The following is a 44,029-nucleotide window of genomic DNA, read 5'->3' as shown; positions in this document are numbered from 1 at the left end:
TAACCGCCCAAGGCAACCAACCGCGTTCCCGCCGCCGGTGAAGCGCTATCTAGGCAATCAAACAAATACACGCAAGACAGAAATGAAAAGAAAATGAAAAAAACTAGCCTACAGCAAAATTGTGACTGTTTTTTGAACATATCCTACCCAAATCGGGGCACTGACTTTCCGAAAGTTACCGCGCCCCATGCGGCTTGTATAAGGACACCCGCACCGACACCGCCCGAAGAGCCAGATTCCGGCGGCCAGCACCGCTGCAATGCCCGGAATACGGGGCAACACCCCTGAAATGCTCAGCGCGATTCGCGCGATTCGGGGGGGGTGGATCAGCGCCACGCGAACACAAGACTGTCATTGGACGTCTGGATTTGCCCGCGCTTAGGCGTGCAAAAGGCTTTGTAAACACCACTCAAGAAAACTTGACCCTCATCCAATGAAGGAATGGCTGCGTAAACCCTGCATCATCACCAAGATGAATTCATGGAGGATTACGAATATGATCAAGTCAACACTCAGCACACTGGCCGTTGTCGCAACATTCGCTGCGCCCGCTTTTGCAGATGGGCACGGTCAGGACATTGTGGATATTGCCGCCGGGAATGAAGCGTTTTCCACATTGGTGGCCGCTGTCACGGCAGCTGGGCTGGTCGATACCCTGAAAGGGGACGGCCCGTTCACAGTATTTGCCCCGACAGACGAGGCATTTGCCGCCCTGCCCGAAGGCACGGTCGAGGCACTTTTGGCCGATATCCCAACCCTGACCGCGATTCTGACCTATCATGTGGTTCCCGGTGCAGTCATGTCCGGCGATCTGGAAGATGGCATGATGGCGGAAACCGTGAACGGCCAGTCTGTCACCATTGGTGTCGGCGACACAGTGACCGTGGACGGTGCGACTGTCATTCAGGCCGATATCGAGGCGACAAACGGCGTGATTCATGTGATCGACACTGTGATCTTGCCGGAATAATCCGGCGGGAAAGCTGCGCCAGCCATTGGCGCTATTGGGAACGGGCGGCCAGACTGGCCGCCCGTTTTTCTGCGGTGGGGGGCGTCAGGCGCGGAACTTGCGCACTGTTTCGATCATAAGGGCAACATTTTCGGGGTTGGCATCGGGCGTGATTCCATGACCCAGATTGAAAATATGCGGCCCCTTGCTGAAGGCGCGCACAACGCGTGTGGTTTCATCGACCAGCGCCTGCCCGCCCGTCACCATATGGCTGGACGCCAGATTGCCCTGCACGCAGCCATCGCATTGCACATGTTCCGCCGCCCATTCGGGCGTCACGGAATTATCGATGGCCACACAATCCGCGCCAGTTGCACGCCCGAATCCGATATACCCGTCCCCTGCCTCGCGCGGGAAGGCTATGACCGGCACGCCGGGGTGGCGGTCGTTGATGGCCTTGATGATCTGGCGGGCGGGTTCCAATGCGTAGCGGGTGAAGGCATCCCCCTTCAGCGACCCGGCCCAACTGTCGAAAATCTTGACGACTTCAGCACCGGCCTGAATTTGCATGGACAGATATTCGATTGTTGCCAGGGTAATACGGTCCATCAGGGCATCGAATGCCTGCGGTTCGGTTTCACGCATTTTATGCGCTGGCCCCTGATCTGGGGTGCCACGTCCGGCAATCATATAGGTGGCCACAGTCCAGGGCGCACCGGCAAAGCCGATCAATGTCGTCTCACGCGGCAATTCGCGCGCCAGAATACGCACTGTTTCATAGACAGGCGACAGGGTGTCGTGAATCGCCTCCACGGGTTTCAGGGCGTCCACACCGGCGCGGTTCACAATCTGCGACAGGCGCGGCCCTTCGCCGGTTACAAACCACAGGTCCGCGCCCAGCGCCTGCGGCACCAGCAAGATGTCGGCAAACAGGATGGCCGCGTCAAACCCATAGCGGCGAATCGGCTGCAAGGTCACCTCGGCCGCCAGTTCGGGGTTGTAACACAGCGACAGGAAATCCCCCGCCTGCGCCCGTGTTGCGCGATATTCGGGCAAATAGCGACCTGCCTGGCGCATCATCCAGATCGGGGGCGTTGGCAGCGTTTCCCCCGCAAGGGCGCGCAAAATGGTCTTGGTCGGGGCGGGTGCGGTCATGCGTAAACTCTCCTTGAATTCCTCCCTCGTCCCAAGCCCGGAACAAGTTGTCAAGTGTAGTGTACACTCTGCGCTTGTAAGGACCGGATCGCGGCGCTAATCAAGTGCCATGACACATGTATACCCGACCCCCGACCAACCCCTGAAAATTGGCACGCGCGGCTCCCCTTTGGCGCTGGCGCAGGCCTTTGAGACGCGCGCGCGGCTTATGGCCGCGTTCGCGCTGCCAGAACAGGCGTTCGAAATTGTGCCCATCAAGACTACCGGCGATGACCGCAGCATGATCGACGCGGACCGCCCCCTGAAGGAAATCGGCAACAAGGGGCTGTTCACCAAGGAAATCGAAGAAGCGATGCTGGCAGGCCGCATCGATATTGCCGTGCATTCCATGAAGGATATGCCGACCGAACAACCTGACGGGCTGGTGCTGAACTGCTATCTGCCGCGCGAAGATGTGCGCGATGCGTTCGTTTCGCGGCAAGGGGTCGCCGCGCTGGCCGATCTGCCCGCTGGCGCAGTCGTGGGCACATCCAGCCTGCGGCGCAGGGCGCAGTTGCTCAACCGCCGCCCGGACCTGAACGTGGTGGAATTCCGCGGCAATGTGCAAACCCGCCTGTCCAAGCTGGACAATGGTGTGGCCGATTGCACCTTTCTGGCGATGGCGGGCCTGAACCGCCTGAACATGGCGCATGTCGCCAGTGCCCCCATCAACCCCGAAGACATGCTGCCCGCAATTGCCCAAGGCGCGATCGGCATTGAATGGCGCAGCGCTGACGACCGCACCGCCGAAATGCTGGCACGCCTGCATGACACCCCCACGGCCCAACGGCTGGCCGCAGAACGCGCGTTTCTGGCCGGGCTTGACGGGTCTTGCGAAACGCCCATCGCGGGGCTGGCGGTCATTGACGGCGGGGAAATCTGGTTGCGCGGCGAAATCCTGCGCCCTGACGGGTCTGAACGTCTGTTTGACGAAGGGCGCGCGCCTGTGGCCGATGCGGCCCTGCTGGGGCAGGACATGGCCGCAAGACTGCGCGCGCGTGCACCTGCCGGGTTCTTTGACTGGCACTGACACCCCATCGCGCAATGCAAGCGCGCCTGCCCGCGCGGGGTGTCCGCATCACTGGCAAGTTCGCCATCCGCCCCTTATCTATGGTTTATCGGATAAGGGGCAGTCATGGCATCTGGCAAATTGACATACAGGCTGGTGGATCGCGTTGAACGCGCGGGTGCCACAGTGACAGGCGCAATTTCGGGCGTGTTTTCCGAACCTGCGCTGCGGCTGGGCGTTACGGGCCTGTCAGGCGCAGGCAAAACAGTGTTCATCACCTCTCTGGTGGCCAATTTGCTGGATCGCGGGCGCATGGGCCGGATACAGGCCGTGGCTGGCGACCATATCGAAGCCGCCTTCCTGCAACCCCAGCCCGATGACACCTTGCCCCGCTTCCCATATGAACAGCATCTGGCCGCGCTGACCGGCCCCGCCCCCCACTGGCCCGAAGGCACGCGCCACATCTCGCAATTGCGGCTGTCGTTCAGGGTGCGCCCGGGGGGGCTGTTGTCGGGCATTCGGGGCAGCCGCATCCAGCATATCGACATTATCGACTACCCCGGCGAATGGTTGCTGGACCTGGTGCTGCTCGACAAAAGCCATGCGCAATGGTCCGAAGAAACACTAACACGCATGAAAAACCGCCCCTTTGCTGCGGATTTCCTGACGCAACTGGCCGCAACCGACCCCGCCGCCGCCCATGACGAACCCGCTGCACAGGCCCTGACGGCAAGCTTTACCACCTATCTGCAGGCCGCCCGTGCCCAAGGGTTGCCCGACATCACCCCCGGCCGCCTGCTGCTGCCGGGTGATCTGGCAGGCTCGCCGGTGCTGACCTTCGTGCCCATGGCGGCCACAGGCCCGCGCGGGTCGTTGGCGCGTGAAATGGCGCGCAGGTTCGACGCCTACAAGGCACAGGTGGTGCGGCCCTTCTTTCGCGCCCATTTCGCCCGCATCGACCGTCAGGTTGTGCTGGCCGACGTGCTGGGCGCCATCCATGCGGGGCCGGATGCCGTGGACCGGCTGGGCCAGACGATGGCCGACCTGCTGGCCACCTTCCGGCCCGGCCGCACCGCATGGCTTGGCCGCATTCTGGGCGGCAAACGCGTGGAACGCATCCTGTTTGCCGCCACCAAGGCCGACCATCTGCACCACAGCCAGCACCCCCGCCTGACCGCCATAACAACCGCCCTGCTGCGCCAGTCCCGTGACCGCGCCGATTTCGCGGGCGCAACCACCAGGGCGCTGTCCATCGCAGCCCTGCGCACCACCATCGAAGAACAGCATCACCGCGATGGCCAGACACTGGACTGCGTGCGCGGCAAACTTCTTGACAGCGGCAAACAGGCCGCCTTCCATGCAGGGGACTTGCCCACAGACCCCGCCCAGCTTCTCGGGCGGTCACAGCACGATGCCCGGCGCTGGCTGGATGCCGATTACCGCATCATGCAATTCGCCCCCGCACCCCTGACCCGCGCCCCAGGCGACGGGCTGCCCCATATCCGCATGGACAGCGCCGCAGACTTCCTGATCGGGGACCTTCTGACATGACCGACCGCAAGCCTGTGCTCATCGAACTTGACGACGACGTCCCCCACGCCGCCCCCGACACGGCCCACCCCCTGCCCGATGATGACAGCGCGGCCCCGCCCGACGGCCCCGGCGGTCAGGCCATGCAAATGGCCCTGCGCGGCGCGGGCACAAAACTGACACTATGGGCCAAACTGGGCTGGGGCGGCTTGGTGGGGTTCATCACCCTTGCCGTATCGGTCACGGCATGGGACTTCACCACCGGCCTTGTCGCGCGCAGTGAAATCCTGGGCTACACGGCGCTTGGCCTTCTTGCCGTTCTTGTCCTCTCTGGCGTCGCCATGGCGCTGCGCGAATGGGCGGGCCTGCGCCGCCTGCGCCGGATCGACCTGCTCCGCCAACAGGCCGCGCGCGCCCGCACCGACAACAACCGCCCCGACGCCACCCGCACCCTTGCCGCACTGGACGCGCTTTATGCGCACCGACCAGACATGCGCTGGCCCTGCGCGCGCATGGCCGAAACCGCACCTGACCAACCAGATTCCGACGCGCTGCTTGATCAGGCCGAAATCATCCTTCTCGCGCCGCTTGACACCGCCGCCCGCCTTCAGGTCGAAACCTCCGCACGGCAGGTCGCCCTGCTCACCGCCATGATCCCGCTCGCATTGGTCGATGTAATGGCTGCCCTGCTCACCAATCTGCGCATGATCCGGCGCATTGCCGAAATTTACGGCGGTCGCGCTGGCACTTTGGGCAGTCTGCGGCTGTTGCGGGGTATCATCACCCATCTTCTGGCGACAGGCGCGCTGGCCGTGGGTGAAGACATGATCGGCGCTGTGGCCTCTGGCGGGATCGCATCAAAACTGTCGCGCCGCTTTGGCGAAGGGGTGGTCAACGGGGCGCTGACTGCGCGTCTGGGCATTGCCGCAATCGAACTCTGCCGCCCCCTGCCCTTCCACACCCAGCCCCGCCCGCGCACCAGCGCCATCATGCGCCGCGCGGTCAGTGGCCTGTTCGACAAGAAACCCTGATGTCACGCTGGCCCAAATATCCACGGGGTTGCCCAAGGGGGGCGTGCCCCCCTTGGGGCGGGGGGTTCAGCACTGGCCGCAGGCCGGTGCTGTCGGGGGGCAGCCGCCCCCCGTCCCCCTTCCCGGTCACATCTGCCGCGCCATGGAATGATAGTCGGGGTTGGGCGCCATTCCCGTGGCCGACGCCACCCTGTTGGACATCGAAAAGAACCCCACCACTGCGATAATGTCAAAAATATCGCGGTCGGAAAATCCGTGCGCGCGCAGGGCGTCGCGGTCTGCCTCCTCCACCCTCGCACTGGCCTCGGTCACCAGCGCTGCGAAATCCAGCATGGCGCGGGTGCGCGCATCCAGCGGCGCGGCGCGGTAATTCATGACCATCGCTTCACCCAGCGCAGGGTCGCCCGACAACTCGCGCACTGCCGCGCCATGGGCGACCTGACAATACCAGCACCGGTTGATGGACGACACCACCACGGCAATCATCTCTCGCTCCAGCTTGCTCAGGGCACTGTCGCCCAGCATCAGGTCATTATACATGCCCACAAATGCATCGAATTTCGCCACATCGAACGAATAGGCCCGCAAAACATTCGGCACCATGCCCAGTTTCTGCTGTGCAAGGTCCAGATATTTTTGCGTGCGTTCAGGCAGCGGGTCGGCTGCGGGCAGGTTCAGCTTTGTCACTTGCGTGGTCATCTCAGTCCTCCTTCTGACGATAGGAATACTGCGCCATCACCTGCATGCCCAGCGCATCATACAATGCGCGCGCCGGGGCGTTTGCTTCGGTTACGGCCAGTGCCAGCCACTGCGCGCCCTGTTCCTGCGCCCAGAAGGCCGCCCCTTGCAAGATCATGCGCGCCACCCCCTTGCGGCGCAGCGCGGGGGCCACTTCGACGGCATGCACCATCGCAATACCGTCATGGACCGCGCAAAACGCAGCCCCTGCAGCGCGGTCATGGCGGCGCGCAATCAAGCCCGCTTTTGGTCCGCGCGCCCGCGCCATGACCTGCACCCGCGCAGGCCCGATACCCCCGTCAGCCCAGATCCTGCGCATGATCGCCAGCGGCGGCCAGACGGCATACAGGCTTATGGCGGGGGGGTCTTGTGCGATGGCGGCAACCGGGGCGGCATAAATCACGCTGGCGTCAACGCGGCCATAGCCACACGCCGCCAGCCGGTCTTGCAGCGCTGTCTGCGTGTGGCGCAGCATGAACAGCGGCTTTTGGGACAGCGCGCGCATGGCCGCTTCTGCAACAGCAATGTCTGCGCTGTCATCCTTGGTGGTGGCCGCGCTGACGCGCTTGCCCCCGCCTGCACCGTCGCGGATGGTCCAGCCTGCCACCAGTTTGCGCGACAAGGCCGGCCATGTCCCCTCCAGCGCTGCAAACAGCGCGTCAGGGGCGGGCAGTGTCACGCAACCGCCTCGGGGAACAGGTCTGACAGGCGCACCATCGCCGCATCCACCTGCGCGCGCGCCTGCCCGCGCACCACCACATTTGCCCCAAACGCCCCGTCGCGCTGGAACGGGTAGCACCCGATGGACAGGTCGGGATAGGCGGCGGCCAGCGCGGCCAGGTCGGCGGCTATCTCGCCCTCGCCGCGATTGACGCACAGGGTTTGGCTGTACAGCGCCTGCCCTGATGTCAGCAGCGGCAGCACTGACGCCACCATGGCCTGAAACACTGCAGGCACGCCCGCCATCACATGCACGTTTTCCAGGGTAAACCCCGGGGCCGAGGAGACGGGGTTGTCAATCAGGCTGGCCCCGTCGGGAATGCGCGCCATGCGCAGCCGCGCAGCGTTCAGTTCCAGCCCCGTGCGCTGGTAATGCGCGGCCAGAATGGCGCGCGCATCATCGCGGATGTCGACATTCGCCCCGAAGGCGGCCGCCACGGCATCAGCGGTGATATCATCATGCGTGGGACCAATTCCGCCCGATGTGAACACATGGTCATAGTCCGCCCGCAACGCGTTCAACGCCGCCACGATCTTGTCGTGCTTGTCGGACACAATGCGCACTTCGGCCAGGTCAATGCCGCGCGTGCACAACTGCCCGGCCAGATAATGCATATTCGCATCACGGGTGCGCCCTGACAGGATTTCGTCACCGATGACCAGCATCGCGGCGGTGGGGTTCGACATTCGTATCTCCGATATATCTGCCTTGTTCAGGTATAGAAGCGCCGCGCGCGGGTTTCAAACCCTTGTCGCACGCCCATGCGCGCATTTGTCAGCCGCGCGTCAGTTCTGCCTCGTTGCGCAGCGCGCCCATCAGGTCCGACAGCAGCTTGACATAGCTTTCGGTCATCAGCGTGCCGTCTGCGTCGAAATGGTCCTGCGGGCTGGCCACCAGAACTTCCGGTCCCTGCAACAGGCGCGGGCGAAATGGCACCATCATCAGGCGCAGCGCGAATTGCGCCCGCTCGCCGCCCGCGCGCCCTGCGGCGGCAGACACAATCGCCACGGGCTTGTCTGCCCAGGGTGCACCCCCACGGCTTAACCAGTCCAGCGCGTTTTTCAGCACGCCGGACGGGGCCTTGTTGTATTCGGGGCAGGCAATCACCACGGCATCGGCGGCCTTGATCTGGTCTTTCAGGCGGATCACTTCAGACGGAAGGCCCTGCGCCTCCAGATCTTCATCAAACAGGGGCAGGCGCAAATCCCCTTCGGTAAATTCCGCACCATCAAACAGGCGCGCGGCCTGTGCCAACAATTTGCGGTTAAATGATTGCGCGCGCAGCGCCCCGCACAGGCCAACAAGTTTCAAATCCGACATGGAACCTCCTTCAAGGGTGTGGGTTCATAGCTAGCGACAAACCGGCAAATGGCAATCATCGCGGTTGAACATGGGTTCGCAATCTCCCAGACTGGGGCGGATTACAAGCAAAACGAGGCATTCATGACCATGCGACATGGCGGACAAATACTGGTGGACCAACTGAAGGCGCAGGGCGTGCGCCGCGTCTTTTCGGTGCCGGGCGAAAGTTTTCTGGCGGCGCTGGACGGGCTGCATGAGTCAGGCATCGAAAACATCGTTTGCCGCCACGAAGGGGGCGCGGCCATGATGGCCGAGGCCCACGCCAAACTGACCGGCCAGCCCGGCATTGTGTTCGTCACCCGCGGGCCGGGGGCCACGAACGCGTCCAGCGGGATTCATGTCGCCATGCAGGATTCCACACCGCTGATCATGTTTGTGGGCCAGATCGACAGCCGCCACCGCGACCGAGAGGCGTTTCAGGAAGTCAATTACCGCGAATTCTTCAAGCCCATCGCCAAATGGGCCGCCGAGGTGGACCATACCGACCGTCTGCCCGAATATATCAGCCGTGCCTTTCATCAGGCCAGCGCGGGCCGCCCCGGCCCCGTTGTGCTGGCACTGCCCGAAAACATTCTGTCCGCCCGCGCCGATGTGCCCGACCTGCCGGCCGTGGCCCCCACGCCACCATCTGTGTGCGCTGAGCAGATTGATGCGGTGCTGGACATGCTGTGCACCGCCAAACGCCCGCTGGTGATTGCGGGCGGGTCGGTCTGGTCCAGCGACACAGCGCAAGCCCTTGGGCATTTTGCAGCGAATTTCGGGCTGCCGGTTTGTGCGACTTTCCGGCGGATGGACCGCATCGACAATCGCCACCCCAATTATGCAGGCGATCTGGCCGTGGGGATGAACCCGAAACTGGCGCAGCGCCTGCGCGACGCCGATTGCCTGCTGGTGCTGGGGTCGCGGCTGGGCGATATTGTGACGGGCGGGTATGACCTGGTGAACCCGGCCAGCCCGGACAAGACCATCATCCATATTCACCCTGACCCGAACGAGTTGGGCCGCGTCTATCGCCCTGATCTGGCGCTGGCCGCGCCTGCGGTGGATTTCATCACCAAACTGGCAAAGCGCGACGCCCCCGCACACCCAGACTGGACAGACTGGACGCGCGCGGCACATGCCGATTATCTGGATTGGGTCACGCCCGTTGAAACGCCCGGCGCGGTGAAGCTGGAACAGATCATCCACAGCCTGTCAGACCATCTGCCCGAAGATGCGATTGTCACCAATGGCGCAGGCAATTACGCGGCCTTTTTGCACCGCTATTTGCGCGCCCGCGCCTTTCCGGGCCATCTGGCCCCCACATCGGGGTCCATGGGCTATGGGTTTCCCGCCGCGATTGCCGCGAAACTGGAACACCCCGAGCGCGTCGTGGTGTGTTTTGCAGGCGATGGCTGTTTCCAGATGACGTTGAACGAGCTGTCCACCGCGCGCCAGCATGGGGCGAATATCATCGTAATTGTGTGCAATAACGGCCAATATGGCACGATCCGCATGCATCAGGAAAAAACCTATCCCGGACGGGTCAGCGGCACGGGGCTGTTCAACCCCGATTATGCCGCGCTGGCGGCGGCCTATGGCGGGCATGGCGAACGGGTGGAACGCACCGCAGATTTCCTGCCCGCGTTTGACCGCGCGGTGGCGGCGGGGCGGCCTGCGATTGTGGAACTGGTGCTGGACCCCGACGCGTTGTCGCCATCGCTGACTGTGGCGAAGGCGCAGGCACTGGCGGGGTCCTGAATTCGACAGGGGGGCGAGGGCGCTGCCCTCGCGCTCCCGGGATATTTTTGCCAGAATGAAATCAGATGGACAAAAGCGCAGGCAGGTCAGGCATTGCGTGAAAGACTGTTGCCCCCTGGGCGGCTAGATGGGCACCATCGCCGTCGGGGGCATAGCCAAAACACCGCATCCCGGCGGCACGGGCGGCACGGGCACCTGTTGCGCTGTCTTCAATGACGACGCACTGCGCAGGCGCGATGTCAAAGGCGCGCGCTGCGTGTAAAAACAGGTCCGGCGCGGGTTTTGGGGCGGGCACATCTTCGGCGGCATAGAGCCGCCCCGAAAGCCGGTTCCACAGTGCCTGATGCTGGCCGATGGTGATGGCCATTTTCGCATGCCGCCCGTTCGAGCCGACACAATAGGGGATGGATGCGCCGTCCAGCCGGTCAAGCACAGTTTCAATGCCCGCAATCAGGGGTGTGCCCTGTTTGAGCCGCGCATAAAGGCGGTCATAGAACCCTTCGACCCAGTCGGGGGGCAGGTTCGCGCCATGGCTGCGGGCCTTGGCGGCCACGCCGGACATGGTGGCGCCGATGAACATGTCCATTGCGCGGTCCAGCGGCAGGTCCAGCCCGCGCGCGGCCAGATCATCGCGCAGCATGTGCAATGTTGGCCCTTCGCTGTCGACAATGACGCCGTCGCAATCGAAAATAACCAGTTCCGGTGTCATGCTGTCCCCTGACGTGTTAGAATGGTAACATGGGTGTCCCCGTAACGGCGATGATCGCGCAGATGCAAGCCGGGGGGCGCGGGTTGGGGCGCGTTTTCTTCCCAGACGATCAGCGCATCATCGGCCAGCCAGCCCCCCGCCTGCGCGCTGGCCAGCGCCCGCGCGCCAAGGCCCTGCCCATAGGGCGGGTCCAGAAACACCAGCGAGAAGGCCGCGCCCCGGTTTTCGCCCAAGACGGTGGCATCGCGGCGGAACAGTTTGGTGCAGCCCATGGCGCGCAGTTTTTCGATATTCTGGCGCAGCACCCCGCGCGCCACTGCGCCGTCATCCACAAATGTGACATGCGCGGCCCCGCGCGACAGCGCTTCCAGCCCCAGCGCGCCAGTGCCTGCAAACAGGTCCAGCACGCGCGCATCCTGAAGCACATTGCCATAGCCGCCATTGACCAGAAGGTTGAAGACGGCTTCGCGCACCCGGTCGGATGTGGGGCGCAAATGCGCCTGCACATCGCCGCTGCCCAGCTCGGCCAGTTTGGTGCCACGAAACCGCCCGCCAATCACCCTCATGGCTGCAACAGGGATTTCAGGTCGGTGGCAGGGTCTGTCACCTGCGCGGGGTCGGGGCTGCGGCCCGCTGCGATCAGGCGTTTGGCAAGCATGAAAGCGCGCGGGTCATTGAGTGCATCCACCGCCAGCAGCTTGTCGCCCGCGTAATACCAATGGCTGCGCGCGCCTGACACGTCGCGCACCACAACACGGTCATAGCCCAGATTCAGCCCCGCGATTTGCAGCTTCAGGTCATATTGATCCGACCAGAACCAAGGCATCGGGTCATAGTCCAACCCGGCACCCAGCATGTTCTGCGCCACCAGTTCGGCCTGATCTATGGCGTTTTGCACTGATTCCAGCCGCAAGCGCTGGCCGCGCCATGGAAAGGACGCGCAATCGCCTGCGGCCCATATGGTATGATCGGAGGTGCGGCCCAGCGCATCAACCGCGATGCCGTTTTCCAGATACAGGCCCGCCGCTTCGGCCAGCGCCGTATCGGGCAGCACACCAATTCCCGCGATCACGAAATCAGCGGGCAGCACATCCCCATTTGTCAGGCGCACGGCGGTCACGCGGTCCGCGCCTTCCAGCGCAGCGAGGGCGACATTTTCCAGGATCCGCACCCCATGCGACTGGTGCAAAGCGCGAATCGCATCCGAGGTTTCGGGGGCGGCCACGCGTTGCAAAATGCGCGGGGCCATTTCGACAACTGTAACTGTCAGGCCGCGTTTGGCCGCCACAGCCGCCGCTTCCAGCCCGATATAGCCGCCGCCGATAATGACAAGCTGGCGGCCCGCCGCGAAGTCCGGGGCCATGGCGTCCACATCCGCCAAGGTGCGCACAGTGTGCACCCCCGCCAGCGCCCCCCCGATTGCGGCAGGCAGATTGCGCGGCACCGTGCCGGTTGTCAGCGCAAGCTGGTCATAAGCCAGAACCTGCTCGCCCACGGTAACTGTGCGCGCGATGCGGTCAATCGCGGTCACTGGTGCGCCCAGATGCAAGTCTATGTCATGATCGGCATAAAAACTGGCAGGGCGCAGGAACAGCCGTTCCAGCGCCAGTTCCCCCAACAGATAGGCCTTGGACAGGGGCGGGCGTTGATAGGGCGGCACGGTTTCCTGCCCGATCAGGGAAATTTTACCCGCAAACCCCGATGCGCGCAATTTTGCCACCAGTGATGCGCCTGCCTGTCCGGCACCTATGACCACTATTCTTTCCATCTGCTGCCTCGCTGCCTCTGGCCTAATCTGTGTGTGACCCTATATCTTGGGCAGTGGCAAACACAACACAACGAGGAGCATATACAATGGCAATCACCACAGGCGACACATTGCCCGACGCCACATTCAGCCGGATCGGGGCCGAAGGGCCGGAACAGATTGACCTGTCGGGCCTGACCAAGGGCCGCAAAGTGGCAATTTTCGCAGTGCCGGGCGCGTTTACGCCCACTTGCCATTCCGCGCATGTGCCCAGCTTCATCCGCACCAAGGATGATTTTGCCGCCAAAGGCGTGGATGAGATTATCTGCATTGCCGTCAATGACCCGTTCGTGATGAAGGCATGGGGCGAAGCCACCGGCGCAACAGAAGCGGGCCTGACCTTGCTGGCCGACGGCACAGGGGCCTTCACCAAATCCATCGGCATGGATTTTGACGCGCCCCCTGTCGGGCTGATGGGGCGTTCCAAGCGCTATGCCATGCTGGTTGACGATGGCAAGGTCAGCGTGCTGCACACCGAAGAAAGCCCCGGCACCTGCGACGTATCGGGTGGCGAGGCGCTGCTGGCCGCGATCTGACCTATGGACGGGGGTGCGCTTTCGGTCACGCTGATTCCTGATCTGGGGCATGTCAGCCCGCAGGATTGGGATGCCTGCGCCTGCCCGGAAGCGGCCCTTGGCCGCCCTATTGACCCGTTTACAACCTATCGCTTCCTGCGCGCGCTGGAAACTTCGGGGTCAGTCGGGGCGGCGGCGGGATGGGAACCGCGCCACCTGATCGTCCAAAACGGGGGCCAGTTGGTTGCCGCCGCATCCATGTATGTGAAATCGCATTCCCAAGGCGAATATATCTTCGACCATGCGTTTGCGCAGGCCTATGGCCGCGCGGGCGGCGATTATTACCCCAAGCTGCAAATCGCTGTTCCGTTTACACCGGCCACAGGGCGGCGGCTGCTGTGTGCGCCCGATATGGGGGATGCTGGCGGGGCCGCGCTGTTGCAGGCGCTGGCACAGATTGCGCGCGACAATGCGCTGTCATCAGCACATGTCACCTTCTGCACCGAAGGTGAGGCCGCGCAGGGCGCAGAACTGGGCTTCCTGCCCCGCGTGACCGAACAATTCCATTGGGAAAACCGCGGCTACAGCTGTTTTGACGATTTTCTGGCCGATCTGTCATCGCGCAAGCGCAAGACCATCCGCAAGGAACGCGCGCAGGCGCAGGGCTTTGGCGGGGACATCCGGCACTATACCGGCGCGGACATCCAGCCCGCGCATTGGGACGCCTTCTGGACCTTCTATCAAGACACGGGCGCGCGCAAATGGGGCACGCCCTATCTGACGCGGGCGTTCTTCGATCATATCCATGACACGATGCGCGATGATATTCTGCTGGTGCTGGCCGAACGCGACGGGCAGCCAGTGGCAGGGGCGCTGAATTTCATCGGGCGTGATTGCCTGTTCGGGCGCTATTGGGGCTGCATCGAGGATCATCCCTGCCTGCATTTCGAACTGTGCTACTATCAGGCGATGGACTACGCCATTGCCAAAGGGCTGCGCAGGGTGGAAGCGGGCGCGCAAGGCATCCACAAACTGGCGCGCGGCTATATGCCCTCGCGCGTGCATTCGTTGCATTACTTCCCGCAACCGGGCTTTCAAAAGGCGGTGGCGCGCTATCTGAGCGATGAAACGCAGGCCATCAATGATGAAATGGAGATCCTGCGCGACCATGCGCCGTTTCGCAAACAGACCTGACCAACAGGAGGGGTAACGATATGGCTGTAAAACTGACCGACACCACAACACTGGACGCGCTGCTGGCCAATGGCTGGCAAAAAACGGACGGGCGCGATGCGATTGAAAAGAAATTCACCTTCGCCGATTTCACCGAAGCCTTCGGCTGGATGACACGCTGCGCGATCCACGCCGAAAAGCTGAACCATCACCCCGAATGGTCCAATGTCTACAAACATGTGACTGTGGTGCTGACAACCCATGATGCGGGCGGGCTGACCGATCTTGATGTGAAACTGGCACGCAAGATGGATGCATTGGCCAACCACTAGGCACCTGCGCCCGGCCGGCGTGGCAAGCGCGCCGCGCAAGCGGGGCGCGGGGGCGGGTGGGTGGGCCACGCTGGCCGGGCGCATTCCTTTTTCTTCTGGCACAGACTCGCAATTGCGCCTATGCGACTGCCATGAACCAGTCATCCTTTCCCGTATTCCTCGCCTGCCTGCCGGGGCTTGAACCTGTGGTTCTGCGCGAAGCGCAGGTATTGGGCCTGCCCGCCCCTGTCGCTGTTCCCGGCGGTGTGGAAACAACCGGCACATGGCCCGACATCTGGCGCGCGAACCTGTGGCTGCGCAGCGCCAGCCGGGTTCTGGTCCGCCTGGGGGCATTTCGCGCCCTGCATCTGGCACAACTGGACAAACGCGCCCGGAAATTCCCCTGGTCCGACGTACTGCGCGCTGATCTTCCGGTCAGAATAGACGTCACCTGCACCCGCTCGCGCATTTATCACCAAAAAGCCGCAGCGCAGCGCATTGCAACGGCAATCACCGAAACCCTTGGCGCGCCGGTCACCGCAGATGCCGATCTGCGCCTGATGATCCGCATAGATGATGACATGGTCACCATCTCGCTGGACACCTCGGGGGACGGGCTGCACAAACGCGGCCATAAACTGGCCACCGGCAAGGCCCCCTTGCGCGAAACAATGGCCGCAACCTTCCTGCGGCAAATGGGGTTTGACGGCACCCAACCCGTGATCGACCCGATGTGCGGGTCGGGAACCTTTGTTCTGGAAGCGGCGGACCACGCCGCAGGCCTGCCACCGGGCCGCAGCCGCGCGTTCGCCTTCCAGAACCTTGCCAGCTTCGACCCAAGGGCTTGGGCCAAAGTGCAGTCGCACAGCCCCAAAGCCCCGCCCTTGCAGTTCTTCGGTTTTGACCGCGACCAAGGCGCGATCCAGAACGCCCGCGACAATGCCGCGCGTGCTGGCCTGACGGACTGCACTGCGTTTGCCTGCCAGCCCATCGGCGCCTTGACCCGTCCCGACACGCCCCCCGGCCTGATCATGGTCAACCCGCCCTATGGCGCGCGCATTGGCAACCCCGCCAAACTGTTCGGGCTTTATGCCACGCTGGGGCAGGTGCTGCGCGACCAGTTCACAGGATGGCGGCTGGGCCTTGTCACATCGGAGCGCAAACTGGCCCATGCCACCGGCCTGCCCCTGCAGCCCGGCCCCCCCATTCCCCATGGTGGGCTGAAAGTGCACCTGTTCCAAAGCGGCCCGCTATAGCGCAAGGCTGGACATGGCTTGTCGTCGCGCGCACAATCTGAAACAAGCCCGTCACTGCCCTGCAACCGGCACGTCTGAACCCGAAAGGCCACAAGATGGCACATATTGCAAGCACCGCCCCCGGCCCGGAAAACGCCCCTGACGTTATCCGCAAGGCAGCTGCCGAAACTGTCGCGGTAGAAGCCCGCGCACTGGATTACCTGGCCAATAACCTGCCCGCTGATCTGGAACCCGCGATCCACCACATCCTGAATATCAAGGGCCGTGTCATTGTGTCGGGGATCGGCAAATCCGGCCATATCGGGCGCAAGATTGCCGCGACACTGGCGTCCACGGGCACGCCCGCTTTCTTTGTGCATTGCGCCGAGGCCAGCCATGGTGATCTGGGCATGGTCACCAATGACGACATTTGCCTGCTGATCTCGAATTCCGGCGAAACCACCGAACTGCGCGACATGCTGTTTCACATCAAGCGCTTTTCGATCCCCATGATGGGCATTTCATCCCATCCCGACAGCACAATGATGCGCGCCGCAACCTACCGGCTGACGCTGCCCCTGCTGCCCGAAGCCTGCCCCATCGGCATGGCCCCCACCACATCCACCACCCTGACGCTTGCACTGGGCGATGCGTTGGCCGTGGCCCTGATGGAAGTGCGCGGCTTCATGCCCGAGGATTTTCGCCTGTATCATCCCGGTGGCAAACTGGGCGCGCAGCTGAAAACCGTGGCCGATTTCATGCATGAAGGCGACTCGCTGCCGCTGCTGGACCATAGCACGGATATGCAGACCGCACTTTTGACCATGACATCCAAAGGGTTCGGCGTGGCCGTGCTTATGGATGGTGCGCGCATTGCCGGTGTCATGACCGATGGCGATTTGCGCCGCAACATGGACAGTTTGATGAGTGTGCGGCCCGCCGATGTGGCCAATCCAAGCCCCGTGACCGTGCAACCCGACATGCTTGCCGCCGAAGCGCTGGCACTGATGAATGCGCGCAAGATCAGCGTGTTGCTGGTGGTCACGCCGCAGAATACACCCATAGGCATTGTTCATATCCACGATTTTTTACGCGCGGGGGTCATGTGAAAACCGTTTTGTTTATTCCGGCACGTTATGCGTCAACCCGGTATCCCGGCAAGCCGCTGGTGGCATTGCGCCAGCGCGACGGGGCCACCAAAACCCTGATTCAAATGAGTTGGGAAGCCGCCCTGCAAGTGCGCGGCGTGGATGCAGTGTATGTGGCCACCGATGATGACCGCATCGCAGATACCGCGCGCGGGTTCGGGGCCGATGTGGTCATGACCTCCGAAAGCTGTGAAAACGGCACGGCGCGCTGCGCCGATGCGCTGGCGCGGCTGGCTATTGCGCCGGATCTGGTCATCAACCTTCAAGGCGACGCGCCGCTGACCCCGCCCTGGTTTGTCGAGGCCCTCATCGAAGCCATGCGCGCAGACCTCACCGTGGGCATGGCAACCCCTGTGCTGCGCTGTGACCGCCAGACCTATGAAAACTTCATCGACGACCGGCGCAACGGGCGCGTGGGCGGCACCACGGCCGTGTTTGACCGGAACATGAACGCGCTGTATTTCTCCAAGGAAGTTCTGCCCTTCATCGATGCTGGCAAACTGCCCGAACCGATTCCCGTCTTCCATCATGTGGGCGTCTATGCCTACCGCCCATCGGCGCTGGCGCAATATGCGGCAATCCCGCCCTGCACGCTGGAAAATCTGGAAGGGCTGGAACAACTGCGCTTCCTGTATGGCGGAATCCCGGTGCGTTGCGTGGAAGTGGACGCGCGCGGGCGGGTGTTTTGGGAACTGAACAACCCTATGGATGTCGGGCGCATCGAATCCGCTTTGCAGGAGGCACCATGATAGAAACAACCCCCATCCAGATTGGCGACATCACCATTGGCGGCACGCATCCCTTCGCACTGATCACTGGCCCATGCCAGTTGGAAAGTCTGGACCACGCGCGCATGATGGCCGAACGCATTGCCGCGGCCTGTGCGCCCACGGCCACGCGCTTCATCTTCAAGGCCAGCTATGACAAGGCCAACCGTTCCTCTATCGGCACGCAGCGCGGGCTGGGCATGGATGAAGGGCTGCGTATTCTGGACCAGATCAAGCGCGAATTCGGCGTGCCCGTGCTGACCGATGTGCATGACGCGCGTCAATGTGCGCCTGCCGCGCAGGTCTGCGACGTGCTGCAAATTCCCGCGTTTCTGTGCCGGCAAACTGACTTGCTGCTGGCCGCAGGCGAAACCGGCGCCGCCATTAATGTCAAAAAAGGGCAGTTTCTCGCCCCGTGGGACATGGGCAATGTTGCCGCCAAAATCGCATCTACCGGCAACACGCGCATCATGCTGTGCGACCGTGGCACGTCCTTCGGCTATAACACGCTTGTCAGCGATTTTCGCGGCCTGCCTACAATGGCGCAAACCGGCTATCCGGTGGTGTTTGACGCAACGCATTCGGTGCAGCAACCCGGCGGGCAAGGCACCACATCAGGCGGGCAACGCGAATTCGCGCCCGTTCTGGCGCGGGCCGCAGTAGCAGTGGGCGTGTCGGCGCTGTTCATCGAAACCCATCAGGACCCCGACAGCGCACCATCTGACGGGCCGAACATGATACCAGTGGACAAGATGGAAGCCCTTATCGGCCAGTTGCGCGCACTGGATGAGTTGTCGAAATCCCAGCCGCATATCGCGCTGTGACTGACGGCGACTATAGGTCACCATGGCAGGGGAAAATGGCCTGAAGCAGACGTTGAAAGCATCCCCCTAGTGCGGAATCAAGGCTGCAGGCCGCCGCGCCATCGGCGGGCCGTCCCGCGGCCTGCCGATGACCTGAAGGCGTGCCAAGCGCTTGATGTCAGGAATATGCCGCGTGGATAAACTGCATCCCTATAACGCTGGATCGGCAGACCCCGGCCCGCCGATAGCGCGTGCTTCATCCAAGTGCCAACGTCCCCTTCAGGCCATTCCCCACCCAACACACACGCACGCGCCTAACTGTCGCCCCCGTCGCTCCGGCGCGCTAGCCATTGCGCCCATAAATCCGGCCTGCGCGCCTGCGTCAGCTGTTCGGACTGGCTTTGACGCCAGCGCGCAATCTCGGCATGGTTGCCTGATTGCAGCACCGGGGGAATGCCCAGCCCCTGCCATTCTGCGGGCCGGGTATAGTGCGGGTGTTCCAGCAAACCGCGCGCGAAACTTTCTTCCTCCACCGAGGCGGCATTGCCCAGAACATCCGGCAGCAGACGCACTGTCGCATCAATCATGGCCTGCGCAGCAATCTCGCCACCCGTCAGGACAAAATCCCCAAGGCTGACTTCCTCAACCCCGAAATGGTCAATCACGCGCTGGTCAATCCCTTCAAACCGCCCGCAAATCGCCGTTACGCCGGCACCACTGGCCCAACGCCGCGCCGTGGCCTGCGTAAATGGCGCCCCGCGCGGGGACAAATAGACCAACGGGCAATCACTACGCCCCCGCTGCGCCATGGTGATGGCACGCCCCAGCACATCCGCGCGCAGCACCATCCCCGCCCCGCCGCCCGCAGGCGTGTCATCAACATTGCGGTGCTTGCCGTCCCCAAACAGACGCAAATCAATGGTATCAAGCCCCCAAAGCCCCGCTTTCAGCGCCTTGCCCGTCAAGGACAGGCCCAACACACCGGGGAACGCTTCGGGAAACAACGTGATGATGCGCGCCTGCCATGCCTGCGCCAACGGGCGCGGCGCATCCAGATCACGCGGGCTCAGCGACGGCGTTACCGCAATGCGGCCCGCCGCGCGCCTTGGCCGGTCGGTCATTCAATCAAACCTTCGGGCGGGTCGGCAATAATGCGGCGGCTTGCCAGATCAACTGTCGGCACCGCCGCTTGCGTAAACGGCAACAGGATCGCGCCCTTGCGCCCGGGTGCCACAATTTCCAACAGGTCCGACGCACCGTGGTTCAAAACTGCCTTCACCCGCCCCAGTTCCGCCCCGCCAGTGTCAAACACCTGCACGCCAATCAGGTCAGCATGGTAGAATTCATCATCAGGCAGGTTCGCCAGGCGGTCACGGTCCACGAACAACCGCACCCCGCGCAGCGCGTCAGCCGCGTCGCGGCTGTTTACCCCGGCCAGACGCCCGGCAAACCCTTGGGCTACTTGCGCCCCAAGGGTCAGCGTGAACTGCCGTGCCCCATCTTCGGACCATAGCGGGCCATAATCCCCAATCGCACGGGGATCAGCGCAAAAGCTTTTCAGGCGCACTTCGCCGCGCACCCCATAGGCCCCCATGATCGCCCCGACACAGATTCGCGCTTTGCTCATGTTGCTTTCATCTTGCCCAAAATACTCGCGGGGGGGGTATTGCCCGCAAATTGCGGGCAATATGGGGGGCAGCAAGCCCCCCTGCTATCGCCAGATTATTCGGCAGCAGCTTCTTCGGATTTTGCAGCTTTCTCGGCTGCGCGCTCCAGCGCTTTCTTGCCGGGCTGGGCCTTTTTCATGTTGGCGCGGGTCGTTTTTTCACGCACGCCCGCAGCTTCCAGAAAACGCGCAACGCGGTCGGTGGGTTGTGCGCCCAGGTCCAGCCAATGCTTGACGCGGTCAAGGTCCATCTTGATGCGGTCTTCGCTGTCTTTGGCCAGCAGCGGGTTATAGGTGCCCAGTTTTTCCAGAAAGCGGCCATCGCGCGGCATGCGCGAATCGGATGCGACGATCGCATAATGGGGGCGTTTCTTGGACCCACCACGGGCCAGACGGATTTTCGTTGCCATGTCAGTTTCTCCTTATGAGCAGGCAGTCGCGGGATGGCCCCGCAAATTCAGTGTCAGCGTTGCATTCCCTCGTGGTGACGGATCACCTCCGAGATGATGAAATTCAGGAATTTCTTGGCAAATTCCGGGTCGAGATCGGCCTCTTTGGCCAACCATTCCAGCCGTTCAATCTGGCGTTCTTCGCGCGCAGGGTCAGACGGTGGAAGATCATGCTGCGCCTTCAGGCGGCCCACAGCCTGCGTATGCTTGAACCGCTCGCCCAGTGTATAGACAAGGATTGCGTCCAGCCGGTCGATGCTGTCGCGGTGGCCGGCCAGCAGATCCGCGGCGCGTTGAACATGGTCATTCATGCATAGGCCTCTAGGTTGCCATCATTATCGGCGCGCGCAATAGGGTGGCGCCAGACCTGCACATTTGCAAGCCCGCCCGGCGTTTGCGCGGCTGTGTCCTGCACGCATCCCAGCCGTTGCGCCAGCGCCAGACTGCGCTGATTGTCGGGCGCGATATAGCTGACTGCGGTATCCCACCCCAGATGATCTTGCACATGGTCACGGATGGCGCTGATCGCCTCGAATGCGTAACCCTTGCCTTCGGCCTGCGGGGTCCACAGCAGCCAGCCAAGTTCCCGTTCGGGCCAGCCCAACGGAAACCACGGCCCCGCCGAGCCCAGAACCGCGCCCGATTGCCGGTCGGTGATGACGAACTGGCCAAACCCATGCAGCACCCAATGCCCGATGAAATGGCCAAAAGCACGCCAGGCCGCGTTGTCATCGCGCGCCAGTGCATTTACGAATTGCGCACGATCCGACGCCATGAAGTCGCGCCACGCTGGCCAATCGGCGGCGACGGGCGCGCGCAACAGCAGTCGCGCGGTTTCCAGAACAGGGGTGTGGGCCAGTGCAGGTGTCATTTTTTCTTGAACATCCCTGACAGGCCACCGGGCAAACCACCACCGCCGCCCAGTCCGGGCATGCCGCCAAGTTGCCGCGCGGCCTGTTGCATAAGTTTGGGGTCCATCTGGCCGGGGTCCGGCAGGGCATCTGCACCTTTGCCCTTGCCCATCATACCGGCCATGGCCTGTTTCAGCATGCCTTTTTTGCCCATGGTTTTCATCATGTCGGCCATCTGGCGGTGCTGCTTCAGCAGTTTGTTCAGGTCCGACACATCCAGCCCCGCGCCTGCGGCAATGCGCTTCTTGCGGCTGGCTTGCAGGATAGCGGGGTTGGCGCGTTCTTTCTTGGTCATGGAATTGACCAGCGCAATCTGGCGTTTCAGCATGGAATCGTCAAAACCGGCGGCTTCGGCGGCCTTGGACATTTTGCCCATGCCCGGCATCATGCCCATGACGCCCTGCATGCCGCCCATTTTCAGCATCTGTTCCAGCTGCATTTTCAGGTCGTTCATGTTGAACATACCCTTCTGGAACCGCTTCATCATGCGTTCGGCCTGTTCAACCTCCAGCACTTCCTGGGCTTTTTCCACAAGGGCCACGATGTCGCCCATGCCAAGGATGCGGCCTGCCACGCGCTTGGGGTCGAACACTTCCAATGCGTCAGTTTTTTCGCCCAGCCCCACAAAGCGGATGGGCTTGCCGGTGACTGCGCGCATCGACAGTGCCGCACCGCCGCGCCCGTCGCCGTCCATGCGGGTCAGGACTACGCCGGTCACGCCCAGCTTGCCGTCAAATTCGGCGGCCACATTGACAGCATCCTGCCCCGTCAGGCCATCCACAACCAGCAGGGTTTCACGCGGGTTGGCGACATCGCGCACGGCCTGCACTTCGTCCATCAGCACATCGTCAATATGCAGCCGCCCTGCGGTGTCCAGCAAGAACACGTCATACCCGCCCAGCGTGGCCTGTTGCTTGGCGCGTTTGGCAATTTCAACCGCAGACTGGCCCTTGACGATGGGCAGCGTATCAACCCCGATCTGGGTGCCAAGGATGGCAAGCTGTTCCATCGCAGCGGGGCGGTTGGTGTCAAGACTGGCCATCAACACGCGCTTGCCCTCGCGGTCTTTCAGGCGGCGGGCCAGTTTCGCGGTGGTCGTCGTTTTCCCCGACCCCTGCAAACCCACCATCAGAACGGGTGCAGGCGGGTTGTCGATTTTCAGCGCGCCGGTGTCTTCTTCGCCTTCCAGCATGGCGATCAGTTCGTCATGAACAATCTTGACGACCTGCTGGCCCGGTGTCACGGATTTGGTGACGGATGCGCCAGTGGCCTTTTTCTGCACACGCTTGATGAAATCGCGGGTCACGGACAGCGAAACATCGGCTTCCAGCAGGGCCACGCGCACTTCGCGCAGGGCGGCGCGCACGTCATCTTCGGACAACGCGCCCTGTTTTGTCAGGCGGTCAAAGACACCAGACAGGCGTTCGGACAGATTCTCGAACATGCGCGTCATCTCCTTGCCCAGCGGGGCGCTTCCTTTGCCCTGATGGGCGAAAAACCATCATCGCACCCACGGGCGCAACGCGCTGGTGGATGGCGATCTTTGCACATAAGCAAAGACCGGAAGCGTTCTTACTTCCGGAATCATCTGCCCGTTTATGCACAGACAGGCCGGAAGTCAAGCCTGTGGGCATTCATGAGCTACACCCCGATCGAAGGGTTCGGATCAAGCCCCTGGGACATATCGGCGGCAATCGCCGAAAGCGGCCAGCGAATTTCCACCAATGCCCCGCGCAGGTCCGGCGCATGCGGCAGGGTTTTCACCAATCCGTCGCAATTCATGAAATCCAGTCTGGCGCCTGTGCGTTCCAGCAGGGTTTTTGCAATGAATGTGCCCAACCCCATACCGTCATAGCCCGGCCGGCGCTTGCTGCGCGCGGGGTCGCGGCGGCGGCCCAGAAACGGCTCGCCTATGCTGGACAGGACCTGCGGCGGGAACCCTGCGCCATCGTCAATAATACGCAGCGTCAGGGCCTGCGGGGTCCAGCGCGCGTCAACCCACACTTGCGATTGCGCGAAATCAACGGCGTTCTGGATCAGGTTGCGCAACCCGTGAATAATTTCAGGGCGGCGCAGGATCAGGGGCTGGCTGTCAGGCGCGCCGCCTTCTGGTGTCAGCAGGAAATGAACCTGTTTGCCACGGTTGCGATGGGGGTCTGCAGCTTCTTGCAGCACGGCTTCAAGCGGGGCGCGGTGCATATGCGTGTCATCCTTGCCGCTGCGCCCCATGGCGCGCAGAATATCACGGCAGCGGTCCACCTCGCTGGCCAGCAGGCGCACATCGTCCAGCAGGTCGGGGCGGTCACTCAGTTCGTCGGCCAGTTCGGAACTGACCAGTTTTATCGTGGCCAGCGGCGTGCCCAGTTCATGCGCTGTTGCCGCCACCACCCCGCCCAGATCGGTCAGCTTCTGTTCGCGCGACAAGGCCATCTGTGCGGCCAGAAGCGCATCTGCCATCGAATCCGATTCGGCGGCAACACGGTGGGCATAGAATGCCTGAAACACGACCCCGATCACGATTGCCGCCCAGAACCCGAAACTCAGGATCGGGGGCACCACAAGAATGGTCCCATCCATGAACCGAAGCGGCTGATAGGCCACACTGACCAGTGTAATCAGCCCGATAGCCACAAGCGCAAGCATCATGGTTGACCGCGGCTGCAGCGCCATGGCGGAAATGGCGACAGGGGCCATGATCAGCAGCGCAAAAGGGTTTGTTATGCCGCCCGTCAGGTATAGCAGGCAGCCCAATTGCGCGATGTCGAATAGAAATGTCAGCGACGCTTCCACGTCCGACAGCCGCTTGGTGGGCGGGAACAGGAACAGCGCCAGCAAAATGGACACCGCCGCCGCACCAATGACCAGCGCCACCAACCCCAGATCGAAGCGCAGGTCAAACACCACCACGGCCAGCAGGAACGCCCCCACCTGCCCTACAAGCGCCACGGCCCGCACATAGGTCAATGTACGCAGGCGCACCCATTCGCCGCGATTATCCTGACTGATTTCGCCAAAAGTGGGCGCTTTCATGGGGTGGCTCCTTCTGGTCGGCGGGCTGCGGGCAGGGCTTGATGTCACAGTTGCGGGATAAGGGATTGTTAGGCCGCGCGCATTCCGTCATCAAGACGCCAATATCCCTAAGTCGGAGAGGGTGCGATGATTCGCCTGTATTCACTTATTGCCGCCGGACTGATTGCCGCCCTTCTGGGGGGGCTTGGCTATATGGTCATGACAGGGTCCAATCAGGCTGGTCTGGGGCAATGCCGCGAAACGTCAATTGCGGGGGGGGCGGGGTCCATTGGCGGGCCGTTCGAACTGGTGGACCACACGGGGCGCACCGTCACGGACGCGGATTTCGCGGATCGTCCGGTATTGCTGTATTTCGGCTATACTTTCTGCCCTGATGTCTGCCCGCTGGACACGGCGCGCAATGCGCAGGCGGTCGATCTGCTGACGGAGCGCGGCTATGATGTAACGCCGGTGTTCGTATCCGTGGACCACCAACGCGACACACAGGACTTGCTGGCGGAATTCGTGCGCTTCATGCATCCTGACATGATTGGCCTGACCGGCACGGAAGAACAGATCCGCGCCGCCGCGCGCGCATATCGCGTGTATTACGCGGCACAGGAAAGTGATGATGATTTCTTCCTGATCGACCATTCAACCTTCAGCTATTTCATGCTTCCCGAACATGGATTTGTTGACATCATCCGCCGCGACCAGTCCCCCGAACAGGTTGCCGACACATTGGCCTGTTTCATTGACAACGCCTGACCGGCGCGGATGAAATTGACCTTTGGCATATCCCGCCCTAAATGTGACAAACAGGAAAGCGGGTGTGAAAATGGAAGATAGCGCGAAGATTGACCTTGGGCCTGATCCGTCACTGTTGCTGGTCGATGATGACGAGGTGTTTTTGAAACGCCTGTCGCGCGCCATGGAAAAACGCGGCTTTCAGGTGGAAACCGCCACTTCAGTGGTGGCAGGCAAGGTCATCGCCAAGGCCCGCCCACCTGCCTATGCAGTGGTGGACCTGCGCCTTGAAGACGGGAACGGGCTGGATGTGGTGGAAGCCCTGCGCGCGGCGCGCGATGACGTGCGCGTGGTGGTGCTGACAGGCTATGGCGCGATTGCGACAGCCGTTGCCGCCGTCAAGATTGGCGCGACCGACTACTTGTCAAAACCCGCTGACGCGAATGACGTGCTGCGCGCCCTGCTGGCATTGCCAGATGACGAACTGCCCGACATTCCCGACAATCCCATGTCTGCGGATCGTGTGCGCTGGGAACATATCCAGCGCGTGTATGAGCAATGCGACCGCAACGTGTCGGAAACGGCGCGCAGGCTAAGCATGCACCGCCGCACATTGCAGCGCATCCTTGCCAAACGTTCGCCTCGGTGACAGGCTGAAGCGGGGGCGTTGATGCGCGCGCCTTGCTGACCGGGGGCACCAAAACATGCGCCATCTTGTTATGATCGCGGCCATTCCGGCGTTGCTTGTCGCCTGCGCCACACCGCAGGACCGCTGCATTCGCGCGGCACAGGCGGATTTGCGCGATCTCGACGCGCAGATCGCGGATGTGGAAAGCGCGCTTGCCCAAGGCTACAGGGTTATTCCCGCACAAGAGGGGCTGACGCGCATAAGCCTGTGCGCATGGCCGCGCGAACCCGTGCTGTTTTGCACCCAATCCGTTCAACGCCCACGTTCTGAAGCGCGCGAAGCAATTGACCGGCAGGCCGAGCAGACGCGCCTGCAGGACTTGCGCCAAAGGCGCGCAGAGCTGGTTGTTCAGACAACACATCGCGTGTCGGCGTGTCAGGTGCCGTAACATGGGCCGGGCGGCCTGAACATATCAGGTTCGGATACTGGCGCAGGACGGGACTTGGCCTGAAGCAGCCCTTCGCACTTTGGACTAAGCCCGCGCTGTCGGCGGGCCGGGGTCTGCCGATCCCACATATTAGGAATGCAGTTTATCCCGGCGGCACACTCCTGACATCAATCGCTTGGCGCGCCTTCGGGTCATCGGCAGGCCGCGGGACGGCCCGCCGATGGCGCGGCGGGCTGCGCCCTTGATTCCGCGCCTTGGGGCATTCCCAATGTCCGCAAAAGGCCAAACGCCCCCTTGGAGGTGGGCATGGTATGTTCGTCAATGCGCCGGAACAGACACCGGGTCCATCAGCGTGCGCCCGCCATCGATGGTGATAATCTGGCCCGTCATGAAGGCGGCCGCGTCGGACGCAAGAAATTGCACGGCCTCGGCGGCTTCGGATGCAGCCCCAATGCGGCGCATGGGCGTGTGCTGCACGATCAGGTCGCGGTAATCTTCATTGGCGCTGATCTTGTCTTTCAGGTTCGCACTCATGACACTGCCAAGGGCCACGCCATTGACGCGAATGCGCTGCCCTGCCAGCGCAACAGCCATCGCGCGCGTCATCTGGTCCAGGGCCGCGCTGGCAATCGAATAGGCCATCAATTCGGGCTGGGACCGGCGCGCGGCAATGGATGACAGGTTGATGATGGACCCGATTGCGTTGCGCCCGTTGCCCCCTGCGCCACCATCCCCTTCGGCCTGCGCCAACATGCGCTTTGCGACCAACTGGCTAAGTTTCAAACTGGCCAGCAGGTTTTGCTGCAAGGATTGTTCGACCGCATCGCTTTGGTCATCCAACGGGTCAGAGGGCGCACATTGGCGCGTGGCATTCACCAGAATATCAACCTTGTCAAACGCATCCACCGTGGCCGAAATCAGGTTCGCCAAGGTCAGACGCTCGCGCAGGTCCCCCGCAAAGAAGATCGCATGTTCATCAGACCCCGACATTTTCGACACTTCGGCCTTCAGCTTGGCCTCATCCCGGTCCGCCAGCACGACGCGCGCGCCCTGACCCACGAAATGATGCGCGATGGCCAGCCCCACGCCATTGGCCGCACCAGTGATGATTGCTGTCTTACCTGCGATGGAATAACTCATCCAATGTGCCTTTTACCGCTTGCGGCGGGTCACGCTGCCCGTGCCCTTACCGATGCGTTTTGGGACACTTGCCTGCCAGACACGGAACGCGCCGTTTTCCACCAGAATGTCCACCTGCGTAAACGCTGCCGCCAACGCACCTTCATAGGGCAAGTGCCGATTCGCAACCATCCATAACCGCCCACGGGGGGCCAGAATGCGCGCGGTTGCCGCAATAAACGCCAGTCCAAGTTCAGGCTGCGCCTTGCGCCCGGCGTGGAATGGCGGGTTCATGACAACCCCTTCCACACGCGCGGGCAGCGCAATCTGCGTTGCATCTGCCCAGTGGAATTGCGCGCGCGCATCGCTGATATTGCCCCGCGCCAGTTCAAGGGCTGTTGCATCCGCTTCAATCAGATGCAGGGTTTTTACAGTGTCGCGCGCCAGCACAGCCGCCGACAAATACCCCCAGCCCGCGCCCAGATCCGCCATTGTGGCCGGCAACTCATTGGGCAGGGCCTGCGCCAGCATCTGCGAAGCGGGGTCGACACCGTCCGCCGAAAACACACCCGCCACTGTCTGGAACGGCCCCAGATCAGGGTCGCAAACCGTCATCGGGCGAAATTCCAGATCGGTCAGGTCCACGCCGCGCGGGTCGAACCAGAACAGCTTGCCATGCGCTTTTGACACCACGCCAGCCACATCAACGCGGGCGCGCAGGGTTTTGAACACCGAATCAATCCCGTCGGTTTTCTGCCCGTCCACCAGCACCAGTTCTGCCCCAAGCGCGCCCGCCGCCTGCGCGATCAGGCCAAACGCTTCGGCCTTGGACCGTGGCAAACAGACCAGAACCGTGGGCGCAGGGCGCGCAGCCACCGTCACATCATAGCCCGCCGCCAAAAGCGCGTCATGGTCGGGGCGAAACCCCTGTGCCACCTGCAGGCGCGACATATCCAACGGGTCAAACCGTTCGGCTGCGCGCGGGCGCAGCACAGTCACCGGCCCGTCAGTCAGCACCAGCCCTTCGGCCATGGCAAGGGTCAGGCGTGCATCACGCGGGGCCGGGTCAGCGGCAAGAACAGGGGGAATGTATGTCATGGGCGCGCGGCGCCTATTCCTTTTCCAGCGTGCATTGCAGCGGGTGTTGATGACGGCGCGCAAAATCCATCACTTGCGCCACCTTGGTTTCCGCCACCTCATAAGAGAAGACGCCGACAACGGCCACCCCTTTCTTGTGAACCGTCAGCATGATGTCAAAGGCCATGGCATGCGACATGCCAAAAAAACGTTCCAGCACATGCACCACAAATTCCATGGGCGTGAAGTCATCGTTCAACAGCATGACCTTGTACATAGGCGGGCGTTGGGTGCGGGTGCGGGTTTTGGTAACAACTGCACTGTCGTTGTCTGGTCCGTTCTTGTCGTCACGGTCTGTCATGATAGGAACATGGCGCATGCGGGATTTTGGCCTTTTCAGTGCGGGATGGCGCGATTACTGGGCAATATAACGCAACTGAAGCCACAGAAAAGCCCCGAAGCCAAAGACAGGACCAGATGAGCCGGATCACAACACTTGGTTTCGACGCTGACGATACATTGTGGCACAATGAACGCTTCTTCCGACTGACACAGGAAAATTTCGCCACCCTGCTGGCAGATTACACAGATAAGGACAGCTTGATGGCCCGCCTGCTGGACGCGGAGCGCCGCAACCTTGGGCAATATGGATTCGGGATCAAGGGGTTTGTTCTGTCCATGATCGAAACCGCAATCGAGGTGACAGAAGAACGCGTGCCCGCATCCGTGATTGCCCAACTTCTGGCCGCAGGGCAGGACATGCTGCGCCACCCCATCGAATTGTTGCCTGATGTGGAAACCACGATTGCCGCCCTTGCCCCGTCGCACAGGCTGGTGCTGATCACCAAAGGGGACTTGCTGGACCAGGAACGCAAGCTGGCGCAATCAGGGCTTGGCGACATGTTCGACGCGGTCGAAATTGTATCGCACAAGACACCTCAGACCTATGCCCGTATTTTCGCCCACCACGGCGACGGCCCCGAGGCGGCGTTGATGGTCGGAAATTCCATGCGATCGGATGTTATTCCGCCCATTCTGGCCGGTGGCTGGGGGGTATATGTTCCGCATGGGCCAGTGTGGGAAATTGAATATGCGGAACCGCCCGTGACACACCCGCGATACCGCGCGTTGGCCAGTCTGGGTGCCCTGCCGGACTTGATTGGCTGGATTGACGGAAGCTGAGCGCTGCGCAACTGCGAAAAGGCCACGCCCTCTCGAAATGTGGTACAAACCTTTGCCAGAAGCACAACACCTTCCCTGCGAACACATGAAGTTTACCCAAAAACCTGTTGAAACTTCAGACTTTTCGGAAGGGCGACATTATGCTACCATCACACCAGAGCAGTCAGACCGCATAAAAAAAGCGGCGTAAAGTGAAGGCAGTAGGATGCAGGCGCGATTCGGGCGGATGATCCGTCACGCATTGGTATGTTCCATTCTGATGATCGGCTATCTGGTCGCTGCGCCCGCGCTTGCAGCACCTTATGCCGCCATGGTGATGGATGCACGCAATGGCGAAGTCATTTTTGCGCGCAACCACGACACCAAGTTGCACCCCGCATCGCTGACCAAGATGATGACGCTTTATGTCGCGTTCGAGGCCGTAAAACACGGCGAAGTGACGCTGGACACAATGTTCACCACCAGCCGCCGCGCAACACAACAAGCCTGTGTCTGTCTGGGCCTGCGCGAAGGGCAGAAAATATCCTTGCGCCACCTGATCCGCGCCGCGGCCCTTCGGTCCGCCAATGATGCAGCTGTCGTCATCGCAGAAGGGATCTCTGGCTCGGTCGAAGGATTCGCTGACCGCATGACCGCCACCGCGCGCGCCATGGGCATGTCCAACACCACCTTCCGCAACCCCCATGGACTGACCGAAGCGGGCCATTTGTCCACAGCGCGCGACATGACCATTCTGGGCCGTCAGCTGTATTTCGACTACCCGCAGTATTTCAACATCTTCTCCCGGCGCAGTGACCATGCAGGCGTGGCCACTGTGCCCAACACCAACCGGCGTTTCCTCGATGCCTATTCGGGCGCAAACGGCATCAAGACTGGCTATACCCGTGCCGCTGGGTTCAACCTGACCGCTTCTGCCGAGCGCGGCGGCAAGCACATTATTGCAACCATGTTTGGCGGGTCATCAACAGCGGCCCGCAACGCCCATGTGGCGGAATTGCTGGATATCGGGTTCAACCGCGCGGGCGCACGCGTTGCCACCCGCGCCCCTGCAACCCCCGCCTACAGGGGGCGCGGCGCAGTTGCCGTTGCCCAAGCCCCCGAAGGCGGCGGCGACAGGCCCGCATCCGCGCGCACAATCCGGTTGCAAACGGCAGTGCGCACCAGCCCGCGCCCGCAGCCCCGCCCCGAACATGCACCGTCGCCGGACATGCTGATCGCGCTGCGCGACGGTGTGGAAGCCGCCGTTTCCCAGATTGCGGCGGCCACACAGGCACAGGCAGCCCCGGCTGTCGAAGAAGCCTCCACCACAATGGCTGTTGCAGCACTGGCCCCCGAAACCCCAACAGTGACACCGCCCGCCCGCCCCCAAGATTTCGGCGCGCCCGAGGCCCTGACGGATACCCCCGACACACCCGCAGACACGCCAACCCCCGATCTTGCTGCAGCGCAAGCTGCTGGCTTTACCATTGCCCATATCGATGACCTGGCCGCGCTGGATGACACTGCGACCGCACCCCAACAGGAAGTTGACACAGACACTGCGTTTGTTGACGCCCCGCCCGCGCGCCCAGAAACACTGGTCCCCCCGCAAACAGCCGCGCTTGATCAGGACCTCGCGCCCGAAACCGAATCCGACACCATCTGGATTGGGGCCGCTGAAACAATGTTGCTGACAGGGTTTGCACCCGACGCCCCACAAACCACACTTGATGATCTGTATACCCCAACACCGGGCGGCGCGGCCCAGATCATGGCGCAGGACACCTTGGCACCGCCCCCCCAAATGGTCGACGCGCCCGAACCCGCACAACCGCGCCAGACCATCATTCTGACCAGCGCCGCACAGCCGGGCAGTGACAGTCAGGCGCGTGCCATCGCTGCAGTCAGCGAAGCCAGCGCTGCCGCTGCCAACCCCGAAATCGTCACCCGTGTGTCCACATCCGACGGGGGGCGGCTGTGGGGGGTATCGCTTGGCGAATTCACGTCACGCAATGCCGCAGAACGCGGAATTATCACGGTGAAAATGGCCGAAGCGGCGGCATTGGGCAACGGAATCAGCCGCATTCGTCAAACCAGCGGGCGGTTTGAGGCCAGTTTCGCGGGCCTGACCGCCACTGAGGCCGAACGCGCCTGCCTGCGCCTGTCCGCGCGCGGGATGGATTGCACCATCGCCCACCCATGAAGGTGGTGGCCTTGGTGATATGACCCGCGCTATACTGCCGCTATGCCCGCGTTGTGCCGTGACTGTCTGACATGCTTTGATGCAGGCCCGCGTTGCCCGGCCTGCCATTCGCCGCGCATTGTGGCGGACCCTGAATTGCTGGACCTGAACATCGCGCATATGGATTGCGACGCATTTTATGCCAGCGTCGAAAAGCGCGACAATCCCGCCTTGCGCGATAAGCCTGTCATCGTGGGGGGCGGACAGCGCGGCGTTGTGACAACAGCGTGCTATATCGCGCGCATTCACGGGGTGCGGTCCGCAATGCCCATGTTCAAGGCATTGCAGCTTTGCCCAGAAGCGGTTGTTGTGAAGCCCAGATTTGACGCTTACGCCACCGCATCGCGTGAAATTCGCGCAATGATGGAAGACCTGACCCCCGCCATTGAACCGCTGTCACTGGACGAGGCATTCTTGGACCTGACCGGCACAACGCGGCTGCATGGCATGGCCCCTGCCGTGTCCCTTGCGCGCCTGATTCGCCGTATGGAAACAGACCTGCGCCTGTCTGCATCCATCGGGTTGTCGCATAACAAGTTTCTGGCCAAAATTGCTTCAGATCTGGACAAACCGCGCGGCTTTGCGGTGATTTCGCGCGCGGGCACCGAAAGCTTCTTGCGGGGCAAACCTGTGGGCATGATCTGGGGGGTGGGGGCAGCCACGCGCGGACAACTGGCGCAGGCGGGCATCGCTACCATTGACGATTTACTGCGCTGGGACCAACCTGATCTGGTGGCGCGCTTCGGCGCAATGGGGTTGCGGCTGTGGAATCTGGCACGGGGGCAGGACACGCGCCCTGTCAGCCGCGACCCGAATGTGAAATCCATATCCAAGGAAACCACCTTCGAGCGGGATCTGCACGATCTGGACAGGTTGCAGGGGCATTTGTGGCGCCTATCCGACCAAGTGGCCAGCCGCGCCAAGGCCAAGGGGCTGGCCGGTCTGGTGGTCACACTGAAACTGAAGCGTGCCGACCACCGCATATTGACCCGGCGCGTCAGCTTGCACAGCGCGACCTGTCTGGCCGATGTCATCTATCGCAGCGCCGCGCCGCTGCTGATGCAGGCATTTGACAAAGGGCCGTTCCGGCTGTTGGGCGTGGGACTTTCAGACCTTGGGCAGGACAGCGGCGCGGGCTTCAACCCCGACCTGCTGGATCCCGGCGCCGAAGGGCGCGCGCGCGCCGAACGTGCCATGGATACGCTGCGCGCGCGGTTTGGGCCTGATGCGGTCATCAGGGGCCGAAGCCTGCGCTGAGGACAGAAATTTCATGCGCAGCGGCAAATATGCAGTGTTCAAAAATGAAATGCGCCCGCATGATATAGCCGCCCAAACTGGGCTATGGTGGGTTGTGTGACTGCCGGGGCGGGCCGCTGCCTTTGTGCCACCACCACCGCGCATGCGCGTCTGTCGCCTTCAAATCATGGGTTGGTCGCGCAACCGCTGGCGCAGCATCAAGGCAAGCTCGGTCACGCGCCCGCTTTCGCGCGCGGCACCCACTGCGGACATCAGCGCGCTATCGCCCAGACTGCGCCCCAGCGCGTCAATGAATTGCAGCGCATAGGCGCGTTGTGCGCCCGCGCTGCTGCCCTGCAACAGGTCACACGCCATATAGACATCATCGCGCAGCGCTGCCGAATCATGGGTAGGGGTGGGCATGGCGGCGTTATGATGACGCAGATTGAAGAATACCGGCGCCAGAATGCCCCGGAAGTCCTGCACGCTGGCGATGGGTTTTGGCAGAAAATGATCCGCGCCCGCATCCAGCGCCGAATCAGCAAGGTCCGGTTGCCCGGATGTTGCAACAATCAACCCGACACGCGGCCTGCGCCGGTCCAGTTCGGCAATCAGGTCCAGCCCGCACCCGTCCGGCAAGCCAATATCGACGATAACCGCATCAGGTGTATACAGGTCCAGATGTTGCTGTGCCGCGCGCAAACTATCGACACGCCGCAGCCTTGCACCCGCGCCACGGAACATCAGGCGTATCGAATCACTGGCAACATGGCTGTCTTCCACCAGAAGCAGGGTTCCGCCCTGCGCATGCTGACGGGGCGGCACCATTGCAGACACCGCTTTCCACTGTGCTGTTGCTGTTCGGTCAGACGTGTTCATCGCTTTCTCCCGTCTTCTGCTGAAGACCTGCAGTTCACCGCAAATTGCCTAATATTGGGTGAAGATCCCGGCCCATGCGGCAAGACCTGCGGCACAGCGCCCCTTGCATCAACTGCAATTCACACGCATAACCCTGCGCAACATTGTTACGCTGGGGAATTGCCATGATCGGACGCCTGAACCATGTCGCCATCGCTGTGCCGGATCTGGAAGCGGCGGCAGCGCAATATCGCGCCACTTTGGGCGCAACGGTCGGTGCCCCGCAGGATGAACCCGATCACGGGGTCACAGTGGTGTTCATCACCTTGCCCAACACCAAGATCGAATTACTTTACCCGCTGGGGGACAACAGCCCCATTCAAGGGTTTCTGGACAAGAACCCCGCCGGGGGAATTCACCATATCTGTTACGAGGTCGAGGATATTCTTGCCGCACGCGACAAACTGAAAGCCAGCGGCGCGCGTGTCCTGGGCACGGGGGAACCGAAGATCGGGGCGCATGGCAAACCGGTTTTGTTCCTGCACCCCAAGGATTTCAACGGCTGTCTGGTTGAACTGGAGCAAGTCTGATGTCTATCATGTCCGCAATCGCGTTATATGGCGTCATATGGTTCATGACCCTGTTTCTGGTCCTGCCCTTTCGCATGAAAACCCAAGGCGAGGCAGGCGAGGTGGTGCCGGGCACGCCATCCTCGGCGCCAGATGATGCGCAGATGATGCGCAAGGTCAAGATAGTGACCGCCATTGCAACAGGGGCGTTTGTGCTTATTTCTGCGGTGATTCTATCAGGGATCATCACCATGGATATGATCGAAGGACTCACGCGCGGGGCATAGCTGTTCGGAAGCGCCACTTGGCACAGTCGGCGCACAGCTACCGCCTGATGCAGAACCCCTAATCCACAAACCGCGTGATGGCCGCAACATCGGGGCGGGGACGTTCTGGCGGCTGGGACGATGCGGTCCCGATGTGAATAAACCCTGCAACCCATTCATCTGGTGACATCTCCAGCACGTGCTGGGCAAATTCCGCATCATGCGCCACCCAGCCCGTCAGCCAGTTCGCCCCGAATCCGCTGGCCAGCGCTGCATTCACCACCCCAAGGCATACGGCGCCTGCGGTCAGGGTCTGTTCGATGACCGGAACCTTGTCAGACGGCTTGGGGCTGGCCACGACGGTGACAACCAGATACGCCTGCGAAAACGTCGTGCTGGCCTTGGTGATCTTGTCCTCGTCCAGCGCTTTGGCCGTGCCATGGGCGACAATCATCTGCGCCACCCGCGCACATGCCGCCCTGTCCAGCACCACAAAACGCCAGGGTTCCAGCTTGCCATGGTCAGGCACCCGCGAAGCCGCTGTCAGCACGTCCATCAGGGTATCGCGGTCTGGAACCGGCAGCCCCAGCAGCTTGGCCGGGCGCGAACGGCGCGTTTGCAAGAATGCCATGACGGCGGGATCTGTATTCATCATGTCACCTTCCCAAGTATGAGGGGGACACATAACCCTGTCTGCGCCCAGTGGAAAGCGCCCCGGCGCCACTTTCATATGCAGATGCATATCAGGGCGACAGCGTTGCGCAGGGTTTGCCGTGGATGGAATGCAAATTTCAGGCAAACACCGATAAAAACACCCCGTGCCCTTTCATTGAGGCAAATTTTACACCAGAACCGAACACGCGATCCCTCCGCATTTCGGAAAGGTTTTTTTTATGGACGGCACTAAGAATACCCCAAATGTTCTGGTGACTGGTGGTGCGGGCTATATCGGCTCTCATGCGTGTAAATTGCTGACACGGGCTGGCTACAGGCCGGTAACCTTTGATAACTTGTCCACAGGATGGGCGGCAGCGGTCAAGTTCGGGCCGCTTGTTACCGCCGATTTGCTGGACCGCGCTGCCCTTGATGCGGCGTTTGCACAATACCAACCCGTGGCCGTGATGCATTTTGCCGCCCTTAGCCAGGTGGGCGAGGCATCGCGCGATCCCGGCCTGTATTGGCGCAACAATGTCGGCGGGTCGCTGAACCTGATCGAAGCGATGGTGGCCGCAGGCTGCCGCAACATGGTGTTTTCGTCTACCTGCGCCACCTACGGGGACCATGACGGGGTGGTTCTGGACGAAAACACGCCCCAACTGCCGCTGAACGCCTATGGCGCATCCAAGCGCGCGGTCGAGGATATCTTGCGCAATTTCGGGGCCAGCCATGCGTTGAATTCTGTGATATTCCGGTATTTCAATGTTGCTGGTGCGGACCCTGACGCCGAAGTGGGCGAATGGCACCAACCCGAAACCCATCTGATTCCCGTCATGATCGAAGCGGCGGCCGGCGCGCGCGATGCGCTGGTCATCAATGGCGATGATTACCCCACACATGACGGCACCTGCATTCGCGATTATGTGCATGTCATGGATCTGGTGCAGGCCCATGTTCTGGGGCTGGAATGGCTTCTTGCGCAAAAAGGGTCGCGGGTGTTCAACCTTGGCACGGGGGTCGGGTTTTCCGTGGCCGAGGTTATTCGCCAATGTCGTGCGGGCACCGGCCATAAGGTGCCCCACAGCTTCGGGCCGCGCCGCGCTGGCGATGCGGCAGCGCTTGTGTCAGGCAGCCGCCGCGCCATTGAGGAACTGGGCTGGGTGCCGCAGCGCTCCTCGCTGAAACAAATGATCGAAGATGCATGGCGCTGGTATCAGACAGGGGGCTATTCGCGCTGATCGTGCGAATGCCAGCCCCCACCCGCCTGTTCACGCGCGCGCATGGCGGCCTTGCATTCTGTCACCATGAAATCGGCAAATAACCTGATTTTCGGGTCTTGCTGGCGCCGGTGCGGATAGACACAGGCGAAAATGGCAGGTTCAGGCGGGGTTTCGGGCAGAAGGTCAACCAACTGGCCCGAACGCAGGTATTGCGCCAGTTCATGGCGCGGGCGGTTGACAATACCCGCCCCCTGCAGCGCCCAATCGACCAGAACATCGGCATCATCGCAATCAAGCTGGCCTTGCAGGTCCAGCCGCAGCGGCCCGTCAGGTGTTTGCAATGTCCAGAAATATTCCGGCGAGCGCGGATAGCGCAGCAACAGGCACTCATGGCCGCGCAAATCATCGGGGGCCAGCGGGGTGCCGCGCCGTGCCAAATAGGCGGGGCTTGCAGCCAAAATTCGCGGCGCGTCCGTGATCTTGCGCTGTTTCATGCTGGAATCCGGCAAGATACCCAGAACGAAGGCCATATCAATCTGATCTTCGACAATATCAACCCGCCGGTCGGACAGCCGCAGGTTCAGGCGTATTTCGGGGTAGCTGTCGGCGAAACGCTGCGCCAGCGGGGCAATCAGCGCCCGCCCCAACCCAAGCGGTGCCGTCACGCGGATGGCCCCGCGCGGCTGGCCCGACAGGCCCGCAACCGCCGCTTCTGCTTGCTCCAGCGCGGTAATGACCTTGCGCGCATGCTCATAGAAATCGCGGCCTATTTCCGTGGGCATCAGTTTACGGGTCGTGCGGTTGAACAGCCGCACCCCAAGGCGCGCTTCCAGTTCCTTGATGCGTTTACTGGCAACTGCAGGCGTCAGGCGCAAATCCCGCCCCCCTGAGGTGATGGACCCCAGTTCACTGACCCGCACGAAAACGCGCAGCGCTTCCAGATAGGACATTTTCGCCCCCGATTGCCCTGATTTGCAGCAGATTTGCCAACAAACCGTTGAAACAGTCTAACCGTTTTACCTGTTTCGTTGAAAGTGGGAATAAGCGAATATCTAACAAGACGACACCCTTTCAAAACCGAAGGTCCCAAATGCCCCATCGTCAGGAGATCCGCTTCTTGCTGAACGACCGCCCCGTAAGCCTGACAGCGGTTGCGGCCAGCGATATGTTGCTGGACCATCTGCGCCTTGAGCAGCGCCTGCGCGGCACCAAGGAAGGTTGCGCCGAAGGCGATTGCGGGGCCTGCACAGTTCTGGTGGGGCGCATGGGGGCGGACGGTCTGGAATATGACCCCGTGAATGCCTGCATTCGTCCGCTGGCGTCATGTGACGGGTGCCATGTTGTAACAATCGAGCATCTGCGCGGGCATGATGGCGCGCTGCATCCGGTGCAACAGGCGATGGTTGACCATCACGGCAGTCAATGCGGGTTTTGCACGCCGGGGTTTGTGATGGCGCTGTATGCGCTGTGGATGCGCAGCCCCAACCCGTCCGAGCGGGAGCTGGACCGCGCGCTTCAAGGCAATCTGTGCCGCTGCACCGGCTACGCGCCCATCATCCGCGCGGGGCTGGCGATGGGCAGTTATGGCACATCCGATCCGCTTCTGGCCGAACGCGCCTGCGTGGCGCAAACCCTGCGCGACTGGCAGGACGGCGCGCGCGTGGATGTCCAGAAGGGGGGCAGCCGTGCCATTCTGCCCGCCACTACCGATGATCTGGCCCATATTCTGGCGCAGCACCCCGACGCACGCATCATCGCAGGGGCCACTGATGTGGGCCTGTGGGTCACGAAATTCCTGCGCGACCTGCCGCTAGCGGTCTTTATCGGTCATCTGGATGACTTGCGCGACATTCAAGACACCGGCGATGCCCTGCATCTGGGGGCCATGGTCAGCTATGCGCAGGCCCATGTTCCCCTGTGCCAGCATTTCCCGCATATGGGGCGCTACTGGGACCGGATCGCAGGCTGGCAGGTGCGCGCCATGGGCACGCTGGGGGGCAATATCGCCAATGGGTCGCCCATCGGGGACACGCCGCCTGCCTTCATCGCGCTGGGGGCGCGGGTGGTGCTGCGCTGCGCGTCAGGCCAGCGCGAAATTCCGCTGGAAGCGTATTTTCTGGATTACGGCAAACAAGACCTGCGCACGGGCGAATTCGTCGAAAAGATCATCCTGCCCAAAGCTGCGCCAAACACCCTGCATGCCGCCTACAAGATTTCCAAGCGCCGGGATGAAGATATTTCCGCCGTGGCGGCGGGGTTTGCCCTGACTGTTGAAAATGGCACCATCACCGGCGCGCGCGTGGCGTTCGGGGGCATGGCCGCAACGCCGAAACGCGCGGCACATGCCGAAGCCGCCCTGACGGGCCAGCCCTTCGCCATGGACAGTTTCCAGCGCGCGGCAGACACCCTGCCACAGGATTTCACGCCCCTGTCAGACATGCGCGCCAGTGCGCAATACCGCATGCTGGCCGCGCAAAACCTGTTCACGCGTTTCTGGCTGGACGCAAACGGCACCCCCGCCACACTGGAGGATGCGATATGAAGGACACCGCCCCCATAGCCGGCGCCGCGCATCAGGACCTGCATCATGACAGCGCCATAAAACATGTCACGGGCCGTGCCGAATATACCGATGACATTGCCGAACCCGCCGACTGCCTGCATGCCTGTATCGGCACGGCAGGCATTGCGCATGGCCATATCACCACCCTTGATCTGGACGCCGTGCGCCGCGCGCCGGGCGTGGTGGCGGTGCTGACCGCAAATGACATTCCGGGTTGCAATGACATTTCGTCCAACGGGCTGAAGGATGAACCTGTCTTCACCACAGGGCTGGTCCAGTTTCATGGCCAGCCCGTCTTTGCCGTGGTGGCCACAACCCGCGACCTTGCGCGGCGCGCATGCCTGTTGGCCCGCATTGACTATGCCCCCCTGCCGCATGCGTGCGATATTGATGCGGCCGAACAGGCCGCCTATCCCGATGTGACAGCGCCGCTGACACTGGAACGCGGGCAGGTTGGCCCGGCGCTGGACAGCGCCCCGCACCGCATTCAGGGGCGCATGCGCGTGGGCGGACAGGACCACATGTATCTGGAAGGGCAAATCGCGCTGGCCATCCCCGGCGAAGATGACGACGTGTCGCTGTTCGCCTCTACCCAACACCCAAGCGAGGCGCAGCATATGGTCGCCCATGCGCTGGGTGTGCCTGCAAATGCCGTGGTGGTGAATGTGCGGCGCATGGGTGGGGGCTTTGGCGGCAAGGAAACGCAGATGAACCTGTTTTGCGTCATTGCCGCGCTGGCCGCCAAACAACTGGGCCGCGCCGTCAAGCTGCGCCCGGACCGTGATCAGGACATGGAAATCACCGGCAAGCGGCATGATTTCCGCATTGATTACGATGTGGGGTTCGATGATCAGGGGCGCATTCTGGCCGTGGACGGCGTGTTTGCCGCGCGCTGTGGCTGGTCGTCGGACCTGTCCGGGCCCGTGACGGACCGCGCGCTGTTTCATGCTGACAACGCCTATTTCTACCCTGATGTGCGCCTGCGGTCGCGCCCGATCAAGACCAATACGGTCAGCAACACGGCCTTTCGCGGTTTTGGCGGCCCCCAAGGCGTGATTGCCGCCGAACGCATGATCGAAGAAATCGCCTATGCCTTGGGCCGTGACCCGCTGGAAGTGCGCCGCGCCAATTTCTACCGCGATGGCGCGGATGTGACCCCCTATCACCAAACGGTCGAGGATAACATCCTGACGCGGCTGGTGGATGAGTTGGAACAATCCTGCGACTATCAGGCGCGGCGGCGTGCGGTGCTGGACTGGAACGCGCAGGGCGGCATCATCCGCAAGGGCATTGCCCTGACGCCGGTGAAATTCGGGATCAGTTTTACCGCGACATGGTTCAATCAGGCCGGTGCCTTGGTGCATGTCTATAATGACGGGTCAATCCATCTGAACCATGGCGGCACCGAAATGGGACAGGGCCTGTATACCAAGGTAGCCCAGGTGGTGGCGGACGCCTTCGGTGTTGAGATATCGCGTATCAAGATCACCAAAACCACCACTGAAAAGGTGCCCAACACATCGGCCACGGCTGCCAGCAGCGGGACAGACCTGAACGGCATGGCCGCCCTTGATGCCTGCGACCAGATCAAGGCGCGGCTGGCGGAATTTGCGGCTGGCCATTGGGGCGTTGCCGCCGATACTGTGCAGTTCCAACGCGGGAAAGTGGCCGTGGGCGGGCAAAACGTCGGCTTTGATGATCTGGTCAAGGCCGCTTATATGGCGCGCATCCAGTTATCAGCAGCGGGGTTTTACAAAACACCGGAAATTCATTGGGACCGCGCCAAGGGGCGGGGCCAGCCCTTCTATTATTACGCCTATGGCGCGGCCTGTTCGGAAGTCAGCATTGACACATTGACCGGCGAAACCCGTGTGGACCGCGCCGATGTGCTGCATGATGTGGGCCGGTCGCTGAACCCCGCGCTGGATATCGGGCAGGTTGAAGGCGCGTTTGTGCAAGGCATGGGGTGGCTTACATCGGAAGAACTGGTCTGGGATGACACGGGCCGGTTGCGCACACATGCGCCATCGACCTATAAAATCCCGCTGGCGTCTGACCGGCCGCGCATTTTCAATGTCCGGCTGGCGGATTGGTCCGAAAATGTGAAACCCACGATCAAACGATCCAAAGCCGTGGGGGAACCCCCCTTTATGCTGCCGATTTCGGTGTTTGAAGCCATCGGCATGGCCGTGGCATCAGTCGCAGATTACCGCATCTGCCCCCGCCTTGATGCGCCTGCCACACCCGAACGCGTGTTGATGGCGGTTGAACGGTTGCGGGCGCGCGCATGAGGGGGGCGCACGACATTCTAAGCGGCCCCGCCGCCGTGATCCATGCCCGCATTTCCCGCGTGCAAGGGTCCAGCCCGCGCGAGGTGGGCGCGGAAATGTTCATCACCGCGCAGGGCATGGCGGGCACTGTTGGCGGCGGGCAAGCGGAATGGCAGGCGCTGGGCCGCGCGCGCGACATGCTGGCGCAAGGTGAAATGCGCGCCACGCTTGATATCGCGCTGGGGCCGGAAATCGGCCAATGCTGCGGCGGGCGTATTTCCATAGACCTTGCGCGCCTTGGCGACAGCGCGCGCGCGGCCCATCTTGCGCGTCTGCAAGGGGCCATGCGCCCGCATGTGCTGATACTGGGCGCGGGCCATGCGGGCCGCGCCTTGGCGCGTATCATGGCAACCTTGCCTTGTGACACCTTTCTTGTTGACACCCGCGCCACGGAACTGGCCCAAGCCCCCAAGGGTGTGCAAACCCGCCTGACCCCCCTGCCCGAAGCGGAAATTGCCACCGCGCCACCCGCCAGTGCGTTCATTGTCGCCACCCATGACCACGGGCTGGATTTCCTGCTGGCACTGGCCGCGCTGCGCCGCAAGGATGCGGCCTATGTCGGGTTGATCGGGTCTGCCACCAAACGCGCGCGGTTTGACCGTTTCGCCCGTGACCACGGCGCAGGCACAGACAGCCACGCGCTGGTTTGCCCCATTGGCGCGGCGGGCCTTGGCGACAAGCGCCCCGAAGTGATTGCGCTGATGACCGCGCAGGAAATCATCACGGCCTTGCGCGCGGTCACCCCGGTTCAGGCCGGGGCCGCTGCCGCGCTATGACGAAAGCCCAAGCATGACCCGAACCCTGATCCGCGCGCGGTTGCTGACCTTTCTGCGCGAACCCCAAAGCGGCGATGACACCGCCAGTTTTCGCTACATCGAAGATGGCGCCCTGCTGATTGAGGGCGGCATGATCCGCGACATGGGTGAATTCGCCCAAATGTCCGCACCTGATGTGGCAGTGATCGACCACCGCCCGCATCTGGTTATGCCCGGTTTCATCGACACACATCTGCATTTCCCGCAAACGCAGGTGATCGCCAGTTGGGCTGCGGAATTGCTGGACTGGCTGAACGACTACACCTTTCCCGAAGAAACACGGTATGGTGACCCCGCGCTGTGTGCGGCCATGGCCAGCGCCTTTCTGGACCGGCTGGCAGATCATGGCACGACCACGCCAGTGGCTTATGCGTCCGTGCATGCGACCTCTGCTGAGGCGCTGTTTGCCGAGGCATTGCGCCGTGACATGCGGCTGATCACCGGCAAGGTGATGATGGACCGCAACGCGCCCGAGTCCTTACGCGACACGGCGCAATCGGGCTATGATGACACCAAGGCCCTGATTGCGCGCTGGCACGGCAAGGGGCGGCTGGCCTATGCAATTACCCCACGCTTTGCCATCACATCCACCCCCGACCAGATGGCGGCAGCCCAAGCGCTGGCGCAGGAACACCCCGAATGTTACATTCAGACCCATCTTAGCGAAAACCACGCCGAAATTGCGCTGTCCTGCCAGCTTTACCCCGATGCCGTGGATTATACCGATATTTACGCCCGCTACGGGTTGCTGGGGCCGAAATCATTGCTGGGCCACGCGATTCACTTGTCCAACCGCGAAACAGGCGTGCTTGCAGATGCAGGCGCAAAGCCCGTCTTTTGCCCGACATCCAACCTGTTTCTGGGCAGCGGATTGTTTGATGACGCGAAGTTGCGCGCTGCCGGTTTGGTGACTGCGATAGCAACAGACATTGGCGGCGGCACCAGTTATTCCATGCTGCAAACCCTGGCCGAGGGCTACAAGGTGCTGCAACTGCAACGCCAGCGCCTGCACCCGCTGCGCGCCTTTCACTGGATCACGCGCGGCAATGCGGTGGCGCTTGGGCTGGAGCATTGCATCGGCACGCTGGACGCGGGGACCGAGGCCGATTTCGTTGTGCTCAACGCCCGCGCCACCCCTGCCACAGCCCAGCGCATGGACCGCGCCACCACCCTGACCGAGGAATTGTTTGCCCTGCAAGTGATGGGCGATGACCGCGCGGTTGTGCAAACCTATATCGCGGGGAAACCCCAAAAGGCGGGCTGACAAATGCTGCGCGTTTTGCAGGCGTGGCGTCGTGGGGCAGCGGGGCTGTGGG

General features: G+C 62.2%; 46 protein-coding genes. 25 read left to right on the top strand and 21 right to left on the bottom strand.

The genetic code is table 11. The annotated features are described in order from the left end of the window. Positions 1-496 precede the first annotated feature (496 nt). Positions 497-970: a fasciclin domain-containing protein gene (locus ACTZWY_RS16640; protein ID WP_444791830.1), complete on the top strand. Its 474-nt coding sequence runs from the start codon at positions 497-499 to the stop codon at positions 968-970. Positions 971-1,054: 84 nt separating this feature from the next. Here the strand turns inward: ACTZWY_RS16640 and hemE are convergent, their stop codons facing one another. After that, a complete protein-coding gene (gene hemE / locus ACTZWY_RS16635) occupies positions 1,055-2,104 on the bottom strand; it encodes a uroporphyrinogen decarboxylase (RefSeq protein ID WP_444791829.1) in 1,050 nt (349 codons plus the stop codon). A gap of 109 nt (positions 2,105-2,213) precedes the next feature. On the opposite strand from hemE, the gene hemC reads away from it, so the two are divergent. The 3 genes from hemC to ACTZWY_RS16620 all read left to right on the top strand — a co-directional run bounded on the left by hemC (position 2,214) and on the right by ACTZWY_RS16620 (position 5,713). Beyond that, entirely contained in the window at positions 2,214-3,173 is a 960-nt protein-coding gene (gene hemC / locus ACTZWY_RS16630) for a hydroxymethylbilane synthase (protein WP_444791828.1), read from the top strand. A 105-nt stretch (positions 3,174-3,278) separates the two neighbouring features. Then, on the top strand, positions 3,279-4,703 hold the full coding sequence (locus ACTZWY_RS16625) for a YcjX family protein (protein WP_444791827.1): 1,425 nt from the start codon (positions 3,279-3,281) through the stop codon (positions 4,701-4,703). Then, positions 4,700-5,713, top strand: a complete 1,014-nt coding sequence (locus ACTZWY_RS16620; protein ID WP_444791826.1) for a YcjF family protein — start codon at positions 4,700-4,702, stop codon at positions 5,711-5,713. Before ACTZWY_RS16625 ends, ACTZWY_RS16620 begins: the two co-directional genes overlap by 4 nt. A 126-nt stretch (positions 5,714-5,839) precedes the next feature. Here the strand turns inward: ACTZWY_RS16620 and ACTZWY_RS16615 are convergent, their stop codons facing one another. From ACTZWY_RS16615 to ACTZWY_RS16600, 4 genes are all read right to left on the bottom strand, one after another. Then, the gene (locus ACTZWY_RS16615) at positions 5,840-6,412 is read right to left on the bottom strand and encodes a peroxidase-related enzyme (protein ID WP_444791825.1); all 573 of its coding nucleotides are present in this window, start codon (positions 6,410-6,412) and stop codon (positions 5,840-5,842) included. Between the two features lies 1 nt (position 6,413). Further along, the gene (locus tag ACTZWY_RS16610) at positions 6,414-7,130 is read right to left on the bottom strand and encodes a GNAT family N-acetyltransferase (protein ID WP_444791824.1); all 717 of its coding nucleotides are present in this window, start codon (positions 7,128-7,130) and stop codon (positions 6,414-6,416) included. After that, a complete protein-coding gene (locus ACTZWY_RS16605; RefSeq protein ID WP_444791823.1) occupies positions 7,127-7,858 on the bottom strand; it encodes a competence/damage-inducible protein A in 732 nt (243 codons plus the stop codon). The genes ACTZWY_RS16610 and ACTZWY_RS16605 overlap by 4 nt, the downstream gene beginning before the upstream one ends. Positions 7,859-7,946: 88 nt before the next feature. Beyond that, positions 7,947-8,492 carry an NADPH-dependent FMN reductase gene (locus ACTZWY_RS16600; RefSeq protein ID WP_444791822.1) on the bottom strand — a complete coding sequence of 182 codons (546 nt, stop codon included), beginning with the start codon at positions 8,490-8,492 and terminating at the stop codon, positions 7,947-7,949. 129 nt (positions 8,493-8,621) lie between these two features. On the opposite strand from ACTZWY_RS16600, the gene ACTZWY_RS16595 reads away from it, so the two are divergent. Next, positions 8,622-10,274, top strand: a complete 1,653-nt coding sequence (locus tag ACTZWY_RS16595; RefSeq protein WP_444791832.1) for a thiamine pyrophosphate-binding protein — start codon at positions 8,622-8,624, stop codon at positions 10,272-10,274. A gap of 61 nt (positions 10,275-10,335) precedes the next feature. Here ACTZWY_RS16595 and ACTZWY_RS16590 read toward each other — a convergent pair whose 3' ends face one another. Genes ACTZWY_RS16590 through ACTZWY_RS16580 form a run of 3 tightly spaced genes read right to left on the bottom strand, consistent with a single transcriptional unit; the run spans position 10,336 to position 12,751 of the window. Next, the gene (locus tag ACTZWY_RS16590; RefSeq protein ID WP_444791821.1) at positions 10,336-10,983 is read right to left on the bottom strand and encodes an HAD family hydrolase; all 648 of its coding nucleotides are present in this window, start codon (positions 10,981-10,983) and stop codon (positions 10,336-10,338) included. Then, positions 10,980-11,549 carry a 16S rRNA (guanine(966)-N(2))-methyltransferase RsmD gene (gene rsmD, locus ACTZWY_RS16585; RefSeq protein ID WP_444791820.1) on the bottom strand — a complete coding sequence of 190 codons (570 nt, stop codon included), beginning with the start codon at positions 11,547-11,549 and terminating at the stop codon, positions 10,980-10,982. The genes ACTZWY_RS16590 and rsmD overlap by 4 nt, the downstream gene beginning before the upstream one ends. Further along, a complete protein-coding gene (locus tag ACTZWY_RS16580) occupies positions 11,546-12,751 on the bottom strand; it encodes an NAD(P)/FAD-dependent oxidoreductase (RefSeq protein WP_444791819.1) in 1,206 nt (401 codons plus the stop codon). The genes rsmD and ACTZWY_RS16580 overlap by 4 nt, the downstream gene beginning before the upstream one ends. Positions 12,752-12,837: 86 nt before the next feature. On the opposite strand from ACTZWY_RS16580, the gene ACTZWY_RS16575 reads away from it, so the two are divergent. From ACTZWY_RS16575 to kdsA, 7 genes are all read left to right on the top strand, one after another. Continuing rightward, positions 12,838-13,326 (top strand): peroxiredoxin, encoded by a 489-nt coding sequence (locus tag ACTZWY_RS16575; protein ID WP_444791818.1) that lies wholly within the window; start codon positions 12,838-12,840, stop codon positions 13,324-13,326. A gap of 3 nt (positions 13,327-13,329) precedes the next feature. Then, the gene (locus ACTZWY_RS16570; protein ID WP_444791817.1) at positions 13,330-14,499 is read left to right on the top strand and encodes a GNAT family N-acetyltransferase; all 1,170 of its coding nucleotides are present in this window, start codon (positions 13,330-13,332) and stop codon (positions 14,497-14,499) included. 20 nt (positions 14,500-14,519) lie between these two features. After that, complete coding sequence (locus ACTZWY_RS16565; protein WP_444791816.1) at positions 14,520-14,810, top strand: 4a-hydroxytetrahydrobiopterin dehydratase; 291 nt, start codon at positions 14,520-14,522, stop codon at positions 14,808-14,810. Between the two features lie 131 nt (positions 14,811-14,941). Continuing rightward, positions 14,942-16,045, top strand: coding sequence for a THUMP domain-containing class I SAM-dependent RNA methyltransferase (locus ACTZWY_RS16560; RefSeq protein WP_444791815.1), 1,104 nt, complete (start codon positions 14,942-14,944; stop codon positions 16,043-16,045). A 95-nt stretch (positions 16,046-16,140) separates the two neighbouring features. Beyond that, complete coding sequence (locus ACTZWY_RS16555; protein WP_444791814.1) at positions 16,141-17,133, top strand: KpsF/GutQ family sugar-phosphate isomerase; 993 nt, start codon at positions 16,141-16,143, stop codon at positions 17,131-17,133. After that, positions 17,130-17,921 carry a 3-deoxy-manno-octulosonate cytidylyltransferase gene (locus tag ACTZWY_RS16550; protein WP_444791813.1) on the top strand — a complete coding sequence of 264 codons (792 nt, stop codon included), beginning with the start codon at positions 17,130-17,132 and terminating at the stop codon, positions 17,919-17,921. Before ACTZWY_RS16555 ends, ACTZWY_RS16550 begins: the two co-directional genes overlap by 4 nt. Next, positions 17,918-18,763 (top strand): 3-deoxy-8-phosphooctulonate synthase, encoded by an 846-nt coding sequence (gene kdsA, locus ACTZWY_RS16545; protein WP_444791812.1) that lies wholly within the window; start codon positions 17,918-17,920, stop codon positions 18,761-18,763. Before ACTZWY_RS16550 ends, kdsA begins: the two co-directional genes overlap by 4 nt. A gap of 293 nt (positions 18,764-19,056) precedes the next feature. Here the strand turns inward: kdsA and trmD are convergent, their stop codons facing one another. The 7 genes from trmD to regB all read right to left on the bottom strand — a co-directional run bounded on the left by trmD (position 19,057) and on the right by regB (position 24,798). Then, a complete protein-coding gene (trmD, locus tag ACTZWY_RS16540; protein ID WP_444791811.1) occupies positions 19,057-19,863 on the bottom strand; it encodes a tRNA (guanosine(37)-N1)-methyltransferase TrmD in 807 nt (268 codons plus the stop codon). Next, positions 19,860-20,369 (bottom strand): ribosome maturation factor RimM, encoded by a 510-nt coding sequence (gene rimM / locus ACTZWY_RS16535; RefSeq protein WP_444791810.1) that lies wholly within the window; start codon positions 20,367-20,369, stop codon positions 19,860-19,862. Before rimM ends, trmD begins: the two co-directional genes overlap by 4 nt. 95 nt (positions 20,370-20,464) lie before the next feature. Then, positions 20,465-20,818 carry a 30S ribosomal protein S16 gene (rpsP, locus tag ACTZWY_RS16530; RefSeq protein ID WP_444791809.1) on the bottom strand — a complete coding sequence of 118 codons (354 nt, stop codon included), beginning with the start codon at positions 20,816-20,818 and terminating at the stop codon, positions 20,465-20,467. Positions 20,819-20,871: 53 nt separating this feature from the next. Then, positions 20,872-21,168 carry a chorismate mutase gene (locus ACTZWY_RS16525; protein ID WP_444791808.1) on the bottom strand — a complete coding sequence of 99 codons (297 nt, stop codon included), beginning with the start codon at positions 21,166-21,168 and terminating at the stop codon, positions 20,872-20,874. Further along, positions 21,165-21,728 carry a GNAT family N-acetyltransferase gene (locus tag ACTZWY_RS16520; protein WP_444791807.1) on the bottom strand — a complete coding sequence of 188 codons (564 nt, stop codon included), beginning with the start codon at positions 21,726-21,728 and terminating at the stop codon, positions 21,165-21,167. The genes ACTZWY_RS16525 and ACTZWY_RS16520 overlap by 4 nt, the downstream gene beginning before the upstream one ends. Further along, the gene (gene ffh, locus ACTZWY_RS16515; protein ID WP_444791806.1) at positions 21,725-23,212 is read right to left on the bottom strand and encodes a signal recognition particle protein; all 1,488 of its coding nucleotides are present in this window, start codon (positions 23,210-23,212) and stop codon (positions 21,725-21,727) included. The genes ACTZWY_RS16520 and ffh overlap by 4 nt, the downstream gene beginning before the upstream one ends. Before the next feature lie 197 nt (positions 23,213-23,409). Beyond that, positions 23,410-24,798, bottom strand: a complete 1,389-nt coding sequence (gene regB, locus ACTZWY_RS16510; protein ID WP_444791805.1) for a sensor histidine kinase RegB — start codon at positions 24,796-24,798, stop codon at positions 23,410-23,412. Between the two features lie 126 nt (positions 24,799-24,924). On the opposite strand from regB, the gene ACTZWY_RS16505 reads away from it, so the two are divergent. The 3 genes from ACTZWY_RS16505 (at position 24,925) to ACTZWY_RS16495 (ending at position 26,600) form a co-directional block, all read left to right on the top strand. Beyond that, the gene (locus ACTZWY_RS16505) at positions 24,925-25,545 is read left to right on the top strand and encodes an SCO family protein (protein WP_444791804.1); all 621 of its coding nucleotides are present in this window, start codon (positions 24,925-24,927) and stop codon (positions 25,543-25,545) included. Between the two features lie 70 nt (positions 25,546-25,615). Beyond that, positions 25,616-26,173, top strand: a complete 558-nt coding sequence (locus ACTZWY_RS16500; protein ID WP_444791831.1) for an ActR/PrrA/RegA family redox response regulator transcription factor — start codon at positions 25,616-25,618, stop codon at positions 26,171-26,173. Positions 26,174-26,228: 55 nt separating this feature from the next. Further along, positions 26,229-26,600, top strand: a complete 372-nt coding sequence (locus ACTZWY_RS16495) for a hypothetical protein (protein WP_444791803.1) — start codon at positions 26,229-26,231, stop codon at positions 26,598-26,600. Positions 26,601-26,918: 318 nt separating this feature from the next. On the opposite strand, the gene ACTZWY_RS16490 is transcribed toward ACTZWY_RS16495, so the two are convergent. From ACTZWY_RS16490 to clpS, 3 genes are read right to left on the bottom strand one after another with little or no spacing between them, the layout of a single operon-like run. Continuing rightward, the gene (locus tag ACTZWY_RS16490; RefSeq protein WP_444791802.1) at positions 26,919-27,740 is read right to left on the bottom strand and encodes an SDR family NAD(P)-dependent oxidoreductase; all 822 of its coding nucleotides are present in this window, start codon (positions 27,738-27,740) and stop codon (positions 26,919-26,921) included. Between the two features lie 12 nt (positions 27,741-27,752). After that, positions 27,753-28,817, bottom strand: a complete 1,065-nt coding sequence (locus tag ACTZWY_RS16485; RefSeq protein ID WP_444791801.1) for a class I SAM-dependent methyltransferase — start codon at positions 28,815-28,817, stop codon at positions 27,753-27,755. A 13-nt stretch (positions 28,818-28,830) separates the two neighbouring features. Then, positions 28,831-29,157 (bottom strand): ATP-dependent Clp protease adapter ClpS, encoded by a 327-nt coding sequence (gene clpS, locus ACTZWY_RS16480; RefSeq protein ID WP_444791800.1) that lies wholly within the window; start codon positions 29,155-29,157, stop codon positions 28,831-28,833. Between the two features lie 116 nt (positions 29,158-29,273). Here clpS and ACTZWY_RS16475 point away from each other — a divergent pair, with 116 nt between their 5' ends. The 3 genes from ACTZWY_RS16475 (at position 29,274) to ACTZWY_RS16465 (ending at position 33,456) form a co-directional block, all read left to right on the top strand. Further along, the gene (locus ACTZWY_RS16475; protein ID WP_444791799.1) at positions 29,274-29,978 is read left to right on the top strand and encodes an HAD family hydrolase; all 705 of its coding nucleotides are present in this window, start codon (positions 29,274-29,276) and stop codon (positions 29,976-29,978) included. A gap of 205 nt (positions 29,979-30,183) precedes the next feature. Next, positions 30,184-32,160, top strand: coding sequence for a serine hydrolase (locus ACTZWY_RS16470; protein ID WP_444791798.1), 1,977 nt, complete (start codon positions 30,184-30,186; stop codon positions 32,158-32,160). A 42-nt stretch (positions 32,161-32,202) separates the two neighbouring features. Continuing rightward, positions 32,203-33,456: a DNA polymerase IV gene (locus ACTZWY_RS16465; RefSeq protein WP_444791797.1), complete on the top strand. Its 1,254-nt coding sequence runs from the start codon at positions 32,203-32,205 to the stop codon at positions 33,454-33,456. A gap of 159 nt (positions 33,457-33,615) precedes the next feature. On the opposite strand, the gene ACTZWY_RS16460 is transcribed toward ACTZWY_RS16465, so the two are convergent. Next, the gene (locus tag ACTZWY_RS16460; protein WP_444791796.1) at positions 33,616-34,314 is read right to left on the bottom strand and encodes a response regulator transcription factor; all 699 of its coding nucleotides are present in this window, start codon (positions 34,312-34,314) and stop codon (positions 33,616-33,618) included. A 164-nt stretch (positions 34,315-34,478) separates the two neighbouring features. Here ACTZWY_RS16460 and mce point away from each other — a divergent pair, with 164 nt between their 5' ends. Both mce and ACTZWY_RS16450 read left to right on the top strand, forming a co-directional pair. Then, positions 34,479-34,883 carry a methylmalonyl-CoA epimerase gene (gene mce, locus ACTZWY_RS16455; protein WP_444791795.1) on the top strand — a complete coding sequence of 135 codons (405 nt, stop codon included), beginning with the start codon at positions 34,479-34,481 and terminating at the stop codon, positions 34,881-34,883. Continuing rightward, positions 34,883-35,149 (top strand): DUF1467 family protein, encoded by a 267-nt coding sequence (locus tag ACTZWY_RS16450; RefSeq protein WP_444791794.1) that lies wholly within the window; start codon positions 34,883-34,885, stop codon positions 35,147-35,149. Before mce ends, ACTZWY_RS16450 begins: the two co-directional genes overlap by 1 nt. A 58-nt stretch (positions 35,150-35,207) precedes the next feature. Here ACTZWY_RS16450 and ACTZWY_RS16445 read toward each other — a convergent pair whose 3' ends face one another. After that, complete coding sequence (locus ACTZWY_RS16445) at positions 35,208-35,783, bottom strand: nitroreductase family protein (protein WP_444791793.1); 576 nt, start codon at positions 35,781-35,783, stop codon at positions 35,208-35,210. A gap of 238 nt (positions 35,784-36,021) precedes the next feature. On the opposite strand from ACTZWY_RS16445, the gene galE reads away from it, so the two are divergent. Continuing rightward, a complete protein-coding gene (gene galE, locus ACTZWY_RS16440; RefSeq protein ID WP_444791792.1) occupies positions 36,022-37,023 on the top strand; it encodes a UDP-glucose 4-epimerase GalE in 1,002 nt (333 codons plus the stop codon). On the opposite strand, the gene ACTZWY_RS16435 is transcribed toward galE, so the two are convergent. Beyond that, positions 37,011-37,955 carry a LysR family transcriptional regulator gene (locus ACTZWY_RS16435; protein ID WP_444791791.1) on the bottom strand — a complete coding sequence of 315 codons (945 nt, stop codon included), beginning with the start codon at positions 37,953-37,955 and terminating at the stop codon, positions 37,011-37,013. The two genes, galE and ACTZWY_RS16435, sit on opposite strands and share 13 nt — an antisense overlap. A gap of 140 nt (positions 37,956-38,095) precedes the next feature. Between ACTZWY_RS16435 and xdhA the strand changes: the two genes are divergently transcribed. From xdhA to guaD, 4 genes are read left to right on the top strand one after another with little or no spacing between them, the layout of a single operon-like run. Beyond that, the gene (xdhA, locus tag ACTZWY_RS16430) at positions 38,096-39,547 is read left to right on the top strand and encodes a xanthine dehydrogenase small subunit (protein ID WP_444791790.1); all 1,452 of its coding nucleotides are present in this window, start codon (positions 38,096-38,098) and stop codon (positions 39,545-39,547) included. Continuing rightward, complete coding sequence (xdhB, locus tag ACTZWY_RS16425; RefSeq protein ID WP_444791789.1) at positions 39,544-41,859, top strand: xanthine dehydrogenase molybdopterin binding subunit; 2,316 nt, start codon at positions 39,544-39,546, stop codon at positions 41,857-41,859. The genes xdhA and xdhB overlap by 4 nt, the downstream gene beginning before the upstream one ends. After that, positions 41,856-42,674, top strand: a complete 819-nt coding sequence (gene xdhC / locus ACTZWY_RS16420; RefSeq protein WP_444791788.1) for a xanthine dehydrogenase accessory protein XdhC — start codon at positions 41,856-41,858, stop codon at positions 42,672-42,674. Before xdhB ends, xdhC begins: the two co-directional genes overlap by 4 nt. Before the next feature lie 13 nt (positions 42,675-42,687). Beyond that, positions 42,688-43,977: a guanine deaminase gene (gene guaD, locus ACTZWY_RS16415; RefSeq protein ID WP_444791787.1), complete on the top strand. Its 1,290-nt coding sequence runs from the start codon at positions 42,688-42,690 to the stop codon at positions 43,975-43,977. Positions 43,978-44,029: the final 52 nt, after the last annotated feature.

This window comes from Roseinatronobacter sp. NSM (assembly GCF_052379845.1).
Lineage (GTDB): Bacteria > Pseudomonadota > Alphaproteobacteria > Rhodobacterales > Rhodobacteraceae > Roseinatronobacter.
The sequence above is the reverse complement of the archived record's forward strand: the minus strand, read 5'-3'. Positions and strand labels throughout refer to the sequence as shown.

Bases quoted from the DNA above. Each gene is read 5' to 3' on its own strand.
- ACTZWY_RS16640 (WP_444791830.1), top strand. From the start codon at position 497: ATGATCAAGTCAACACTCAGCACACTGGCCGTTGTCGCAACATTCGCT.
- hemE (WP_444791829.1), bottom strand. From the start codon at position 2,104: ATGACCGCACCCGCCCCGACCAAGACCATTTTGCGCGCCCTTGCGGGG.
- hemC (WP_444791828.1), top strand. From the start codon at position 2,214: ATGACACATGTATACCCGACCCCCGACCAACCCCTGAAAATTGGCACG.
- ACTZWY_RS16625 (WP_444791827.1), top strand. From the start codon at position 3,279: ATGGCATCTGGCAAATTGACATACAGGCTGGTGGATCGCGTTGAACGC.
- ACTZWY_RS16620 (WP_444791826.1), top strand. From the start codon at position 4,700: ATGACCGACCGCAAGCCTGTGCTCATCGAACTTGACGACGACGTCCCC.
- ACTZWY_RS16615 (WP_444791825.1), bottom strand. From the start codon at position 6,412: ATGACCACGCAAGTGACAAAGCTGAACCTGCCCGCAGCCGACCCGCTG.
- ACTZWY_RS16605 (WP_444791823.1), bottom strand. From the start codon at position 7,858: ATGTCGAACCCCACCGCCGCGATGCTGGTCATCGGTGACGAAATCCTG.
- ACTZWY_RS16600 (WP_444791822.1), bottom strand. From the start codon at position 8,492: ATGTCGGATTTGAAACTTGTTGGCCTGTGCGGGGCGCTGCGCGCGCAA.
- ACTZWY_RS16595 (WP_444791832.1), top strand. From the start codon at position 8,622: ATGCGACATGGCGGACAAATACTGGTGGACCAACTGAAGGCGCAGGGC.
- ACTZWY_RS16590 (WP_444791821.1), bottom strand. From the start codon at position 10,983: ATGACACCGGAACTGGTTATTTTCGATTGCGACGGCGTCATTGTCGAC.
- rsmD (WP_444791820.1), bottom strand. From the start codon at position 11,549: ATGAGGGTGATTGGCGGGCGGTTTCGTGGCACCAAACTGGCCGAGCTG.
- ACTZWY_RS16580 (WP_444791819.1), bottom strand. From the start codon at position 12,751: ATGGAAAGAATAGTGGTCATAGGTGCCGGACAGGCAGGCGCATCACTG.
- ACTZWY_RS16575 (WP_444791818.1), top strand. From the start codon at position 12,838: ATGGCAATCACCACAGGCGACACATTGCCCGACGCCACATTCAGCCGG.
- ACTZWY_RS16570 (WP_444791817.1), top strand. From the start codon at position 13,330: ATGGACGGGGGTGCGCTTTCGGTCACGCTGATTCCTGATCTGGGGCAT.
- ACTZWY_RS16565 (WP_444791816.1), top strand. From the start codon at position 14,520: ATGGCTGTAAAACTGACCGACACCACAACACTGGACGCGCTGCTGGCC.
- ACTZWY_RS16560 (WP_444791815.1), top strand. From the start codon at position 14,942: ATGAACCAGTCATCCTTTCCCGTATTCCTCGCCTGCCTGCCGGGGCTT.
- ACTZWY_RS16555 (WP_444791814.1), top strand. From the start codon at position 16,141: ATGGCACATATTGCAAGCACCGCCCCCGGCCCGGAAAACGCCCCTGAC.
- kdsA (WP_444791812.1), top strand. From the start codon at position 17,918: ATGATAGAAACAACCCCCATCCAGATTGGCGACATCACCATTGGCGGC.
- trmD (WP_444791811.1), bottom strand. From the start codon at position 19,863: ATGACCGACCGGCCAAGGCGCGCGGCGGGCCGCATTGCGGTAACGCCG.
- rimM (WP_444791810.1), bottom strand. From the start codon at position 20,369: ATGAGCAAAGCGCGAATCTGTGTCGGGGCGATCATGGGGGCCTATGGG.
- rpsP (WP_444791809.1), bottom strand. From the start codon at position 20,818: ATGGCAACGAAAATCCGTCTGGCCCGTGGTGGGTCCAAGAAACGCCCC.
- ACTZWY_RS16525 (WP_444791808.1), bottom strand. From the start codon at position 21,168: ATGAATGACCATGTTCAACGCGCCGCGGATCTGCTGGCCGGCCACCGC.
- ACTZWY_RS16520 (WP_444791807.1), bottom strand. From the start codon at position 21,728: ATGACACCTGCACTGGCCCACACCCCTGTTCTGGAAACCGCGCGACTG.
- ffh (WP_444791806.1), bottom strand. From the start codon at position 23,212: ATGTTCGAGAATCTGTCCGAACGCCTGTCTGGTGTCTTTGACCGCCTG.
- regB (WP_444791805.1), bottom strand. From the start codon at position 24,798: ATGAAAGCGCCCACTTTTGGCGAAATCAGTCAGGATAATCGCGGCGAA.
- ACTZWY_RS16505 (WP_444791804.1), top strand. From the start codon at position 24,925: ATGATTCGCCTGTATTCACTTATTGCCGCCGGACTGATTGCCGCCCTT.
- ACTZWY_RS16500 (WP_444791831.1), top strand. From the start codon at position 25,616: ATGGAAGATAGCGCGAAGATTGACCTTGGGCCTGATCCGTCACTGTTG.
- ACTZWY_RS16495 (WP_444791803.1), top strand. From the start codon at position 26,229: ATGCGCCATCTTGTTATGATCGCGGCCATTCCGGCGTTGCTTGTCGCC.
- ACTZWY_RS16490 (WP_444791802.1), bottom strand. From the start codon at position 27,740: ATGAGTTATTCCATCGCAGGTAAGACAGCAATCATCACTGGTGCGGCC.
- ACTZWY_RS16485 (WP_444791801.1), bottom strand. From the start codon at position 28,817: ATGACATACATTCCCCCTGTTCTTGCCGCTGACCCGGCCCCGCGTGAT.
- clpS (WP_444791800.1), bottom strand. From the start codon at position 29,157: ATGACAGACCGTGACGACAAGAACGGACCAGACAACGACAGTGCAGTT.
- ACTZWY_RS16475 (WP_444791799.1), top strand. From the start codon at position 29,274: ATGAGCCGGATCACAACACTTGGTTTCGACGCTGACGATACATTGTGG.
- ACTZWY_RS16470 (WP_444791798.1), top strand. From the start codon at position 30,184: ATGCAGGCGCGATTCGGGCGGATGATCCGTCACGCATTGGTATGTTCC.
- ACTZWY_RS16465 (WP_444791797.1), top strand. From the start codon at position 32,203: ATGCCCGCGTTGTGCCGTGACTGTCTGACATGCTTTGATGCAGGCCCG.
- ACTZWY_RS16460 (WP_444791796.1), bottom strand. From the start codon at position 34,314: ATGAACACGTCTGACCGAACAGCAACAGCACAGTGGAAAGCGGTGTCT.
- mce (WP_444791795.1), top strand. From the start codon at position 34,479: ATGATCGGACGCCTGAACCATGTCGCCATCGCTGTGCCGGATCTGGAA.
- ACTZWY_RS16450 (WP_444791794.1), top strand. From the start codon at position 34,883: ATGTCTATCATGTCCGCAATCGCGTTATATGGCGTCATATGGTTCATG.
- ACTZWY_RS16445 (WP_444791793.1), bottom strand. From the start codon at position 35,783: ATGATGAATACAGATCCCGCCGTCATGGCATTCTTGCAAACGCGCCGT.
- galE (WP_444791792.1), top strand. From the start codon at position 36,022: ATGGACGGCACTAAGAATACCCCAAATGTTCTGGTGACTGGTGGTGCG.
- ACTZWY_RS16435 (WP_444791791.1), bottom strand. From the start codon at position 37,955: ATGTCCTATCTGGAAGCGCTGCGCGTTTTCGTGCGGGTCAGTGAACTG.
- xdhA (WP_444791790.1), top strand. From the start codon at position 38,096: ATGCCCCATCGTCAGGAGATCCGCTTCTTGCTGAACGACCGCCCCGTA.
- xdhB (WP_444791789.1), top strand. From the start codon at position 39,544: ATGAAGGACACCGCCCCCATAGCCGGCGCCGCGCATCAGGACCTGCAT.
- xdhC (WP_444791788.1), top strand. From the start codon at position 41,856: ATGAGGGGGGCGCACGACATTCTAAGCGGCCCCGCCGCCGTGATCCAT.
- guaD (WP_444791787.1), top strand. From the start codon at position 42,688: ATGACCCGAACCCTGATCCGCGCGCGGTTGCTGACCTTTCTGCGCGAA.